Source organism: Crenobacter oryzisoli (assembly GCF_030385785.1).
GTDB lineage: Bacteria > Pseudomonadota > Gammaproteobacteria > Burkholderiales > Chromobacteriaceae > Crenobacter_A > Crenobacter_A oryzisoli.
The window spans coordinates 1-42,754 of sequence record NZ_JAUEDK010000035.1; the positions used below are offsets into that span (position 1 = coordinate 1).

Below are 42,754 nucleotides of genomic sequence, written 5' to 3' on the forward strand. Positions count from 1 at the left end.
TAGGTCGGGTGTGGAAGCGCTGTGAGGCGTTAAGCTAACCGATACTAATTGCTCGTGAGGCTTGATCCTATCATTTGAGGTACTTCGTGGTGTGAAGTACAGGTGATGTGCGACGAGACGCAATCAATTACCAAGTAACGCTTGAATTCAATACGGTGACGTGACAACGGCACCGGGCTTCGACAGTTTGTACAAGTTAATGTCTGGCGGCCATAGCGAGGTGGTCCCACGCCTTCCCATCCCGAACAGGACCGTGAAACGCCTCTGCGCCGATGATAGTGTGGCATTCGCCATGTGAAAGTAGGTCACCGCCAGACTCCCCACACCACAAGCCCAGCTCATAGAGCTGGGCTTTGTGCTTTGTAGTGGCGGAAAGCCCGGCGCGTTCTGCTTCCTGTACGCCCCGTGCTTTTGAAGGGGGCTTGTCCTCGGTTGTGACTCTTCCAGGCATCCTATTTCGAAGTGCACCCGCTGCGCCGTGTCGCAGTGCCGCCGTCACAATCCTCCATCACCGCCTGCTAGCCAGCATGCTGCCACTCGGATTGGCTTGCCTTCAAAACCTTGCCCCGTCTTGCGGGGAGGGGCGGGTGGCTATGTGTCTGTTAATTGGCCATTCACAATGTTGTAAGGGCAATTTCTATCGCCAATCGCATGAAATAAAAAAGGTCGGCGATGCCGACCTTTTGATGATTCCGGAATGACTTACTTTCCGGTTTTGAACTCCTGCCACAGGCGTGTGCTGAGGCGCTGGATCTTCGGATCGAGCGCTTTGACCAGGAAGCCGGTCTTCACGTCTTCGGCCGACGGGAAGATCGAACGGTCGTGCAGGTATTTCGGGTTGATGAATTGGCGCGCCGGCAGGCTGCCTGGGGCGTAGGTCACCGTATTGGAGTTGTTGGCTGCAACCTTTGGGTCGAGGTTGTAGTTGATGTACTTGTAGGCATTATCGAGATTCTTCGAATCTTTCGGGATCACCATGCTGTCGATCCACAGTTCGACGCCTTCCTTCGGCACCAACACGTCGACCTTCACGCCGTTCTTCGCATCGGCGGCGCGGCGCTTGGCGATGTTAAGGTCGCCGCCGTAGCCGAGCACCAGGCACAGGTCGCCGTTGGCGACTTCATTGATATAGCCCGAAGAGGAGAAGCGGGTGATGTAGGGGCGGATGCTCTTGAGCAGCTTGGCCGCTTCCTGGTAATCGGCCTCATTGTGGCTGTTTGGGTCCTTGCCGATGTACTTGAGGGCGATCGGGAACACCTCGGACGGGGCGTCGAGGATGCTGACGCCGCAGGATTTCAGCTTGGAGACGACCTGAGGATTGAACAGCAGGTCCCACTGCTTGGCCGGCAGCTTGCCACCGAGCGCCTTGCTGACCTTGTCCGGGTTGATGCCGATGGTGTTGATGCCCCAGAAGTATGGTACGGCGTATTTGTTGCCAGGGTCGGCCTGTGCGATCATCGACATGATGGCCGGATCGAGGTTCTTATAGTTGGGGATCTTGCTCTTGTCGAGCGGCTGATAGAGGCCTGCCGGGATCTGGCGGGCAAGGAAGGTGTTGGACGGTACGACGACATCGTACCCGGTCTTGCCGGTGAGCATCTTCGCCTGCAGGATCTCGTTGCTGTCGTAGACGTCGTAGCGGACCTTGACTCCGTTTTCCTTCTGGAAGTTCGGGACGGTGCTCTCGGCGATGTAGTCCGACCAGTTGTAAATGTTCAATTCTTTGGTCGGCGCGGCCAGTGCGCTGCCGCTTGCGACGACCAGGGCGCTGCTTGCTGCAGCCAGTGCCACAAAACACTTCATCTCTTCTATTCCTCCGGTTTGCCTCGATTCAGTCGGCTTGGCGCGCCGCCTGTCATACGGTGGGGCATCATTCGTCTTGTTGGTTCAGACGTTCAAGATGTTGAAATAATTAAACAGAACTTGCTCGCCAGCACAAGCACTTTTTGCTGCTGTCTGTCGAAAGGCTCCGGTTCTACATACGAGTTTGCCAATGCAGATCGGGGTAGCTAAATGTCATTCAATTATGTGCCGATTTTTATGAATTTTAAATGGGTTGAAAAAGAGAGGTTTGAACCCGGCGCTTAGTCCATGCTCTTGCCTTCCATGTGGCGGTAACTTATTGATTTATATTGATATGTATAATTTATTGAACATGGAGAATGAGCGGATGGCACAGGGGCGGATGGCACCGGAGGGCGAAATGTGCAAAAATTTCGTTAATCAACGAAATTTTGCAGGTTTCCTATGCTGGACCGGGACGGCTACCGCCCGAACGTCGGAATCATCCTCACGAACCACCGCAACGAGGTGTTCTGGGGAAAGCGGGTGCGTGAGCATTCGTGGCAGTTTCCGCAGGGCGGCATCAAACCGGGCGAAAGCCCCGAAGCAGCGATGTATCGCGAGCTGCTCGAAGAAGTGGGGCTGCTGCCCCAACATGTGAAGATCCTTGGCCGCACCCGTGACTGGCTGCGTTACGAGGTGCCAACTCATTGGGTGCGGCGCGAGTGGCGCGGCAGCTACAAAGGCCAGAAGCAGATCTGGTTCCTGTTGCGGTTGACCGGGCGCGAGAGCGACGTGTGCCTGCGCGCGACCAGCCACCCCGAGTTCGACGCGTGGCGCTGGCACGACTACTGGGCGCCGGTCGACGAGGTGATCGACTTCAAACGCAATGTCTACGAACTGGCCTTGCTGGAGTTGTCGCGCTTCCTCAAGGGCGTGGAGTCGCGCCATGATTTCCTGGAGCGCCAGCACCCGTCGTCTAGCGGGAGCGCGCAGGACTGACCGGGGGCATCCGCAACTTTCTTGTTTTTTCGTCCGGTTTCGGCCAACCTTGCTTGGCCCGCCGGGCCTGACACGCCCTTTCATTCGGGCGTGTTTTCATTTCTGATCGCCGACACAGCATGACACAACAGTATGACGAATCTTCCGTCCGGGTGCTCAAGGGCCTGGAGCCTGTCAAAGAGCGTCCGGGCATGTATACCCGAACCACCGATCCGACTCATATCTGTCAGGAGGTGATCGACAACGCCGCCGACGAGGCGCTCGGCGGCTACGCCAAGAAGATCGCGGTGACCGTGCACAGCGACGGCTCGTTGTCGATCGAGGATGACGGTCGCGGCATCCCGGTGGGCCTGCATCCGGTCGAGAACGTGCCGGTGGTGGAGTTGGTGTTTACCCGACTGCACGCAGGCGGCAAGTTCAACAAGAAAGACGGCGGCGCCTATGCGTTTTCCGGCGGCCTGCACGGCGTTGGTGTATCGGTGACCAATGCGCTGTCGACTCGGCTGGAAGTCGAGGTGAAGCGCGACGGCGGGGTGTTCCGCATCGTGTTCGCCGGCGGCGACGTTGTCGAGCCCTTGACCCGTGTCGGCGACTGCGGCCCGCGCACTAGCGGCACCCGGGTGCGGGTGTGGCCGGACGGCAAGTATTTTGAGAGCCCGCGCTATTCGATGCCGGAGCTGGAGCGGCTGTTACGCGCCAAGGCGGTGCTGCTGCCGGGCGTGGCGGTATCGCTGACGGTGGAGAAGGCCAGCGGCGATGAGGTGAAGCAGTGGCAGTACCCGAACGGGCTGAAGAGTTATCTGGTTGAGCTGTTCGACGGCGACGAACCCGTGGCGCCGGTGTTTGCCGGCGAGTCCTATATCGGTCCTGAGCACGACAGCTTTGCGCCGGGCGAGGGCGCGAGCTGGGCGCTGGCCTGGTTCGACGAGGCGGCCGGCGGCGAGAGCTATGTGAACCTGATCCCGACCCCGGTCGGCGGCACCCACGAGGCTGGGTTGCGCTCGGGCGTGTTCGAGGCGGTGAAGAGTTTTATCGAGCACCACAACCTGCTGCCGCGCGGGGTGAAGGTGCAGGCCGAGGACGTGTGGAGCCGGGTGCGCTTTGTGCTCTCGGCGCGGGTGCTCGATCCGCAGTTCCAGGGCCAGACCAAGGACAAGCTGACCAGTCGTGACGCGCTGAAGCTGGTGGCAAGTGTGAGCCGCGACCCGGTGGAGCTGTGGCTGAACCAGAACGTCGAGGCCGGCAAGAAGATCGCCGAGCTGGCGATCCGCCAGGCGCAGAGTCGACTCAAGTCGGTGAAGAAGGTCGAGAAGAAGAAGGGCTCGGGCGTGGCGGTGCTGCCGGGCAAGCTGACCGATTGCGAGAGCGAGGACATCGAGCGCAACGAGCTGTTCCTAGTCGAGGGCGACTCGGCCGGCGGTTCGGCGAAGCTCGCGCGCGACAAGGAATACCAGGCGATCCTGCCGTTGCGAGGCAAGGTGCTGAACAGCTGGGAGACGCACAAGGACCAGTTGTTCTCCAATGCCGAGATCCACGACATCGCGGTGGCGATCGGCGTCGACCCGCACGGACCGAAGGACAGCCCGGACCTGTCGGGGCTGCGCTACGGCAAGATCGCGATCCTGTCCGACGCCGACGTGGACGGCTCGCACATCCAGGTGCTGCTGCTGACGCTGTTCTTCAAGCATTTCCCGCGCCTGATCGACGCCGGCCATATCTACATCGCCCAACCACCGCTGTTCCGCGTCGACGTGCCGGGGCAGGGCAAGAACCGCCCGCCGAAGAAGCTGTATGCGCTCGACGAGGACGAGATGGAGGCGATCCTCGACCGGCTGCGTAGCGAGAACGTGCGTGAGGGCAGCTGGAGCATCAGCCGCTTCAAGGGCTTGGGCGAGATGAACCCGGAGCAGCTGAAGGACACCACCATGCATCCGGATACCCGCCGCCTGTCGCAGGTACGGGTGCGCAACGGCGCGCACGAGGCGACCGTCGACACCTTCGTGATGCTGATGGGCAAGGGTGAGGCAGCCAGCCGGCGCAGCTGGATGGAGGCGCGTGGCAACGAGGTGGAGGCAGACGTCTGAGGTGTTCGGCTAACCTTGACGCAACGAAAGCGGCTCTCGGGCCGCTTTTTTGCTGCGAGGTCGCTCCCGGCGGGAGGTCGGCTGCTCAGGTATAATTGCGGCCAAACAGATAAAAGGATGATCGCACCATGACGTCGCTGAAGAACGATACCTTCCTGCGTGCCCTGCTCAAGCAACCGACCGACTACACCCCGATCTGGATGATGCGCCAGGCCGGCCGCTACCTGCCGGAATACCGCGCCACCCGTGCGAAGGCGGGCAGTTTCATGGGCCTGTGTACCAGCCCGGAATTCGCTACCGAGGTGACGCTGCAGCCGCTGGAGCGCTTCCCGCTCGATGCGGCGATCCTGTTCTCCGATATCTTGACCGTGCCGGACGCTATGGGCCTGGGCCTGTACTTCGCCGAGGGCGAGGGGCCGAAGTTTGAGCGCCCGCTGCGCGACGAGGCGGCGATCCGCGCGCTGGAGGTGCCGCACATCGAGGACAAGCTCAAGTACGTGACCGACGCGGTAGCGAGTATCCGCAAGGCGCTGGACGGCCGCGTGCCGCTGATCGGCTTCTCCGGAAGCCCGTTCACGTTGGCTTGCTACATGATCGAGGGCGGCGGCTCAAGCGACTTCCGCCACGTGAAGGCGATGCTGTACAGCCGCCCGGAGCTGCTGCACCACATCCTCGACGTGAACGCGCGCGCGGTCATCGACTACCTGAACGCCCAGATCGCCGCCGGTGCCCAGGCGGTGCAGATCTTCGACACCTGGGGCGGCTCACTGACGCAGCCGGCTTACCGCGAGTTCTCGCTCGCTTACATGCAACAGATCGTCGCCGGCCTGACCCGCGAGACCGAAGGCCGCCGCGTGCCGGTGATCGTGTTCACCAAGGGTGGCGGCCAGTGGCTGGAGGACATCGCCGCGATCGGCGCAGATGCGGTCGGCCTGGACTGGACCACCGACATCGGCCAGGCGCGTGCACGTGTTGGCGACAAGGTGGCGCTGCAGGGCAATTTCGACCCGAATGCGCTGTTCGGCAGTCCGGCGGCGATCGAATCGGAAGTGGCGCGTATCCTGGCCGCCTACGGCCACGGTTCAGGTCATGTGTTCAACCTCGGCCACGGCATCTCGCAGTTTGCCGACCCGGCGCATGCCGGTGCCCTGGTCGAGGCGGTGCACCGCCTGTCACGCCCCTATCACGCTTGAGGCGATACCTGCCCGATTGGCTTTTGTCGGGCAGGTAGTGCGTTGTCCTTGCAGCTAAGTCACTGATCGGCTTGGGGTAGAGGGTCTGCCCCAGTCGTTTTCAATGGGTTTTTGTATCCATTTTGACTGGGTGTTGACAGACTTTTGCCGAATTGTTCTCACGGTTATGCACAAGCGGGATCAACTCGGATTATTGCTGTCAAGAAGTTGCTGCAATTTTTTTGAACAATGAGTAAGTGCTTGATTTTTAATGGTTTTTACGTTTGCCCATTTTTTGGGCAAGCTAACGGCAAGGCCGTGCCGCCTGCCTTGAGCCGATAGATTCAGCGTTTGTCCACAAAGTTATCCACAGCATTTGTGCATACCCGGCGCAAAGCCTTGCCTGTTCGGCATCTCGGCTAGGAGCTCCCATCGGCATGAGCAACAAGGTCTCGGTCCAGGTCGCGGTCAATGTGCCGCTTTCAATGACGTTCACTTATCTTGCAGATAAGCCGTTGCCGATCGGGTGCCGGGTCAGGGTACCGTTTCGTGGCGGAGAGCAGACCGGGGTTGTGGTGGATGACCAACAGTCGGCCGACGTGCCCGCGCACAAGCTCAAGCACGTCGAATCCTGCCTGGACGAGATCCCGCCGCTGCCAGCCGATTTCCTCGAGCTGATCCGCTTCACCGCTCAGTACTACCGTCACCCGATCGGCCAGGCGCTGTTCGCTGCCTTGCCCGGTCCCTTGCGCCGCCCGCAGCCGGCGCGCTGGCCCGACGAGCGCGGTTGGCAGCTGACGCTGGCGGCCCACGATACCGAGGGGCCGCCACCGCGGCAGAAGGCGCGCCACGCGCTGTGGCACGCGCTGGCCGAGCCGCTGGCCTACCAGCAGGCCAAGGCGATCACGCCGCAGGCGCCGGCGCTGCTCAAGCAGTGGTTGGCCGAAGGGCTGGTCGAACGGGTCGACGCCGAACCGCCGTTGGTGGTCGCCGAGGGGCCGACCCTGAACGACGAGCAGGCGGCGGCGGTCGAGGCGGTGGCCGGCAGCTTCGGTAGCTTCGCGCCGTGGTTGCTCAACGGCATTACCGGCAGCGGCAAGACCGAGGTGTACCTGCGCCTGATCGAGCGGGTGTTGGCGGCCGGGCAGCAGGTGTTGGTGCTGGTGCCGGAGATCAACCTGACCCCGCAGCTGGTCGAGCGCTTTGCGCGGCGCTTCCCCGCCACGCCGCTGGCGGCGCTGCACAGCGGCCTGGCCGACGGCGAGCGCCTCGCCGGCTGGCTGGCTGCCTGGCGCGGAAGCGCCGGCATTGTGATCGGCACGCGCCTGGCGGCGTTCACCCCGCTGGCGCGGGTCGGTCTGATCATCGTCGACGAGGAGCACGACGGCTCGTTCAAGCAGCAGGACGAGCTGCGCTACCACGCCCGGGATCTCGCGGTGTGGCGCGCCCGCCAGGCTGGCGTGCCGATCGTGCTGGGTAGCGCCACGCCGAGCCTGGAGAGCGTCGCCAATGTCGAGGCCGGTCGCTACCGCGAACTGAGCCTGACCCGCCGAGCCCACGGCGCAGCCGCGCTGCCGACGGTGCGGCTGATCGACATCCGCCGCCAGAAGCTGCTGGACGGCCTGGCCGAGCCGGCAATCGCCGCGCTGCGCAAGCGGGTAGAGCGTAAGGAGCTGAGCCTGGTGTATGTGAACCGGCGCGGTTATGCGCCTGTGATCGCTTGCACCGAGTGCGGCTGGCTGTCCGGCTGCCCCCACTGCTCGTCGCGGCTGGTATGGCATGTGACCGACCGGCGGTTGCACTGCCACCACTGCGGTTACCACGAAGCGCCGCCGCGTGCCTGCCCGGACTGCGGCAACAGTGATCTGAAGCCGATGGGCCAGGGCACCCAGCGCATCGAGGAGGCGCTGATCGCGCTGTTGCCCGGTGCGCGGGTGCTGCGCATCGACCGCGACACGGTCGGCCGCAAGGATGCCTGGGAGGCGATCTACCGCAAGGTGCATGGCGGCGAGGTCGATGTGCTGATTGGCACCCAGATGCTGGCCAAGGGTCACGACTTCCCGGCTTTGTCATTGGTGCTGGTGCTCAATGCCGACGGCGGCCTGTATTCGGCCGACTTTCGCGCCAGCGAGCGGCTGTTCGCGCAGCTGTCGCAGGTGGCTGGTCGGGCCGGGCGCGCCGACACGCCGGGCGAGGTGCTGGTCCAGACCCAGTGGCCGGAGCATCCGCTCTACCAGGCATTGGTTGCGCATGATGTGGCCGGCTTCGCCGCCCAGCAGTTGGCTGAACGGCGTGAAGCGGGTTTTCCGCCGGCGGCGTTCCAGGTGGCGGTGCGCGCCGATGCCCGGACGCTGGAGGAAGCGAGCGCCTTTCTCGACGCCGCTGCCGCCTTGGCCGAGCCGCCCGAGGGCGTGACGCTGGCCGGGCCTGCGCCAGCGCTGATGATGCGGCTTGCCAACCGTGAGCGCGCGCATCTGCTGGTCGAGTCGCCGCAGCGTGTTCGCTTGCACACCTTTCTCGACGACTGGCTGCCGCGGCTGGCAGGATTGCAGCAGGCGCACCGCCAGGTGCGCTGGTCGATCGACGTGGACCCGCAGGATTTCTGATATGCAACGATGGATGGGCCGGCTGGCGGCCGGTGTGCTGGTGCTGTGTTCCGGTATGGCGCAGGCGCTCGACCTGCATGGCTTGAAACCTGGCGAGGTGGCGGTGTGGGCGGCCCCGGTGGAGGGGGGGGCACCGCTCGTCGAGCATCGCGCCGATGCGGCGATGAACCCTGCGTCGACGATGAAGCTGGTCACCTCGTACGCAGCGCTGGGCCGGCTCGGCCCCGGCTACCGCTGGACCACCCGGCTGGTGTCGGCTGCGCCGATTGTCGACGGGGTGCTGCAGGGAGATCTCTACTGGGTCGGCAGCGGCGATCCGCGCTTCGACCAGCGCGACCTGATCGAGCTGGCCGGCGAGCTGCGCCGGCGCGGCATCCGCGAGATCGCCGGGCGGCTGCTGCTCGATCGCTCGGTGTGGAGTGGTACCGGTCGCGCCGACGACTTCGACGGCGATGCGGAGCGCGCCTTCATGGTGGCGCCGGACCCGCAGCTGACCAATCTGAAAGTAGCGTGGCTGGCGTTCTACAACGACGAACTCGGTCCGCGCGTCGCGCTCGACCCGGCACTGCCCGGGGTGAGCCTGTCGGCCAAACTGAGCGATGGCGGTGCCGGCGCCTGCGGCGACGTACGCAATAGGGTGGCGATCCGCACCGCCGGCGACAGTATCAGCGTGAGCGGCCAGCTGCCGCAGGCCTGCGACGGTGCACGCGCCTTCGTTAACGTGCTCGCTCCAACCGAATTCGCCCGGCAGAGCTTCGCCGCCGCCTGGCGGGAGCTGGGCGGGACGGGACCGGCCGGCTTTGGTACCGCTGTCGCGCCGGCCGGTGCGCCGGTGCTGGCGAGCCACGACTCCGAGCCCTTGCTCGATACGCTCTACTACACCAACAAGTACAGCAACAACACCATGGCGCGTACGCTGTTCCTGACGCTGGGCCACGAGGAGGCGCCGGGCAGCGACACGCCGGCTGCCGCCGAGCGCGCGGTAAGGCGCACCCTGGTCGAAGCAGGCATCTCCGACGCGCCGCTGGTGCTGGAGAACGGTGCCGGCCTGTCTCGCCGCGAGCGGGTGTCGGCGCGGCTGCTGGGCCAGGTACTGCTGGCCGCCGCGCGCGGACCGTATGCCGGGGAGTTCATGGCCAGCCTGCCGATCGCCGGAGAGGACGGTACGCTGAAGAAGCGCTTCGCTGACGTCGGTTCGCGCCTGCGAATGAAGACCGGCACCCTGAAGGACGTGCGCGCGCTGGCCGGCTACTGGCTGGCGCCCAGCGGGCAGCGGCTGGCCATCGTGGTGATCGTCAACGGGCCGCGGGCCTTGCAGCAGACCGCGGCGATGGACGACATCGTCGCCGACCTGATCGCCCAGGCCGGGCCGCATTGCTGCGCCGGCATGGCGGGCGGACAGTGAGCTGGCACAGCCGGTATAATCGGCCAGAAGCCTGAATAGCGAGAGTTGTGATGAAACCCGTCAAGATGTATACCACCGCCGTCTGCCCGTACTGCCAGATGGCCAAGCGCCTGCTGGCGACCAAGGGCATTGCCGAGATCGAGGAAATCCGCATCGATCTGAACCCGGCCGAGCGCGACACCATGATGCAGATCACCGGTCGCCGCACCGTGCCGCAGATCTTCGTCGGCGATACCCATGTCGGCGGCTTCGACGACCTGTCGGCGCTCAATAGCGCCGGCAAGCTCGATGTGCTGTTGGCCGACTAGCGGCTGTCACAGGGCCGTGCGATGATGGCCGTTTCACCCGTTAACCCGTCCCGTGCCGTCGGCGCGGGTCTTCTTGAGAGTTAAAGCATGAGCGAACAACAAGAGCTGCAACCGGTCTTCTCCATCGAGAAAATCTACGTGAAGGACATGTCGCTGGAAGTGCCGAACGCCCCGGCGGTGTTCCTGGAGCAGGCACAGCCGGAGATCGACATGCAGATCGCGTCGGAAGGCAAGCCGGTTGAAGAAGGCTTCTACGAGTGCTCGCTGACCGTCACCGTGACTGCCAAGCTGCCGGACAACAAGACCATGTTCCTGGTCGAAGTGGCCCAGGCCGGCATCTTCCAGATCCGCAATGTGCCGCAGGAAGACCTCGACCCGATCATCGGCGTGGCCTGCCCGAACATCCTGTTCCCGTACGCCCGCGAAACCGTGTCGAACGTGGTGAACCGCGCCGGCTTCCCGCCGGTGCTGCTGTCCCCGATCAACTTCGAAGCGCTGTACATGCAGCAGCGCGGTCAGGTCGCCGAGGCGTAAGCCATGAAGCGCCTTGCCGCCGCCGCGCTCGCACTGGCGCTGATCGCGCCGTTGGCCCACGCACTGGAATTCCGCTCGGTGAAGGAGACCGGCGTCGCGCTGTATGAGTCGCCGTCGATCACCGCGAAGAAACTGTTCGTGGTCAGCCGTTACTACCCGGTGGAAGTGCTCGGTACGCAGAAGGAGTGGGCGCGGGTGCGCGACGCCACCGGCGGCATCGCTTGGATTCCGGCGGCGGCGCTGTCGACGCAGCGCTGGCTTCTAGTCACCGCCGAGCGTGCGTCGGTGCACGCGTCAGCGTCGGACACGGCGCCGGCGAACTTCATCGTGCCGAAGGACGGTGTAGTCGAGCTCGTCGAGCTGCCACGGGCCGGCTGGGTGAAGGTGCGCCACCGCGACGGCAGCGAGGGCTACGCGAAGATCAGCGATCTGTGGGGGCTGTGAGCCTCGTCGATCGTCAGCAGTCAACGGGCCGCGTCTAACCGGCCCGTTTTTTGCACCCTGCCGCCTGGTGCGCAGGGGCGTTGTAAACAAGGAGTGCGAGTGAAGCTTGCCGTCTTGGGAGCCGGTGCCTGGGGTACCGCGCTCGCGATCGATTATGCGCGCGACCACCAGGTGACACTGTGGGCGCGCAATGCCGAGCAGGTGGCTGAGATGGCCGACAGCCGGGTCAACACCCGCTACCTGCCGGACGCCGAGTTCCCGCCGTCTCTGGCGCTCAGCGCCGACCTCGCCGATGCGGTGGCGGGTGTCGAGCTGATCCTGTTGGTGACGCCGATCGCCGGCTTTCGACCAACCTTGCGTGCCTTGGCCGCGACCGGCCAGCCGGTGCCGCCTATCCTGTGGGCGTGCAAGGGCTTCGAGGCAGGCAGTGGCCTGTTGCCGCACCAGGTGTTGCTCGAAGAGCTGCCCGGTCTGAAAGAGTTCGGCGTGTTGTCCGGGCCTAGCTTCGCTCGCGAGGTGGCGCTGGGGCTGCCGGCGGCGGTGACGGTGGCTTCGCACGACTATGCCTTTGCCAAGCGCATTGCCCGCGAACTCAACAGCTCACGGCTGCGACTCTATGCCAACGACGACCTGATCGGTGTCGAGGTCGGCGCAGCGGTAAAGAATGTGATGGCGATCGCTACCGGCGTTGCCGACGGGCTGGGGTCCGGCCTGAACGCCCGCGCAGCGCTGATCACCCGGGGGCTTGCCGAGGTGACCCGGCTGGTGGTGGCGCTGGGCGGCAAGGCCGAGACGATGATGGGCCTGGCCGGCATGGGTGACCTGATCCTCACCTGCACCGGCGCGCTGTCGCGCAACCGTCAGGTGGGCCTGAAGCTGGCCGAGGCGAAACCGCTGGCGGTGATCCTGCAGGAGCTCGGCCATGTCGCCGAGGGGGTCCCGACCGCCTATGAGGTGCAGCGGCTGGCGCGCGAGCTGAACGTGGCGATGCCGATCACCGACGCAGTATGCCAGTTGCTGTCCGGCAGCGCCGATCCGCAACGAGTGGTGGCGGGGCTGATGGCCCGCGAGCCGAAGTCGGAGTCGGGCGACAGTCTGAGCTAGCCGCCGCCGGCCAAGCCCCCTGGCATTGTTGTTCTGCCTTGCCGTACTTCTCGCACTGTTTGTGGCAGTGCACCTCGCCAGAAAAGCGTGTTGTCGCCGTCGTGCTGCTGGCGGTTGAACGGCAAGGCAAAAGCCGGCCCCGAGGGCCGGCTTTGTCATTGGAGCGCGAGATAGCTCAGCCGCCGGCCGGCATCAGCAGCGGGCTGAACGCGCGCGTCGAGATCGCGAGCCGCATGCCCGGTTCCAGCGCGTCGGCCTCCTCGTCGGTGGCGATCACCTCGACGATATCCTGGCCGACCAGCAGGGTCAGGATCCACACCACATCGCTGCGGCGCTTGGCCAGCAGTTCGCCGGAAAGCGACAGCCGGTCGCGGCTCGGCGCCTGGCCGATGAACACGTCGCGCGGATGGCCGTGGCGGACGATGCGGCCGTGTTCGCACACCATCACCCGGTGCGACAGCCGGAACACCTCGGACAGATCGTGCGACACCAGTATCGTGGTCAGGCCGAAACGCTGGTGCAGCTCCTGCAGCTCCTGCTGCAGCATCAGCCGCAGCGACAGGTCGAGCGCCGACAGCGGCTCGTCGAGCAGCAGCAGTCGCGGCCGCCGTGCCAGCGCGCGGGCCAGTGCAACGCGCTGCTGCTGGCCGCCGGACAGCTCGTGCGGCTTGCGTTCGGCCAGAGCCGACAGCCGGGTCAGCTCGAGCAGCTCTCCCACCCAGGCCGACTCGCCGCGCCCGGCTGCGTAGCGGACGTTGTCGCTCACCGTCATCGTCGGGAACAGCGCATAGTCCTGGAACACGAAGCCGACCGAGCGCTGCTGCGGCGGCTTGTGCATGCCGCGCGCCGCGTCACACCAAGTTTCGCCGTCGACCTTCAGGGTGCCGGCGCTCGGCTTCTCTAGCCCGGCGATTAGCCGTAGCAGTGTGCTCTTCCCGACGCCGGAGGGGCCGAACAAGGTGAGGAATTCGCCATCGTCGATGCGGCCGGCCATGGCAAGCCGGAAGCCGTCGCCGCTGTTGTGTCCCGCTCGGGACAGGCTCAGATCGAATTCGATCATCGCAGCACCACCTTGTGACGGCGGTTCAGCCAGTTGAGCAGGAACACGATGGCGAAGCAGAACGCTACCAGCACCATCGAGTAGGCGTTGGCGCCGCTGTAGTTGTGCACTTCCACCTCGTTGTAGATCGCGATCGAGGCAACCCGGGTCTGGTCGGGGATGTTGCCGCCGATCATCAGCACCACGCCGAACTCGCCGACGGTATGGGCGAAGCTCATCACCGTGCCGACCAGCAGGGCTGGGCGCACACTGGGCAGCTCGATGCGCCAGAACGTCGCAAGCCGCGACTTGCCGAGCGTATACGACGCCTCGCGCAGGCTGGGCGGCAGGTTGGACAGTGCGGCCTGTACCGGCTGTACCATAAACGGCAGGCTGTACAGCACCGAGCCGACCACCAGGCCCTCGAAGGTGAACACCAGGCGCAGGTCGAAGGTGCGGGCGAGCCAGGCGCCGAAGGCGTTGTTCGGGCTTAGCGTCAAGAGCAGGTAGAAGCCGAGCACCGACGGCGGTAGCACCAGCGGCATGCTGACCAGCGTCTCGACCAGCGGTTTGGCGCGCGAACGCGAGTGGGCGATCCAGCCGGCCAGCGGCACGCCGACCACGAACAGGATGGCGGTGGTGATCGTGGCCAGTTCGGCGGTGAGCCACAGCGGGCCCCAGTCGAGGTCAGCGAACATGGTCGGCTCCGTTGGGGGCATCTTCGACCAGCAGCGTCATCTCGTTGGCCTTAATCAGCGCTTCGACCTCGTCGCCGGGTGCCAGCGTCAGCTGCTGGGCCGAACGGCTGGTGATCAGCGCCGACAAGGGATAGCGGCCGAACAGCAGGTCGACCCGGGCGAGTAGCGCGCCCTGGTGCAGCGCGGTGACGCGGCAGGGCAGGCGGTTGCGCAGGCTGATCTCACCGGAGAGTCGCTTGGCGAGCGACACCTCCAGCTCCTTGAATGCCAGCGTTACCAGGCTGCCGACCGGATAGCGGTCGGCCGGTGTCGGCTCGCCGACCAGCATTGCGGTGCAGCCGAGCTCGCCGACGCGCACGTCGATGAGGGCGATGCCGTCGCAGGCGGTCACGCCGCTGACGATGGCCGGCAAGCGGTTCATGGTAGCGTGTAGCCGTTGCGTTCGAAGATGCTGCGCGCCTTGCCGCTGAAGAGGAAGTCGTAGAACTTCTTCGACGCCTGAGCGGCGGTTTCCTGGCCGTGCTTCAGCACCACCGCACCTTGGGCGATTGGCTCGTAGGCGGCCTTCGGCACTTCCACCCACTGGCCCTGGCCCTTCATCTCCGGCGCGATCACCACCGACTTGGCGGTGAAGCCGGCATCGGCCACGCCCGACGCGATGTACTGGCTGGCTTGGGCGATGCTCTCGCCGTATACCAGTTTCGGTGTCAGCGCCTCGGTCAGCTTGTAGTGGGCAAGAGCGCGCATTGCCTCGCGGCCGTATGGCGCGGTTTTCGGGTTGGCGACGGCCACCTTGTTGACGCTGGGCGACAGCAGGGTCTTCTGCCAATTCTTCAGGTCGACGCCCTTGGTGCTCCACAGTACCAGGGTGCCGTAGGCGTATGGCTTGGGTGCAGAGGAGGTGAGGCCCTGTTCGTGCAGCTTCTGCGGAAATTCCATGTCGGCCGACATGAACACGTCGAACGGCGCGCCGTTGGCGATCTGAGTGGCGAACTTGCCGGACGGGCCGAACGCGCCCTTGGCCTCGATGCCGGTCTCCTTCTGGAATTCGCGGGCCAGATCGTCGAATACGTACTGCACGTTGGCAGCGACGGCGACGTTGATCGTTTCGGCCAGGGCGCCGAACGGCAGTACGGCGAAGCCGAGTGCGATCAGCAGGTGTTGAGGCTTCATGGGGAGTGTCTCCTTGTCGTTATTGAGCGAGGCGAAGTCAGAACGGCACGCCGAGAATCACGCTCTTGGCGTCGAACAACGCGACGGCCGGTGCGCCGATCTTCAGCGTCGCCGCTTCGGCCAGGGTGACGATGCCGTAGAGCATGTCGCTGCCGGATAGTTGTAGCGCCACCTCGGCATCCTGCGGGCCGACGACGATCTCGGCCACAGTGCCGGCCAGGCGGTTGATCGGTGTGGTCGGCAGGTCGCTGTCGGGCGGCGCGATCGAAATCCACTGGGCCTTGATCAGTGCGACGATCTCCTGGCCGAGCTCCAGATTGATGCGCTCTGTGCTGCGGTGGGTGATGAGCACCGACAGCTTCTCGCCACCAGACAGCGCCAGCTCGACCTCGTCGTTGACGGCGCCGCTGCGGATCGCGCTGACCGAGCCGAACAGCTGGTTGCGTGCCGAGGTCTTCAGCGCCAGCTTCTTCAACAGCGGCAGGTCGGCGAGGCTGGCGGCCTCGTCGGACAGCGCGCGCACGAAGGCGGCGTGTGCACGTTCAACTGCGTGGTAGCCGGCGACCAGCTGCTCGCCGCGTTCGGTCAGCCGGGTGCCGCCGCCATGCTTGCCGCCGGTTTCGCGGATCACCAGCGGCTGGTCGGCCAGCCGGTTCATCGCCTCGACGGTGTCCCATGCCCATTTGTAGCTGCGGCCCAGGGTCTTGGCTGCCTGACTGATCGAGCCGGTTTCTGCGATGGCGCAGAGCAGACCGACCTCGGTGCTCCCGGCCAGGTTGACCTCGCCCTGTTCGAACCAGACTTGAGCGTTAAGACGCAGTGCGTCGTGTCGGGATGCAGGCATGACGTTGGCTTTCCTGTGTTATATCGACGTGAGTATAACGCTGGGGTGAGGTGACCGCTATCATTTGCTTGATATAACGAGTGGCGATAAAAAACCCGGCCGGTCCGGGTCTTGGGGGCGCTTGGGGCCGTGGCCGGATAGAGAGGCGGAACCGGCCGTTCAGCCGCTCAGCCCGCGCTGCCGACGTGGCGGATATAGGAGGCGATGCCGCCCATCAGCATCTCGATCGAGATTGCAGTCAGCACTAGGCCCATCAGCCGCTCCAGTGCCGAAATCACCTGCTCGCCGAGCAGGCGGTTGAGGCGACCGGAGAACAGGAACACCACCGTGGTCACCGCCATCGTGATGGTCAGCGCGCCGGCCCATTCCAGCATCCGTGACGGCTCTCGGGTCGATAAGAGCAGCACGGTCGCCATCGCCGACGGACCGGCGATCAGCGGGATGGCGATCGGCACGATGAACGGTTCCTGGCCGAGCTTGCCAGAGAACAGGCTGGCGCCCTCGGACGGGAAGATCATCCGGATCGCGATCAGGAACAGGATCACCCCGCCGGCGATGCGCAGGCTCTCGTCGGTGAGGTGCATCACTTCGAGGAAGGACTTGCCGAAGAACAGGAACAGCATGAGTACCACGAAGGCGATCAGGCATTCGCGCAGCACCACCTTGCGGCGCCGCTCCGGTTTCACCTGCTTGAGTGCCGTGATGAACAACGGGATGTTGCCGAGCGGGTCGGTGATCAGGATCAGCAGGATGGTGGCGGAGAGGAAGGAGGTTTCCATGCGGCCGGCTCGGTTGTGGTGGGGGCGGGATGATGCCATGCGGGCCGCCGCTTGGGCGGCCCCATGAGGATTACTGACCGACGGTGTCGCTTTTCTCGCGGCGGTTGGAGCCGGCCACCAGCGGAATCATGAACAGCCGGCATTCCAGAGCGCCGTTGTAGAGCGGGGTGCGGCGTTTCGGGTTCAGGCGGATCAGCTTCGCCAGGCGCAAATCGCCGGTGAAGAAGTAGGCGGTCCAGCCGGAGAAGTGCTTCTTCAGCCAGTGGCCCAGCTCTGGGTACAGCTCGGCCAGCGCATCCTGCTCGTCCAGGCGCACCCCGTACGGCGGGTTGGTGACGATGAGGCCCGCCTCGGCGTGCGGGCGGGCGTCGAGCACGTCGCCGCAGCCGAGCCGGATCGCATCGCCCAGGCCGGCGCGCGCTAGGTTGCGGCGCGCGGTCTCGACCATCTGGCGCGAGCGGTCGCGGCCGACGATGGGCAGCAGCTCGTCGCCGAGCGGTTTTTCGGCCGACTTGGCGGCCTGCTTCACTTCGTCCCACAGTCGCGCATCGAAGCCGGCCAGGCGCTCGAACGCGAATTCGCGACGGCGGCCCGGTGCGCGGTTCAGCGCGATGTCGGCTGCTTCGACCAGGAAGGTGCCGCTGCCGCACATCGGGTCGAGCAGCGGCTGGCTGCCGTCGTAGCCGGCCAGTAGCAGGATGCCGGCGGCGAGGTTCTCGCGGATCGGCGCCTCGCCGGTGTCGTCGCGCCAGCCGCGCTTGAACAGCGGTTCGCCGCTGGTGTCGAGGTAGATGGTGGCGATTTCCGGCGACAGGAACACCTGAAGGCGCACGTCGGGGAAGCGGGTGTCGACGCTGGGGCGTTCGCCGCAGGCGGCGCGGAACACGTCGCAGATCGCGTCCTTGACGGTCAGCGACACGAAGTCGAGGCTTTTTACCTTGGAGCCAATGCCGTCGGTCTTGACCTTGATGGTGTTCGACACGTCGAAGTACTTGGCCCAGTCGACGTGCTTGGCCAGCGCGTACACGTCCTTTTCGTAGCGGTAGCGGCCCTCGGTCACCTTCAGCAGCACGCGGCTGGCGGTACGGCTCTCCAGGTTGGCGCGCAGCATCAGCCGGGCGTCGCCGGCGAAGCTCACCCCGCCGTCGATCGGCTCGATGCGTTCGGCGCCGAGCGCGGCCAGTTCATCGGCAAGCACGGGCTCGAGGCCGCGTGGGCAGGGGGCGAACAGGGCAAGCTGGGTCAAGGGATACTCCTTATGAACAATCCCGCCATTTTAGCGGATTTCCCCCCTGCCGGCTTTGCGTTACCATATTTGGTTCGATTGTTTGAAGGTGCTGCCATGTTTGAATTTCGCTTTGCCGACCGTCTGATCGCCTGGCAGCGAAGTCATGGCCGCCACGATCTGCCCTGGCAGGTGAGCGACCCGTACCGGGTCTGGCTGTCGGAAATCATGCTGCAGCAGACCCAGGTGACGACGGTGCTCGGCTACTACGCGAGGTTTCTCGCACGCTTCCCCGACATCGCGAGCTTGGCCGCCGCACCGCTGGACGATGTGCTGGCGCTGTGGAGCGGCCTGGGCTACTACACCCGGGCGCGCAATCTGCACAAGGCAGCGCAGAAGGTGCGGGACGAATTCGACGGGGTGTTCCCGACGACGCGCGAGGACATCGAGACCCTCCCCGGTATCGGTCGCTCCACTGCTGCCGCGATCGCGAGCTTCGCGTTCGGCCAACGCGAGGCCATCCTCGACGGTAACGTGAAGCGGGTGTTGACCCGCGTCTACGGCATTGACGGCTTCCCGGGTGAGAAGAAGGTGGAAAACCGGCTGTGGGACTTGGCCGAGAGCCTATTGCCGGCCGACGCCGGCGACATGCCTGCCTACACACAAGGGCTGATGGACCTCGGCGCTACCGTCTGCTCCCGTTCCAAGCCGGCCTGTACCATTTGCCCGATGGTCGACGGCTGCGTTGCCGTCCGCGATGGTCGCACTGCCGAGCTGCCGACCAAAAAGCCCAAGAAGGCGACACCGACCCGCGACACCCTGATGCTGATTGCGCTGAACGACGACAGGGTATGGCTGGAGCGCCGTCCGCCCACCGGCATCTGGGGCGGCCTGCTGTCGCTGCCGGAGTTCGCCGACAGCGCTGCCGCCGAGGCATGGTTGGAAGAACGGGGTGACGGCGAGCTGCTGCCGACCTGGCCCGAGCTGGAACATGTGTTTACCCACTACCGGCTGATCATCACGCCGCAGCCGGCAAGGCTGGCCAGCCTGCGCGGCAACACCGTGCGCGAAGAGAGCGGGCAGTGGTGGGAACTCGAGGCCGCGCTCGACGCAGGCCTGCCAGCACCGGTGAAACGACTGCTGCAGCGCCTTGTCTAGCGCGCTATCGTCCCCATAGATAACAGTCGCCAAGCCCATGTGCCGTCGGCCGGGCCGTAATGACGGCCGAAGTGGGGCCTTGGTGGCAGCATGGTCGTTAATGTCATAACGCGGGTCCGCCCGCCTGAACCAGAGCAGAACACTGTATGGTTTCCGTAGTCAGAACCGTCGCCGATACCCTCGCCGACGCCGCCGAGCCGCAACGTTGGCTTGCCAAACTGTCCGCCACACTGCCCGACGGCGACCGGGCGCTGTTGGCGCGCGCGTTCAGCGTCGCGCAGGACCTGTATGGCGACGACGTGCTGCCGGTCACCGGCGAAAATCTGTTCACGCACGCGGTATCGGCCGCGGCGATCGTCACCGACCTGAACCTGCTGCCCGACGCGATCGCCGCGACCCTGCTCTTCGGCGTGCCCGACTATCGCGACGACTGGCAAGACTGGCTGGCGCAGAACTTCAACAAGACCGTCGCGATGCTGGTCGACGGCGTCGGCCGGGTGAAGCGGCTGACCGAGTTCGCCCGCCTCGACAAGCTCGACACCCCGGAAGAGCGCGCCCGCCAGGCCGAAACCATGCGCAAGATGCTGCTGGCGATGGTCGCCGACATCCGCGTCGTATTGATCAAGCTGGCTTGGCGCACCCAGACCATGCACTACTTGACCGAGTGCGACGAACCGGTGCGCCGCCGCATCGCGCAGGAGACGATGGACATCTTCGCCCCGCTCGCCAACCGCCTCGGCGTCTGGCAGATCAAGTGGGAGCTGGAAGACCTGTCGTTCCGCCACCTCGACCCGGACAACTACAAGAAGATCGCCAAGCTCTTGGACGAGCGGCGTCTGGAGCGAATCGGCTACATCGACCGGGTGCTCGACACGCTGCGCGGCGAGCTGGCGCGCGCCGGCGTCAAGGGCGAGGTTGCCGGCCGGCCTAAGCATATCTATTCCATCTGGAAGAAGATGCGCAAGAAGAAGCTCGACTTCTCCGAACTCTACGACATCCGCGCGGTGCGCATACTCGTCGAGAAGCTGCCGGACTGCTATACGGTGCTCGGCCTGATCCACAGCATCTGGCAGCCGATCCCCGGCGAGTTCGACGACTACATCTCGCATCCGAAGGCCAACGATTACCGCAGCCTGCACACTGCCGTGGTCGGCCCGGAGGAGCGGGTGATCGAGGTGCAGATCCGCACCTTCGAGATGCACGAGCACGCCGAGTTCGGTGTCGCCGCGCACTGGCGCTACAAAGAGGGCGGCAAGGGCGATGCGGCGTATGAGGAAAAGATTTCCTGGCTGCGCCAGTTGCTCGACTGGCGCGAGGAGATGTCCGATGCCAACCGCGAGGGCCTGGCCGACGCGTTCAAGACTGAGCTGTTCTCCGACACCATCTACGTGCTGACCCCGCAGGGGCGGGTGTTGGCGCTGCCGGTCGGCTCGACCGCGATCGACTTCGCCTACGCGATCCACACCGATCTGGGGCACCGCTGCCGCGGCGCCAAGGTCAATGGTCAGATCGTGCCGCTGTCGACCCCGCTGGAGAATGGCCAGCGCGTCGAGATTCTGGCGGCGAAGGAGGGTGGTCCGTCGGTCAACTGGCTGCACGACGGCTGGGTGAAGAGTCACCGCGCCATCGCCAAGGTGCGCCAGTACATCCGCATGCAGAATGCCGACGTGGTGCGCGAAACCGGCCGCCAGCTGTTCGAACGTGAGCTGGCGCGCCACCCGAGCGTCCAGCCCAATATTCAGGCGTTGGCCGAGTCGCTCGGTTTCGCCAAGCCGGACGAACTGTACAGCGCGCTCGGCCACGGCGAGCTGACGCTGCGCTCGGTCAGCAAGGCCATCGTCAGCCTGGCTCCGCCGCCACCCTCCGACGTGTCACCGGAGGACTTGGTTAAGCGCAGCAAGGGCGGCCACGACGCTGGAGGCATCCTGATCGAGGGGGTCGGCAACCTGATGACGGTGCTCGCCAAATGCTGCAAGCCGGCGCCGCCGGACGCGGTGGTCGGCTTCGTCACCAAGGGGCGCGGCATCTCGATCCACCGCGCCAACTGCACCACGCTGAAGCGGCTTTCGGCCAACGTGCCGGAGCGCCTGATCGCCGCCGACTGGGGTGAGCAGAAGAACAGCGTGTTCCCGATCGACATCGAGGTCAGCGCCCGCGACCGTCCCGGCCTGCTGCGCGACATCTCCGACACGTTAACCCGCGCCAAGCTCAACGTGGTGGCGTTCAACACGCTCAGCCGCGAGCATCGAGCGCAGATGCGCTTCACCGTCGAGGTGCGCAACGTGCTCGATCTCAACCGGGTGATCAACCAGATCCTCGACGTGCCCGGCGTGCAGGAAGCACACCGCGTCTGAGTGTCCGGTGTGCAGGTGGACGCTGCGCTGCATCATGACTAGCGCCCCAAGGGCTCCACGCATGATTGTGTGGTGGAGCCTCGTGCTTGCTGCTCTTGGGCGAGAGGGGGCACGTTGGGATGCCGTAATGGCGACATGTTTATACTGCGCTGCACAAAAAATCTTGCAATCCGGGAAAGCCGTGCGGATAATCCGTAGTGCATCAGGACGTCGAAGGCACAGCTCGCGTCTTTGGTGTTGTCTCCTCCATCCTCCTTCTAACTAAGGTGGAATTCAGCGCAATCTCACACAGATTGCGCTCTTTTTTTGCCCTGTTTGCACACTTCCGGCGTCCGCAATTTTCCTTTCTTTCCCAGTGGTTTGACAGGGTCACCCCCCTGTAATAGAATCCGGAACTTTCAAGAATTACGATGGAAGAGTTCCATGAAGACCTTTTCTGCCAAGCCTCATGAGGTAAAGCGCGAGTGGTTCGTGGTTGACGCTACCGACAAGGTACTCGGCCGCGTTGCTGCTGAAGTCGCTCGTCGTCTGCGCGGCAAGCACAAGCCGGAATTCACCCCGCACGTTGACACCGGTGATTACATTGTTGTGATCAACGTCGACAAGCTGCGCGTGACCGGTGCCAAGGCACAGGACAAAGTGTACTACCGCCACACCGGTTACCCGGGCGGTATCTACCAGCGCACCTTCACCGAACTGCAGAACCAGTTCCCGGAACGCGTTCTGGAGAAGGCCGTGAAAGGCATGCTCCCGAAGGGCCCGCTGGGCTACGCCATGATCAAGAAGCTGAAGGTGTACGCCGGTGGCGAACACCCGCACGCCGCCCAGCAGCCGAAAGCGCTGGAAATCTGATTTCTGAGGCAACACGATGAACGGTAAATACTACTACGGCACCGGCCGTCGCAAGAGCTCGGTAGCTCGTGTGTTCCTGCAAAAGGGCAGCGGCCAGATCATCGTCAACGGCAAGCCGGTTGACGAATACTTTGCTCGCGAAACCGGCCGCATGGTGATCCGCCAGCCGCTGGCACTGACCCAGCACCTCGAATCGTTCGACATCAAAGTGAACGTGACCGGTGGTGGCGAAACCGGCCAGGCCGGCGCGATCCGTCACGGCATCACCCGCGCGCTGATCGACTTCAGCGCCGAGCTGAAGTCGGCTCTGTCGAACGCAGGCTTCGTGACCCGCGACGCTCGTGAAGTTGAGCGTAAAAAAGTCGGTCTGCGCAAAGCACGCCGCGCCAAGCAGTTCTCGAAGCGTTAATCGCTGCGATCTGCTGGTTCAAAAAAGCCGCCTCTGGGCGGCTTTTTTCTTGTCTGCATGGCCGTGATTGAGGTTGGTGGCCGACTCGGTGCGAGGTCGTCAGGGCGGGCGGGGCGCCGCTGGTGCGTTTCCTTGTTGCGACGCACCCAAACGAGTCTTACCATGTCGTCTTTGCGACATATTTTTACGGTTGAGGCAAGGTCATGATCAAGGTTGGCATCGTAGGCGGCACCGGTTACACCGGGGTGGAACTGTTGCGTTTGCTGGCGGGGCACCCGTTGGCGCGCGTGACGGCGGTCACCTCGCGCAAGGAGGCCGGCATGCCGGTCGCCGAGATGTTCCCGAGCCTGCGCGGCCGTGTCGACGTGGCGTTCTCGACACCGGAAGAGGCCAAGCTGACCGAGTGCGACGTGGTGTTCTTCGCCACCCCTCATGGTGTGGCGATGGCCCAGGCGCGCGAACTGCTCGATGCCGGCGTGAAGGTGATCGACCTGGCCGCCGACTTCCGCCTGAAAGACCCGGCCGAATTCCAGCGCTGGTACGCGATGGAGCACAGCTGCACGGACCTGCTGGCCGAAGCGGTATACGGCCTGCCCGAAGTGAACCGCGAGGCGATCAAGCAGGCGCGGCTGATCGGCATGGCCGGCTGCTACCCGACCTCGGTGCAGCTGGGCCTGCTACCGCTGCTCGAAGGCGGCAAGCAGCTGATCGACACGCAGACGCTGATCGCCGACTGCAAGTCGGGCGTGTCCGGCGCCGGCCGCAAGGCCGAGGTCGGCACCCTGTTTGCGGAAGCGGGCGACAACTTCAAGGCCTACGGCGTGAAAGGCCACCGCCACAGCCCGGAGATCGAGCAGGGCCTGTCGGTGATCCACGGCGCGCCGGTCAAGTTGACCTTCGTGCCGCATTTGACGCCGATGATCCGTGGCATCCATTCGACCATCTACGCTCGACTCACGCCGGAAGGGCGCGACACCGACTTCCAGGCGCTGTTCGAGGCACGCTACGCGGGCGAAGCGTTCGTCGACGTGCTGCCGGCCGGCAGCCACCCGGAGACCCGTTCGGTGCGCGGCTCCAACACCGCGCGTATTGCGGTACATCGCCCGGGCAATGGCGACTTGCTGGTGATTCTGGTGGTCGAGGACAACCTGGTGAAGGGCGCTTCCGGCCAAGCGGTGCAAGTGATGAACCTGATGTTCGGTCTGCCCGAGGATGCGGGCCTCCAGGTGGTGCCGCTGCTGCCGTAAACGGGCCGGAGCTGTTGGAACCTGTTGCGCAATTGAACGTCGAATTGGGAACCGGGGCTTGAACTCTCGCCAGTTGCCCCCATTCCCGACTAAAATAGTGGGATGATTTGCCGTGACCCCCTGCGGCGCCCTGTTTCCAGTTTGAGGCAAGCCAAATGACTACTGCTACCGAAATGCCGTCTCCGATCAACTTCACCGACAGCGCTTGCGCCAAGGTGCGCGACCTGATTGCCGAAGAGGGCAACCCGGACCTGAAACTGCGCGTGTTCGTGACCGGTGGTGGCTGCTCGGGCTTCCAGTACGGCTTCACCTTCGACGAAATCGCCAATGAAGACGACACGCCGATCGAGCGCGACGGTGTGACCTTCCTGGTTGACCCGATGAGCTATCAGTACCTGGTTGGCGCCGAGATCGACTACCAGGAAAGCCTGGAAGGTTCGCAGTTCGTGATCAAGAACCCGAACGCGACCACCACCTGCGGCTGTGGTTCCTCATTCTCGGCCTAAGACCGGACTCCGACACAAGCCCGGGCCCAGTGCCCGGGTTTTTTTGCGCTGACCGGAAGGCTGCATGAACAAGATTCCGCCCATCGTCCTGCCCAGTTTCGAATTTACCCGCGAGTTTGTGTTTTCCGAGGCCGACTTCGAGCGCATCCGTCGACTGATCTACCAGAAGGCCGGCATTGCGCTCAATCCTTCCAAGAAGGACATGGTGTATGGTCGCCTGGTGCGCCGACTGCGGGCGCTGCAGCTGTCCAGCTTCACTGCCTACGTTGATTACCTGGAGTCGTCGAACGGGCGTGGCGAGTTCGAGCAGTTCGTCAACGCGCTGACGACCAACCTGACCTTCTTTTTCCGCGAGGAGCACCATTTCCCTATCCTGGCCGAGCACCTGCGCGAGCGCGCTGGGCGCGGCGATCTGCAGATCTGGTGTGCGGCGGCGTCCACTGGCGAGGAGCCGTATTCGATCGCGATGACTGCGCTGGAGGCGGTGCCGCGCAGCAATGTGTCGCTGCTGGCGACCGATCTCGATACCAGCGTGCTCGAGGTGGGCCGAAAGGGGCTATACGGTACCGACAAGATCGCCAAACTGCCGGCAGGCTACGCGGCGCGTTACTTCGACAGGCTGTCGGATGGCCAGTATCAGGCCAAGCCGGCGTTGCGCCAGATGATTCGCTTCTCGCCGCTGAACCTGATCGAGTCGGGCTGGCCGATGCGCCAGCAGTTCGATGCGATCTTCTGCCGGAACGTGATGATCTATTTCGATCGGGAGACGCAGTACGCGGTGCTGCGCAAGTTTGCACCACTGTTGAAGCCGGACGGACTCTTGTTCGTCGGTCATTCGGAAAACGTCTACTTCGCCGCCGACCTGTTTAAGCTGCGCGGCAAGACGGTGTACGAGCACGCCAGGCCGCGTTGAGCATCACCCTTCATTCCCGGTCATGGCGCCGCTAGGCATGGTGGCCGCCGTGATGCTGATGGGGATGTTGTGGACGATAGTGAGAGCGGTGGAATTCGGCCAGCGTTGGCCGAGTGCAATGAAAAAATGACGCGGGCCTATGTCGCCCGCGTTTGCATGGGACAAAGCAGATGAAGGTGGTGGTACTCGGGTCGGGCATCGTCGGGGTGTCGACGGCTTGGTTTCTGGCGCGTGACGGACACGAGGTGACGGTGATCGACCGCGGCACCGGGGCGGCGCGAGAAACCAGCTTCGCCAATGGCGGGCAGCTGTCGGTCAGCCAGTCCGAGCCGTGGGCGCAGCCGGGCATGCCGCTCAAGGTGTTGCGCTGGCTGTTTCAGGAGGATGCGCCGCTATTGTTCCGCTTGCGCCTCGATCCGGCGCAGTGGGAATGGGGGCTGCGCTTCCTGCTGGAGTGTCGGCGCGAGCGTGCCGAACACAATATGTGCCAGATGCTGGCGATCGGTAGCTACAGTCGGTTGGCGATGGCCGAGATCATCGCTGACACCGGCATTGCGTTCGACCATCTGCGGCGCGGCATCCTCAGCCTGTATGAGACCCAGCAAGAACTCGACGCTGCAGCCCGCGTGGCCGAGCTGATGGCCGTTTACGGCATAGACAAGCGGGTGGTCGATCGCAACGAACTAGCGCGACTGGAGCCTGCACTCGCAGCGGTGGCCGGCCAGTTCGCCGGCGCCACCTATTGCGAGAGCGATCAGTCCGGCGACGTGCACCTGTTTACGACGGCGCTGGCCGAGCAGGCCGTGACGCTAGGCGTGAACTTCCGTTTCGCCACCCGGATCAACGCCCTGGGGACCGCCGGCGGACGGGTCAGCAATGTGTCGGTGACCGGTCCGGACGGTGCCTTCACCACGGTACATGGCGATGCCTATGTGTTGGCGCTGGGAAGCCATAGCCCGCTGATCGCCGCTACCGCCGGTCTGCGCTTGCCGGTCTACCCAGCCAAGGGCTATTCAGCCACCATCCCGGTGCGCGATCCGGCCGCCGCACCGACAGTCAGTCTGACCGACGAGGCAGGCAAGATCGTGATGTCCCGGCTTGGCGACAGGCTGCGCATCGCCGGCACCGCCGAGCTCGCCGGCTATTCAAGCACGCTCAATCCACGTCGCTGCCGATTGCTGACCGACCGCGCCCAGGCCTTGTTCCCGGAGGCCTGCGACTGGGATGCCGCGCAGTTCTGGACCGGTTTGCGCCCAGCAACGCCGGGCAATGTGCCGTTGATCGGCCGCTCGCGCATCGCCAACCTGTTCCTCAACACCGGCCACGGTACGCTGGGCTGGACCGAGGGGGCTGGATCTGGCAAGGCATTGGCGGAACTAATCGCCGGACGTGCACCGGAGATAGGCTTTACCTTCACCGGGCGCTAAGTCAGTCTTTGCATAAAGCAAGCAAAAAGGCTCTTTTCTGGCTATAAAGACGCCGCACTATCACGTTCTTGTCTTAGATAGAGCCGCTAACAAAACCCCCTTGGCGTTGTTGTGCTGCCTGCCGTACTACTTGTACGGTCTGCGGCAGCACGCCTAGCCAAGGCCGCTACGCTGGGTTTGTTAGCGACTCTTATATGGAAGAAAAGACGTAGTCATGCAGCGGTTTCCTATCGGATTCAGGTACGGCTCGGTGCTCTGCCGTGCAAGCAGTCTTGCCGCTGCCAGTACCTGGGCACAGCTATCTTTCTGGCGAGCGATAAACAGTGGGGCGGCTGTGCGCCGGTCGGCGGCGAATAGGCGGGACAAGCGGAGCTTGCTATCATGCCCCGGTTTTTCTTGCTTTAGTTGCCGAAACCCGATGCAGTCGATGACCCCTTACCAACTTCTCGGTGGTGCCGGCGTGGTGCGCTGGTTGACCGATCGTTTCTACGACATCATGGACGCCGATCCATCGGTGGCGACGCTGCGTGCGATGCATCCCGTGGATCTCACTACTTCGCGCGAGAAGCTCTATATGTTCTTGTCCGGCTGGCTCGGGGGGCCACCGCTCTATATGGAGACCTTTGGCCATCCGCGCCTGCGCGCACGTCACCTGCCGTTCGCGGTGGACGAGGAGGCTCGCGACCAGTGGATGCTGTGCATGCGGCAGGCCGTGGGCGAACTGATCTGTGAGGATTCATTAAAACAGCAGCTGCTAGAGGCATTTTTCAATACTGCTGATTTCATTCGTAACCGTTAGTCAGTGACCGCGCGTTACTACCCCGTTTTGCCCCGAATCGGCCTTGCGCTGTCTCGGGGATGAGTCATTCTGAAGGCATGGTGGCCCATCCGTTTACCCCCGAGGGAGGTAACCGTGAAGATACTGTGCTTTTTTATCTTGCTCTGGTTGCTGGCGCTCGTTCGGCCGGTATTCGCAAAAGGCTGCCTTCCGGAGGCGATCAGCTGTTCTTCTCCGATCGAAAGCACTGGGTCCCAGCGCTTGGCCGGCAGCGAAAAGGAATCCACGCTCTTCCAGGCCGGCTCGTTCTCGCTAGAGAGCATCGACAGTGGCGATGGGAGTCGGCTCGGGCTGCGGCCATCGTTCAAGCTGGGAGAGAGCGGCAAGCTCACGTTTCGGGCCGGCAAGAAGAAGGAGTTGCGGGCCTCTTGGACGTTCAATTGACGTCGCGTAACCTCAATGAGGCCGGTGGCCGCGCTCGATGATCACCCCCACGCGCTTCACGCCGGGCAAAATGCCCAGTTTGGTTACGCCTACCCTGACCCAAGGAGCGCCGAACTCCTCGCGGATGATCTTCGCGATATGTTCGGCCAATGCCTCGATCAGCAGGAAGTGCTGCTGAGCCAGTAGTTCACGCAGGCGGTCGACCACCACGCCATAATGGATAGTGTCGCGGATGTTGTCGGAATGGCAGGGCGTCTCGCTCGGGATGCCGATCTCCAAGTCCAGTTCGATCGCTTGCGGGGCTTTCCGCTCCCATTCATATACACCGATAATGGTGTCGACGCGCACCTCGCGCAGGAAAATGATGTCCATGTGTCAGCGGCAGAGTGGGTTTTCGCCGCTCGATACCGTAAAATCCGAAACCCCATATTCTAGTGAAATCGTCATGACCACGATAGCGTTTGCGTTTGTTCTTGCCGCCTACCTGATCGGCTCGCTCTCGTTTGCGGTGATCGTCAGCCGTGCAATGGGCATGGCCGATCCGCGTAGTTACGGCTCAGGCAACCCGGGCGCTACCAACGTGCTGCGTAGCGGCAAGAAGTTGGCTGCGGTGCTGACGCTGCTCGGTGATGGCCTGAAGGGCTGGGTTGCAGTGGCTCTGGCCGCACACTTTGCGCCACAGAATGGGCTTGGCGAGCAGTTGATCGCGATGTCCGCAATCGCGGTGCTGGTAGGACACATGTGGCCGCTATTCTTCGGCTTCAAGGGCGGCAAGGGCGTCGCGACCGCGGTGGGGGTGCTGTTCGGTTTCAATGTGTGGCTGGCGTTGGCCGCCGTTGCCACCTGGCTGTTCGTTGCGCTGGTGTTGCGTATCTCGTCGCTGTCCGCGCTGATCGCGGCCGTGTTGTCTCCGGTGTACGCCTTTTTCATCATCGGACCGCATAGCGTCTATTTCGGCAGCTGCATCGTCATCGCCTTCCTGGTGGTGCAGAGGCACAAGTCGAACATCCTGAACCTGCTGGGCGGGCAGGAGACCAAAATCGGCGACAAGGCCGACGGCTCCAGCCACTCCTGAGTGAGCGTTGCCCGCAAAAAATCCGGCCATCGAGCCGGATTTTTTTGTGCCGTTCGACAATCTTCACAGGTCGGATAGGGCGCGCAGATGGGCCGCCACGCTGCGCCCCAGGGCGGAGAGGTCGTAGCCACCTTCCAGTACCGACACTAGCCGGCCTTGGCAATACAGGTCGGCAATCTGCACCATATGGCGGGTGACCCATTCATAATCGGCCTCGACCAGACCCATCGAGCCCATGTCGTCCTCACGGTGGGCATCGAAGCCGGCCGAGATGAACAGCATCTGCGGCTGGAAAGCGTGTAGCTGCGGCAGCCATACCGTTTCCACCGCCTCGCGGAATTCGCGTCCGCCGCTGCCGGCCTTCAGTGGCACATTGTGCATGTTCGGGCCGAGCGGCTCGTCACCGCAGTAGGGGTAGAAGGGGTGCTGAAAGGTCGACACCATCATCACCCGCGGGTCGTCCTTGAAGATTTCCTCGGTGCCATTGCCGTGATGTACGTCGAAGTCGACGATGGCGATCCGTTCGAGCTTATAGGTGGCCAGGGCATGCGCCACGCCGACAGCCAGGTTGTTGAAGAAGCAGAACCCCATCGCCCGGGCGCTTTCGGCGTGATGGCCAGGCGGGCGCACCGCGCAGAATGCATTTGGCGCTTTGTCCTCGCAGACCAGTTCCACGGCCTTCACCACCGCCCCCGCGGCACGCTGCGCGGCGAGCAGGGTACCCGGCGACATGGCGGTATCGGCGTCGATGCGGAAGCTGCCCACGCTGGGGGAGCAGGATTCCAAGTATTCAACGTAACGGGGCGGGTGGATGCGCGCCAGTTGCTGCGGGGTGACCAATGGGGCGTCGACTTCCTGAAGGCTGTCGAAGATTTGCGAAGCCATCAGTTGGTCGCGGATGGCGGTGAGGCGTTCCGGACATTCGGGGTGGCCGACGCCCATAAAATGTTTCAGGCAATCGGGGTGGCTGATATAGGCGGTCAAGCCGGTCCGGTGCCAACGAGTTTTCAACCAAGTGAACACGCGCGTCCCTTTGCGAGGCGGGTCGGCTGGATGCTGCCAGCATAGTTGGGTAATTTTTCAGTCTGCACGTAACCGGGCTGAAATGCAACCGGAGCGACCAGGCTGGCAGGGGCAGTCAGAGGGGGAAATAAAACAAGCCGCCCTCCGGGCGGCTTGTTTGTGATGCGCAAGTCTCGCGTTAGAGCAGGAAATCCTTGGCGATGCCCTTGCGGCGCAGGATGCGGCGCAATTGTTCCAGGCCCTCGATCTGGATTTGCCGTACCCGCTCGCGGGTCAGCGACAGTGCGGCCGCCAGTTCTTCCAGCGTGCAGATCTCGTGGCCGTTCAGGCCGTAGCGGCGTTCGATCACCAGTCGCTGCTTCTCGTTCAGCTGAGCCAGCCATTCGTGCACGAAGCGTTCCAGTTGGGCATTGTGCAACTGGATCTCGGGTTCCTCGGTCTGCTCGTCGGGAATCGACTCGCCGATCGACAGCATCGGATCGATATCGAGTGGGGCGTCGAGCGAGGCCATCCGTTCGTTTAGCGTCAGTACCCGGCGTACATCTTCGACCGGCTTGCCGACCAGGTGAGCGATTTCTTCCAGTGTCGGCTCGCGGCCTGCCTGCGCTTCCAGGTGACGCGAGGCGCGCAGGTAGACGTTCAGTTCCTTGATCACGTGCACCGGCAGGCGGATGGTGCGCGACTGGTTCATGATTGCGCGTTCAATGCTCTGGCGGATCCACCAGGTGGCGTAGGTCGAGAAACGGAAGCCGCGCTCAGGGTCGAACTTTTCCAGCGCGTGCATCAGGCCGATATTGCCTTCCTCGATCAGGTCGAGCAGGGCAAGGCCTCGGTTGATGTAGTGCTTCGCGATATTCACGACCAAGCGCAGATTGTGCTCGATCATCTTCTGGCGGGCATCGAAGTCGCCTTGCACCACCCGCCGGGCCAGTTCTAGCTCTTGAGGCGGGGTCAGCAGGGCGTTGTTGCCGATGTCGTTCAGATAGATCTGGGTGACATCGGCAATGTCCTCATAGGGCGTCGCCGTTTCCTGGCTTTCCTCCGCTTCGTTCTCCGCCGCCTCTTCCTGCACATGCTCCTCGTCGGCGACTTCGTCTTCGTCGAGGATTTCGATCTCATCACTCATGGCTAGCCCCCTCTCCATGTATTTGAGTGTCCTGTGCAGGAGCAGATTCCCCGGCTCAGGATGAACTGTCGAGATACTGCGCCGGGTCGACCGGCTTGCCAAACCGACGAATTTCGAAGTGCAGCTTCACCTGATCCGCGTCGGTATTCCCCATTTCGGCGATCTTCTGCCCCTTCCTTACTGCCTGTCCTTCTTTGACCAACAATGAACTGTTATGTGCGTAAGCCGACAAGAAGGTCTTGTCATGCTTGATAATGATCAGCTTGCCATAGCCGCGCAAGCCGCTGCCGCTATACACCACTTTGCCGTCTGCAGCGGCATAGATCGGTTGGCCGGGCTTGCCGGGAATATCGATGCCCTTATTGCTGTCCGAGAAGCCGCGGCCGATCTTGCCTTCGGCCGGCCACCCCCAAGTGATGAGGGTGCTGTCTGCAGCCTTGCCTGCCGGTTTGTTCGTGGTGCTCGCACCGGTACTGCTCTCGCTGTTGTCGGCCGCACTGTCGGTCTTGGGCGAGGGGCGAGCGGCCGGTTTGCTTGCGGCAGCTCCCGAGGTCGCTACGGCCACCTGTACGGCTTGGCTGCCGCTTGCGGCGCTGCCGTTATTGCGGCCTTCGCTCTGCGCGGCCAGGTTGCGGGCGGCGTTTTCCGAGTACGGCTCCTTCAGCGCCTTCGGATAGATCTTGAGCATGGCACTGCTGCCGACCGTGCTATTACCCGAAACGACCGGGACTGGAGCCGCCGTGGTGCTGCTCGCTGTTGTCTCCGGCGTTATCGGGGTACTGCTGGCATCCGGTGGCGTCAGACGCAACACCTGACCAACCTTGATGTTGTAGTCGCTCAGTTGGTTCCATGCTGCCACGTCTTGGTACTTCAAACCATTCGTCACTGATATGCGGTACAGCGTCTCGCCCGCTTGCACCACGTGCGTGCTTGCACCGCTGGCGCCGCCGTTGCTCGACCCGCTTGGCCGCACCGGCGCGCTCGGTGCCAGTGGCGCGCTCGGTTCCAGCGGCGTGACCACAGCCCCTTCGCCGTTGTTATTGTTCGGGAGGGGCGCGCTGCGGTTTGGTGTCGCAGTCGGGGCTGGTGTGGTGCGCTGGCCTGATTCGATCTGCGCAGGGGGTTGCATCAGCGAACTACAACCGGCAAGCGCGGCGAATACTGCCAGGCTGGCCAGTGAACGGGATGAAGCGATAAATGCGTTTCGCATGCCGTGTTAAACTTTATAAAGGAGCGGATAGCGGTTGTAAATTGTCTGGCAAGCACAGCTGTCGTTTTGCCTGTGCTCAGGAGCGTCCTGGCAACAGTGGCACAAACTTGACCGGCTCGAGCCGGCTCTGCTGGATGCCTTGTTGGGTCTTCTCAAAGCGCCACAGGTGCTGAACCTGCTCGTCGCCGATCGGCATCACCAGCCGGCCACCTTCTGCCAGTTGCTCGATCAATGCCTCCGGCACCTGACGTGCGGCGGCAGTCATGATGATGCCGTCGAACGGTGCTGCCTCGGGTAAGCCAAGGTGGCCATCGCCATGCACCAGCCGAGCGTGCACCAGCTTGGTTGCGCGCAGATTGCGACGAGCGATTTCCAGCATTGCCGCCAGTCGCTCGATCGAGTACACCTCGGCGCCGAGTTTGAGCAATACCGCGGTTTGGTAACCACAGCCGGTGCCGATTTCCAACACCTTGCCCGGCGTGCGCCCTGCGAGCAACAGCTCCGTCATTCGAGCCACTGTCAGCGGCTGGGAAATGGTCTGGCCATGGCCGATCGGCAGCGATACATCGTCGTAGGCACGTGTGGCAAGCGCCTGATCAATGAACAAGTGGCGCGGCACCTCGACCATTACGTCAAGCACCCTGGTGTCTTCGATGCCGGCTTGGCGCAAACGTTCACTCATCCGGCGCCGAGTGCGGTCGGACAACATGCCGGAGGCGGGCAGGGCGGGAGTCAGCGGCACAGCCAGTCCTTGATCTGGGTTAGTTGGGTGGTGGCGGTCAGGTCGATCATCAGCGGGGTGATCGACACGGCGTTGGCGGCAATGGCGGCAAAGTCGGTGCCGCTGCCGGCGTCCTGGGCATGGCCGACCGGGCCGACCCAGTAGATGGTCTCGCCACGCGGGTTCTGTGTCTTGATCACCGGTTCTGCCTTGTGGCGGCGGCCGAGACGGGTAATCTGGACCGGGCCGAGCGCATCGGCTGGTATATCGGGGATGTTGACGTTGAGCAGCACAGGTTGCTGCAGCGGCTGGGAGCGAAAGCGTTCGACCAGCAGGTCGATCACCGGGGCCGCGCTGGCGAAGTGCTGGCCGGATTTGCCGGCTAACGACACTGCGACCGAGGGGATGCCGAGCAGGAAGCCCTCCGTGGCGGCGGCGACGGTGCCCGAATACAAGGTGTCGTCACCCATGTTCGGGCCGTGATTGATGCCGGAGAACACCATGTCCGGCACAAAATCGAGCAGGCCGGTGACGGCCAAGTGGACGCAGTCCGTCGGAGTGCCGTTGACGAAGTGGAAGCCGTTGGCGGCGCGTCGCACGGTCAGCGGCCTGTCGAGTGTCAGTGAGTTGCTCGCGGCGCTGCGGTCGCGTTCCGGGGCGACCACCACCACCTTCCCGTGCCGGGACAGGATGGCGGCCAGTTGTTCGATGCCGGGGGAAAAATAGCCGTCGTCGTTACTGATCAGGAATTTCATACGCTCTCCGTAGCCAACGCTACCGATTGTAGCCCCATGAAATCCCGATCGGAAAGCGGCTTCGGCCAAGCCAGGTGGATAAGGCTGTCCGAAAGTGCCGCCCCCGCCGGATGGCGGGGGGGGGGTACGGGGTCAGGCGTAGTAGCGCTGGCTGAAATCGAGCATGCGCTCGATCGGCAAGCGAGCGGCGTCCATCTGTGCCGGTGTCAGGTAGTCGATCTTAAGACCGATGCCCTGTTGCGCACGTTTCACCGCCTCGATGGTGTTCATCTTCATGTACGGACAGGAGTTGCACTGGCAGCCGGCGTAGATCGGAGCTTGGCGCAGGTCAAGGTCCGGACGAGCCAACCCCATGTTGTAGAGGATGCCGTCTTCGGTGGCGACAAAGATCACCGCCTCCGGGTTGCCGCTGAACTGCTTCACCCAGTTGAGCATGCCCGAGGTCGAACCGACGTAGTCTGCACGCTTGAGCACTGGCAGGGGGCTCTCCGGGTGGGCGATCAGGTAGGCTTCGCCGTTGACAGCGCCGAGCGCCTCGTTCAGCGCCGCCTCGTTGAATTTGTCGTGCACCTCGCACACCGCCGACCACAAAGGCATGTCGTAGCCGTACTGGTAGTTCAGATAGGCGCCCATATTGCGGTCCGGCGAGAAGATCACCTTCTTACCCTGTTCATACAGGTGGGCGATAATGTCGTCGACGTTGCGGCTGGTGACGATCCAGTCGGACAGTGCCTTGTGCTCGGCGCTCGAATTGATGTACGACACGTGCACATGGTCCGGGTAGCTCTCGCGCCAGGTCTTCAGTGCTGCGACGTCGGTCTGGGTGACCAGCGAACAGGTTGAGCCGGCATCCGGCAAGATCACGGTAGCGTTCGGGTTGAGAATCTTGGCCGTTTCGGCCATGAAGCGCACGCCAGCGAACACGATGATGTCAGCCTCTGCCTCGCGCGCAAACAGCGACAATTCCAGGCTGTCGCCGACCTTGTCGGCCATCTGCTGGATTTCCGGTTGCGTATAGTAATGGGCGAGGGTGACGACGCGTTGAGTCATGATATCTGTCTCCTGTCGTGTCCATGGCCAAGTGGCAACGGGTAATGACACGACCGTCTTTTGATGCGACGCAAAAAACGTTAAAACGAAAACGCGCAGCTTATCAATATTGCCGGTGCCGCACCATACTCCTGTAGCGCCGAATCTGCGGACGGGGGAGAGAAGTGGTATGCATAACGAATGGCCGTGGGGCTCGGAGCGGGGCTTGCTGGGGAAGAATGCGTCTTCAACTAAGTTTGTGCATCCCTATCATAGCCCTGTCTCTTTCCGGTTGTGAGTCGTCTGACAGGTATACCTTATATAATCGTCATCGTTGTCGTCGGCTGAGCCAACCGATCGATAGGGGCTGCCCCCGCGTTGTGGTATATCTGGTCCGTTTGTCAGTAGGCGACCTCCATAGATACGCAGTCCCGGACGAGTGCCCATCGCCATCGCCCGATCGATCAACCTGCTTTGGATTCTGTGCGATGAAACCGCATTATCTGACCCCTCTGTTCTCCCCGCGCAATGTGGCCGTGATCGGTGCCAGTGACACGCCTGGCTCGCTCGGCCAGGCAGTGTTCGCCAACCTGCTGGCGGGCAACTTCCAGGGCAAGCTGTTTCCGGTCAACCTGAACCGGCGCATGGTTGGCGGCAAGATGGCGTTCTCCTCGGTACGGTTGATCGCCGAACCGGTCGACCTGGCGGTGGTGGTCACCGCGCTGCGTACCTTGCCGGCGGTGATGCGTGACTGCGGCAAGAAGGGGGTCAAGGCGGTGCTGCTTGGCAAGGATTTTTCTGACAGCGACGAGCTGGAGCGGGACATCCTTACCGAGGCGATGGCCATCGCGCGTTACCACGGCATTCGTGTGCTCGGCCCTAACGTGCTGGGCTTGATGCGTCCTGTTGCTGGCTTTAACGCCAGCAACTACACCGGCACTGTGCGCCCGGGCAACCTGGCGCTGGTGTCGCAATCGTCCGCATTGTGCGCGGCGATGCTCGATTGGGCCGACACCAAAGCGATCGGCTTTTCCAGCGTGGTGTCGGTCGGCGAGGCGCTCGACGTCGACTTCGGCGAGATTCTCGATTTCTTGGTGGCCGACCGCTCGACTCAGGGCATCCTGCTGCATATCCATCACATCCATAACGCACGCCGGTTCATGAGCGCGCTGCGAGCCGCAGCGCGCAGTAAGCCGGTGGTCGTGATCAAGTCAGGGCGGTTCGAGGACCATGTGACCGGGCTGACCCATACTAGCAGCCTGGTCGAGAGCGGCGATGTGTTCGACACCGCGCTCGCACGCGCCGGTGTGCTGCGGGTGGCGACAATTGCGCAGCTCTTTACCGCAGTGAAAGTACTGGCGGCCAACTACCGGGTGATCGGCAAGCGCCTGGCTATCGTCACCAACGGCATCGGCCCGGGGGTGCTGGCAGCCGATAGCGCCTATGCCAATGGTGTTGAGCTGGCGACGTTGTCGGACGAGACGATGGCGTTGCTCAACGATAGCCTGCCGCGCAACTGGTCGCATGGTAATCCGGTCGACATCATCGGTGACGCCAGCCCGATGCGCTTTCGTACCGCGGCGAAGGTCTGCCTCGACGACCCAGGGGTCGACGGCGTACTGGTCATCTTCACCCCGCAGGCTGGCACCGATCACCTGACCACCGCCCAACTGATGGTCGGGCTGCAACGCGAAACCGGCAAGCCGCTGCTATTGTCCTGGCTCGGCGATGCCAAGGTATCGAGTAGCCGTGAGCTGTTCACTAAGGCCAAGTGCGTGCACTTTCGCGCACCAGAATACGGTATCGAGGTGTTTCGCAACCTGGCCTCCTACCACCATAACCAGCAACTGCTGTTGCAGACACCGGGGCCGCTCGAAGGCATGCGTGCAGAGCCGAACGTGGCGCGCGCTCGGGCCGTGATTGCCGAGGCATTGGCCAGCGGGCGGACCATCCTGCCCGAATATGCGTCGAAGGCGGTGCTTGCCGCGTTCAATATTCCAGTGAACCCGACCGAGCTTGCGACCGACGCCGACCAAGCTGTGCAGTTGGCCGAACGCTTCGGCTACCCGGTGGTGCTGAAGGTCGACTCGCCCGACATCATTTACAAGTCGGATGTCGGCGGGGTGGAGTTGAACATCAGCAACGAGAACACGCTGCGCCAAGCTTTCGCGGCGATCCTGCAGCGTGCCCGCGAGAAACGCCCCTTGGCGCGGCTGAACGGTGTCACCGTCCAGCCGATGCAGAAGCGTCGTACTGCCCGCGAGGTGATGGTCGGCGTGGCGCAGGATGCGATCTTCGGTCCGGTAATCACCTTTGGGACCGGCGGTATCGCGGTTGAGGTGATCGATGATCTGACTATCTCGCTGCCGCCGCTCAACGACTACTTGGTCGAGAGCATGATTGGCAAGACGCGAGTCGGACAGACGCTCGGCGCGTTCAAGAATCTGCCGCCGATCAAACGCGAGGCGCTGAAGGATGTGCTGTTGCGCGTGTCGGAGATGGTCTGTGAACTGCCAGAGCTCCGCGAGCTGGACATCAATCCGCTGATGGTCGACGAGGAGGGCGTCCTGGCACTGGATGCGCGGATGATCGTCGGCGAGGTGCGCGGTAGCTCGCGCCGCCGCTACAGCCATATGGCGATCATGCCGTATCCGATGCACATGCTGCACTGTGCAACGCTGAAGGACGGCACCCGGGTGACGATTCGCCCTGTACGGCCCGAAGATGCCGAAATGCAACAGGATTTCGTACGCAACCTGTCGGAGGAAAGCCGTTATAACCGCTACATGTCGAGCATCAAGCAGTTGTCGCAATCGGTGCTGGTGCGCTTCACCCAGCTCGACTACGACCGTGAGATGGCGCTGGCGATGACCCGTGCCAACGACGATGGTGCTGAGGAAATGCTGGCGGTGGCGCGCTTCATGACCGATCCGGATTTCGAGGCCTGCGAATTCGCGCTCGAAGTGGCCGATCGCTGGCAGGGCAAGGGCATTGGCCCCGTGCTGATGGAGGCCTTGTTTGAGGCCGCTCGCGAGCAGGGGTTGAGCACGATGCGCGGCGAGGTGCTGGCGGCTAACAAGGGCATGCTGAAACTGATGCATAGGCTCGGCTTCAAGGTCGAGCCGCATCCGGAAGACCGCTCGCTGACGTTGGTGAGCAAGGAGCTGCAGCCTGGGGCGGAGTCAGTCGTCACCGCTGGCTGACCCTGCCGTTTGTCGGACTGACTCCCGATATGGCCAAGCCGCCCGCCTTCGCTGGGCAGTATTTTGTTCGAAGCAAGGCACACGATTCGTCGCCGAGCGACCGGCAGTGCCGAATAAGCGCTTGCCAGATAAGGGAAAACTGGCCTAAAATCCCGCACTTTTCTTGATACCGAATTTAAGGATCATCGACAATGGTAGTGATTCGTCTTGCTCGCGGTGGCTCCAAGAACCGTCCGTTCTACAACGTGGTAGTGACCGACTCCCGCAACCGTCGTGACGGCCGTTTCATCGAGCGCGTTGGCTTCTACAACCCGGTTGCCAACGAGAAGGAAGAGCGCGTACGTCTGTCCGCCGACCGCCTGAACCACTGGATCGGTGTTGGCGCTCAAGTGACCGAAGCGGTTGCCAAGCTGATTAAAGAACAGAAAGTCGCTGCCTAATTGCAGCTGGCTTTGATAGCAGGAAGCAGGGCGCATGCGTGACGCTGATCTGGTGATAATGGGCTATGTCAGCGGCGCCCATGGTGTGCGCGGCTGGGTCAAGATCCATGCCGACACCGAATATAGCGACAGCCTGTTCGACTACCCGACTTGGTGGCTCGGCAAGGATGGCAACTGGAAGCCCTATACCTTCGTCGAAGGCGTAGTGCAGCCGAAAGCCATTGCAGCCAAGCTCGAGGGGGTGGAAGACCGTGATGTCGCATTTGCGATGCGTGGCCTGTCAATCGCGGTACCGCGCAGCGAGCTGCCAGAAACTGGGGCGGACGAGTACTACTGGACCGATCTGATTGGTCTGGCGGTGGTCAACCGCGCCGGCGAGTCGCTCGGCACGATCGCCAACCTGATGGAAACCGGCGCCAATGATGTGCTGGTGGTGAAGGATGGCACGCAGCAGCGCTTGATTCCCTTCGTCGGGCACGTGGTGCTCGAGGTCAACCTCAAGCAGAAGCAGGTGCTGGTCGACTGGGAACTCGACTACTGATGCAGATCGACGTCGTTTCGCTGTTTCCGGAGATGTTCGACTCCATCACCCGTTTCGGCGTCAGCCGGCGGGCGCTGGAAACCGGCATCTGGGGCTTCGCCGGCTGGAATCCGCGCGATTTCACCAGCGACAACTATCGCACGGTGGACGACCGCCCCTACGGCGGCGGCCCGGGCATGGTGATGCTGATCGAACCGCTGGAGAAAGCCATCGCTGCCGCGAAGCAGCGACAGCGCGAAGCCGGCGTTGAGCAGAGCCATGTAGTGTATCTGTCGCCGCAGGGCAAGCGTTTTGACCATGCCAAGGCGGTAGAGTTGTCGCAACGGCCGGGTTTGATCCTGCTGTGCGGGCGCTACGAAGGTGTCGACGAACGGTTGATCGAACGGCAGGTCGACGAGGAAGTATCGGTCGGCGACTATGTGTTGTCCGGCGGCGAACTGCCGGCGATGGTGCTGACCGATGCGGTGCTGCGGCTGTTGCCCGGCGTGCTGAACGATGCGCAATCGGCCTACGAGGACTCGTTCGTCAACGGCCTGCTCGACTGCCCGCATTACACCCGTCCCGAAGAATTCCAGGGCATGCGGGTGCCGGATGTGCTGATGTCCGGCAATCATGCCCTGATCGCGCGCTGGCGGCTGAAACAGTCGTTGGGGCGTACTTGGCGGCGCCGGCCGGAACTTCTGGCCAACCGTCCTTTGACAAAACTGGAGTCTCGGCTGCTGACTGAGTATCAGCAGGAACAAGACCCCGCAGAAAAACTGGAGTCCTGACATGGATCTGATCCAAATCCTCGAGCAAGAAGAAATCGCTCGCATCGGCAAGACCATCCCTGAATTTGCCCCGGGTGACACCGTGATCGTTCAGGTGAAGGTAAAGGAAGGTAACCGCGAACGTCTGCAGGCTTACGAAGGCGTGGTGATCGCCAAGCGTAACCGCGGTCTGAACAGCTCGTTCATCGTGCGCAAGATCTCCGCCGGTGAAGGCGTTGAGCGTACCTTCCAGACCCACTCCCCGCTGGTTGCTTCGATCGAAGTGAAGCGTCGCGGTGACGTGCGTCGTGCCAAGCTGTACTACCTGCGCGGTCGTACCGGCAAGTCGGCTCGTATCAAGGAAAAACTGCCGGCTCGCAAGGTTTCGGCCTGATTCCAGCGTTTTCGCTTATGATGAAAAGCGCAAGGCATGTGCCTTGCGCTTTTTTTATGCGCCGATGACCTACCACGCCATTCTCTGCGCGCCGTTCGGCCAACTGGGGCTGATTGCCGACGCCGACGCGCTGCTCGCTGTGCACTTCCTGACCGAACCGCAGCCCGTGCTCACGCCACCGCCGGGTTCGCTGGCCGCCGAGGCCGCCCACCAGCTTTCCGCCTATTTTGCCGACCCGACCTTCCGTTTCGATCTGCCGCTGCGGCCGGTCGGCACGCTGTTCCAGCAGCAGGTGTGGCGCGAAATCGCCGCCATCCCGTTCGGCGAGACGTGTAGCTACGGCGAGTTGGCCGAACGTACTGGCTCGGTGGCCCGCGCGGTCGGTGGTGCCTGCGGCCGCAATCCGCTGCCGATCATCATTCCCTGCCACCGGGTGCTGGCCCAGCGCGGGCTGGGAGGCTTCAATCGTTCGATCGAGTCGCCGACGGTGTCGATCAAGCACTGGCTATTGGTGCACGAGGGAGCATTGCTGTTGTGAGTGAAGCACCACCTATCACGATCGCCGCAGCTGACGATCTGCTGATCGATCAGTTCCTAGATCAGCTCTGGCTCAGCGACAACCTGGCGAAGAACACACTGGTCGCCTATCGGCGCGACCTGCGCAAGTTTGCGCTGCGCTTGGCCGAGCGCCGTATCCGGCTTGCCGAGGCCGGTCGTGATGCACTGGAGGACGCGCTGCTCGCCAGCGCAGACAAAGAGAAGCCAGCAACCCGGGCGCGGCTGGTATCGACCTTGCGTCGTTTCTTCCAATATCTGTGTGCGGAAGGCTTGCGTGCCGACGACCCCAGCGCCCGGTTGGCAGCGCCACGATTGGGGCAGCGGCTGCCCAAGACCCTATCCGAGGCCCATGTGGAGGCGCTGCTTGCAGCGCCAGACGTCGATACGCCACTCGGGCTGCGCGACCGGGCGTTGCTGGAGCTGCTGTACGCGACTGGGCTGCGCATTAGCGAACTGGTGGCGTTGCGTCGCGACCAGCTCGACATCGTCAATGGTCTGGTGCAGCCGATCGGCAAGGGCAACAAGGAGCGATTGGTTCCGGTTGGCGAAGTGGCCCAGGAATGGCTGACCTGCTACCTGCTCGAGGCGCGTCCGCTGATTCTTGCCGGCACGCAGTGCGACGCACTGATCGTTACGCAGCGTAAGGACGGCATGACCCGGCAGATGGCCTGGTATCTGATCTCCAGCTACGCAAAACGACTCGGTCTGCCCAAGGTCAGCCCGCACACCTTGCGGCATGCGTTCGCCACTCACCTGGTCAACCATGGTGCCGACCTGCGCGTGGTGCAGCTGCTGCTGGGGCATGCTGACATCTCCACCACGCAGATCTACACCCACGTGGCACGCGAGCGGCTCAAGCAGCTGCACGCCCGCCATCACCCACGCGGCTGAGCGCGGCTCACACAAGCGGGGAATGGGGGCTAGCTTGTGGTGCAAGCGGGGAGCTTCTGGTGTTCTGCCGGCTCTTACGCACGGAATTGGCTAGCTGATCGGGTTCGCTGTGGCAGGCGGGTGCCGTGGCGCCGCAGTCGTACGGCCAACCCTGAGGGAACCGGCAATAAAAAGCCCGGCCTAGGCCGTAATGCCGTTCACTTAAGCAAGTGAACGGCATTTTTCATGGTGCGAATCTGGCTCATATTCCGGCCAAGTTGACTCCCTCACGTTGGTCAAGATGGTAAGCAAGGCTCATAAACACCCTGATTTCTCTGCACTTTCTCAGCAAATTGACCCCGCATGGATCGCCCACGCGCTTGCAGTGACCGGCAAAGCCAGCGTGCGCCGGCGTAGATTGCCGGCCGAACAGGTCGTCTGGCTGGTCATTGCCTTGGCGATGTACCGGCATCAGCCCATCCCGGAGGTCGTCGCTCATCTCGATCTGGTGCTGCCTGACGAGGTCAATCCAGAGATTGCCAAGAGCGCCTTGACCCAGGCGCGGCAGCGCCTCGGCGAGGAACCGTTGGCCCAACTCTTCGGGCTCAGCGCGCTGGTTTGGGATGAGCGGCATCAGCAGGGAAGAAGCTGGCGCGGATTGGCCCGCTACGCGATTGATGGCAGTACGCTGCGTACCTCGGATACCCCAGAGAATCGTCAGCACTTCGGAGCACAGGCTTATGCCTCCGGCGTAGCCGCCAGCTATCCGCAGT

General features: G+C 63.3%; 43 protein-coding genes and 1 rRNA gene. 29 read left to right on the plus strand and 15 right to left on the minus strand.

Annotated elements, in window-relative coordinates; all coding sequences use genetic code 11:
• Window positions 1-202 precede the first annotated feature (202 nt).
• Window positions 203-317 (plus strand): 5S ribosomal RNA (gene rrf, locus QU481_RS16675).
• A 385-nt stretch (window positions 318-702) separates the two neighbouring features.
• On the opposite strand, the gene QU481_RS16680 is transcribed toward rrf, so the two are convergent.
• A complete protein-coding gene (locus QU481_RS16680) occupies window positions 703-1,803 on the minus strand; it encodes a polyamine ABC transporter substrate-binding protein (protein WP_289831159.1) in 1,101 nt (366 codons plus the stop codon).
• 444 nt (window positions 1,804-2,247) lie between these two features.
• Between QU481_RS16680 and QU481_RS16685 the strand changes: the two genes are divergently transcribed.
• From QU481_RS16685 to QU481_RS16725, 9 genes are all read left to right on the plus strand, one after another.
• Complete coding sequence (locus tag QU481_RS16685; protein ID WP_289831160.1) at window positions 2,248-2,784, plus strand: RNA pyrophosphohydrolase; 537 nt, start codon at window positions 2,248-2,250, stop codon at window positions 2,782-2,784.
• A gap of 119 nt (window positions 2,785-2,903) precedes the next feature.
• Window positions 2,904-4,868: a DNA topoisomerase IV subunit B gene (gene parE, locus QU481_RS16690; RefSeq protein WP_289831161.1), complete on the plus strand. Its 1,965-nt coding sequence runs from the start codon at window positions 2,904-2,906 to the stop codon at window positions 4,866-4,868.
• Between the two features lie 128 nt (window positions 4,869-4,996).
• Window positions 4,997-6,061: a uroporphyrinogen decarboxylase gene (gene hemE / locus QU481_RS16695; RefSeq protein WP_289831162.1), complete on the plus strand. Its 1,065-nt coding sequence runs from the start codon at window positions 4,997-4,999 to the stop codon at window positions 6,059-6,061.
• A 416-nt stretch (window positions 6,062-6,477) separates the two neighbouring features.
• Window positions 6,478-8,646, plus strand: a complete 2,169-nt coding sequence (locus QU481_RS16700) for a primosomal protein N' (RefSeq protein ID WP_289831163.1) — start codon at window positions 6,478-6,480, stop codon at window positions 8,644-8,646.
• Window position 8,647: 1 nt separating this feature from the next.
• On the plus strand, window positions 8,648-10,051 hold the full coding sequence (gene dacB / locus QU481_RS16705; RefSeq protein ID WP_289831164.1) for a D-alanyl-D-alanine carboxypeptidase/D-alanyl-D-alanine endopeptidase: 1,404 nt from the start codon (window positions 8,648-8,650) through the stop codon (window positions 10,049-10,051).
• 50 nt (window positions 10,052-10,101) lie between these two features.
• Window positions 10,102-10,359, plus strand: coding sequence for a glutaredoxin 3 (grxC, locus tag QU481_RS16710; protein WP_289831165.1), 258 nt, complete (start codon window positions 10,102-10,104; stop codon window positions 10,357-10,359).
• Between the two features lie 87 nt (window positions 10,360-10,446).
• Window positions 10,447-10,893, plus strand: coding sequence for a protein-export chaperone SecB (gene secB / locus QU481_RS16715; protein WP_289831166.1), 447 nt, complete (start codon window positions 10,447-10,449; stop codon window positions 10,891-10,893).
• 3 nt (window positions 10,894-10,896) lie between these two features.
• Entirely contained in the window at window positions 10,897-11,337 is a 441-nt protein-coding gene (locus tag QU481_RS16720) for an SH3 domain-containing protein (protein ID WP_289831167.1), read from the plus strand.
• A gap of 99 nt (window positions 11,338-11,436) precedes the next feature.
• Entirely contained in the window at window positions 11,437-12,441 is a 1,005-nt protein-coding gene (locus QU481_RS16725; RefSeq protein WP_289831168.1) for an NAD(P)H-dependent glycerol-3-phosphate dehydrogenase, read from the plus strand.
• Between the two features lie 175 nt (window positions 12,442-12,616).
• On the opposite strand, the gene QU481_RS16730 is transcribed toward QU481_RS16725, so the two are convergent.
• The 7 genes from QU481_RS16730 to QU481_RS16760 all read right to left on the minus strand — a co-directional run bounded on the left by QU481_RS16730 (window position 12,617) and on the right by QU481_RS16760 (window position 18,220).
• Window positions 12,617-13,501: an ABC transporter ATP-binding protein gene (locus QU481_RS16730; protein WP_289831169.1), complete on the minus strand. Its 885-nt coding sequence runs from the start codon at window positions 13,499-13,501 to the stop codon at window positions 12,617-12,619.
• Window positions 13,498-14,178 carry a molybdate ABC transporter permease subunit gene (gene modB / locus QU481_RS16735; protein ID WP_289831170.1) on the minus strand — a complete coding sequence of 227 codons (681 nt, stop codon included), beginning with the start codon at window positions 14,176-14,178 and terminating at the stop codon, window positions 13,498-13,500. Before modB ends, QU481_RS16730 begins: the two co-directional genes overlap by 4 nt.
• Complete coding sequence (locus tag QU481_RS16740) at window positions 14,168-14,599, minus strand: TOBE domain-containing protein (protein WP_289831171.1); 432 nt, start codon at window positions 14,597-14,599, stop codon at window positions 14,168-14,170. The genes modB and QU481_RS16740 overlap by 11 nt, the downstream gene beginning before the upstream one ends.
• The gene (gene modA / locus QU481_RS16745; RefSeq protein WP_289831172.1) at window positions 14,596-15,351 is read right to left on the minus strand and encodes a molybdate ABC transporter substrate-binding protein; all 756 of its coding nucleotides are present in this window, start codon (window positions 15,349-15,351) and stop codon (window positions 14,596-14,598) included. Before modA ends, QU481_RS16740 begins: the two co-directional genes overlap by 4 nt.
• A 37-nt stretch (window positions 15,352-15,388) precedes the next feature.
• Window positions 15,389-16,195 carry a TOBE domain-containing protein gene (locus QU481_RS16750; protein ID WP_289831173.1) on the minus strand — a complete coding sequence of 269 codons (807 nt, stop codon included), beginning with the start codon at window positions 16,193-16,195 and terminating at the stop codon, window positions 15,389-15,391.
• A gap of 167 nt (window positions 16,196-16,362) precedes the next feature.
• Window positions 16,363-16,974 carry a MarC family protein gene (locus tag QU481_RS16755; RefSeq protein WP_289831174.1) on the minus strand — a complete coding sequence of 204 codons (612 nt, stop codon included), beginning with the start codon at window positions 16,972-16,974 and terminating at the stop codon, window positions 16,363-16,365.
• 70 nt (window positions 16,975-17,044) lie between these two features.
• Entirely contained in the window at window positions 17,045-18,220 is a 1,176-nt protein-coding gene (locus QU481_RS16760) for a THUMP domain-containing class I SAM-dependent RNA methyltransferase (RefSeq protein ID WP_289831175.1), read from the minus strand.
• A 96-nt stretch (window positions 18,221-18,316) separates the two neighbouring features.
• On the opposite strand from QU481_RS16760, the gene mutY reads away from it, so the two are divergent.
• From mutY to QU481_RS16810, 10 genes are all read left to right on the plus strand, one after another.
• Window positions 18,317-19,357 (plus strand): A/G-specific adenine glycosylase, encoded by a 1,041-nt coding sequence (gene mutY / locus QU481_RS16765; protein WP_289831176.1) that lies wholly within the window; start codon window positions 18,317-18,319, stop codon window positions 19,355-19,357.
• 146 nt (window positions 19,358-19,503) lie between these two features.
• Window positions 19,504-21,711: a RelA/SpoT family protein gene (locus tag QU481_RS16770; RefSeq protein WP_289831177.1), complete on the plus strand. Its 2,208-nt coding sequence runs from the start codon at window positions 19,504-19,506 to the stop codon at window positions 21,709-21,711.
• A 423-nt stretch (window positions 21,712-22,134) separates the two neighbouring features.
• A complete protein-coding gene (gene rplM / locus QU481_RS16775; protein ID WP_289831178.1) occupies window positions 22,135-22,563 on the plus strand; it encodes a 50S ribosomal protein L13 in 429 nt (142 codons plus the stop codon).
• A gap of 16 nt (window positions 22,564-22,579) precedes the next feature.
• Entirely contained in the window at window positions 22,580-22,972 is a 393-nt protein-coding gene (gene rpsI / locus QU481_RS16780; protein WP_289831179.1) for a 30S ribosomal protein S9, read from the plus strand.
• Window positions 22,973-23,175: 203 nt separating this feature from the next.
• A complete protein-coding gene (argC, locus tag QU481_RS16785; protein ID WP_289831180.1) occupies window positions 23,176-24,219 on the plus strand; it encodes an N-acetyl-gamma-glutamyl-phosphate reductase in 1,044 nt (347 codons plus the stop codon).
• Between the two features lie 155 nt (window positions 24,220-24,374).
• On the plus strand, window positions 24,375-24,725 hold the full coding sequence (erpA, locus tag QU481_RS16790; RefSeq protein WP_289831181.1) for an iron-sulfur cluster insertion protein ErpA: 351 nt from the start codon (window positions 24,375-24,377) through the stop codon (window positions 24,723-24,725).
• 64 nt (window positions 24,726-24,789) lie between these two features.
• On the plus strand, window positions 24,790-25,638 hold the full coding sequence (locus tag QU481_RS16795; protein WP_289831182.1) for a CheR family methyltransferase: 849 nt from the start codon (window positions 24,790-24,792) through the stop codon (window positions 25,636-25,638).
• Between the two features lie 170 nt (window positions 25,639-25,808).
• Window positions 25,809-27,065, plus strand: a complete 1,257-nt coding sequence (locus QU481_RS16800) for a D-amino acid dehydrogenase (protein WP_289831183.1) — start codon at window positions 25,809-25,811, stop codon at window positions 27,063-27,065.
• Between the two features lie 418 nt (window positions 27,066-27,483).
• A complete protein-coding gene (locus QU481_RS16805; protein ID WP_289831184.1) occupies window positions 27,484-27,864 on the plus strand; it encodes a group II truncated hemoglobin in 381 nt (126 codons plus the stop codon).
• A 114-nt stretch (window positions 27,865-27,978) separates the two neighbouring features.
• Window positions 27,979-28,287 carry a hypothetical protein gene (locus QU481_RS16810; RefSeq protein ID WP_289831185.1) on the plus strand — a complete coding sequence of 103 codons (309 nt, stop codon included), beginning with the start codon at window positions 27,979-27,981 and terminating at the stop codon, window positions 28,285-28,287.
• A gap of 12 nt (window positions 28,288-28,299) precedes the next feature.
• Here QU481_RS16810 and folB read toward each other — a convergent pair whose 3' ends face one another.
• Window positions 28,300-28,659: a dihydroneopterin aldolase gene (gene folB, locus QU481_RS16815; protein WP_289831186.1), complete on the minus strand. Its 360-nt coding sequence runs from the start codon at window positions 28,657-28,659 to the stop codon at window positions 28,300-28,302.
• Between the two features lie 73 nt (window positions 28,660-28,732).
• Here folB and plsY point away from each other — a divergent pair, with 73 nt between their 5' ends.
• Window positions 28,733-29,362, plus strand: a complete 630-nt coding sequence (gene plsY, locus QU481_RS16820) for a glycerol-3-phosphate 1-O-acyltransferase PlsY (RefSeq protein WP_289831187.1) — start codon at window positions 28,733-28,735, stop codon at window positions 29,360-29,362.
• A 63-nt stretch (window positions 29,363-29,425) separates the two neighbouring features.
• Here the strand turns inward: plsY and QU481_RS16825 are convergent, their stop codons facing one another.
• The 6 genes from QU481_RS16825 to nadA all read right to left on the minus strand — a co-directional run bounded on the left by QU481_RS16825 (window position 29,426) and on the right by nadA (window position 35,247).
• Window positions 29,426-30,385, minus strand: a complete 960-nt coding sequence (locus QU481_RS16825) for a histone deacetylase family protein (RefSeq protein WP_289831188.1) — start codon at window positions 30,383-30,385, stop codon at window positions 29,426-29,428.
• A gap of 178 nt (window positions 30,386-30,563) precedes the next feature.
• Window positions 30,564-31,511 carry an RNA polymerase sigma factor RpoS gene (rpoS, locus tag QU481_RS16830; protein ID WP_289831189.1) on the minus strand — a complete coding sequence of 316 codons (948 nt, stop codon included), beginning with the start codon at window positions 31,509-31,511 and terminating at the stop codon, window positions 30,564-30,566.
• Window positions 31,512-31,566: 55 nt separating this feature from the next.
• Window positions 31,567-32,721, minus strand: a complete 1,155-nt coding sequence (locus QU481_RS16835) for a peptidoglycan DD-metalloendopeptidase family protein (RefSeq protein ID WP_346432450.1) — start codon at window positions 32,719-32,721, stop codon at window positions 31,567-31,569.
• 76 nt (window positions 32,722-32,797) lie between these two features.
• Window positions 32,798-33,469 (minus strand): protein-L-isoaspartate(D-aspartate) O-methyltransferase, encoded by a 672-nt coding sequence (locus QU481_RS16840; RefSeq protein WP_435382747.1) that lies wholly within the window; start codon window positions 33,467-33,469, stop codon window positions 32,798-32,800.
• Window positions 33,454-34,197, minus strand: a complete 744-nt coding sequence (gene surE / locus QU481_RS16845; protein ID WP_289831191.1) for a 5'/3'-nucleotidase SurE — start codon at window positions 34,195-34,197, stop codon at window positions 33,454-33,456. The genes QU481_RS16840 and surE overlap by 16 nt, the downstream gene beginning before the upstream one ends.
• 132 nt (window positions 34,198-34,329) lie before the next feature.
• Entirely contained in the window at window positions 34,330-35,247 is a 918-nt protein-coding gene (nadA, locus tag QU481_RS16850; RefSeq protein ID WP_289831192.1) for a quinolinate synthase NadA, read from the minus strand.
• A gap of 467 nt (window positions 35,248-35,714) precedes the next feature.
• Between nadA and QU481_RS16855 the strand changes: the two genes are divergently transcribed.
• The 8 genes from QU481_RS16855 to QU481_RS16890 all read left to right on the plus strand — a co-directional run.
• Window positions 35,715-38,429 (plus strand): bifunctional acetate--CoA ligase family protein/GNAT family N-acetyltransferase, encoded by a 2,715-nt coding sequence (locus QU481_RS16855; protein WP_289831193.1) that lies wholly within the window; start codon window positions 35,715-35,717, stop codon window positions 38,427-38,429.
• Window positions 38,430-38,620: 191 nt separating this feature from the next.
• Window positions 38,621-38,869 carry a 30S ribosomal protein S16 gene (rpsP, locus tag QU481_RS16860; RefSeq protein WP_289831194.1) on the plus strand — a complete coding sequence of 83 codons (249 nt, stop codon included), beginning with the start codon at window positions 38,621-38,623 and terminating at the stop codon, window positions 38,867-38,869.
• Window positions 38,870-38,903: 34 nt separating this feature from the next.
• Window positions 38,904-39,410: a ribosome maturation factor RimM gene (gene rimM / locus QU481_RS16865; protein ID WP_289831195.1), complete on the plus strand. Its 507-nt coding sequence runs from the start codon at window positions 38,904-38,906 to the stop codon at window positions 39,408-39,410.
• Window positions 39,410-40,180: a tRNA (guanosine(37)-N1)-methyltransferase TrmD gene (gene trmD / locus QU481_RS16870; protein ID WP_289831196.1), complete on the plus strand. Its 771-nt coding sequence runs from the start codon at window positions 39,410-39,412 to the stop codon at window positions 40,178-40,180. Before rimM ends, trmD begins: the two co-directional genes overlap by 1 nt.
• 1 nt (window position 40,181) lies before the next feature.
• A complete protein-coding gene (gene rplS, locus QU481_RS16875) occupies window positions 40,182-40,553 on the plus strand; it encodes a 50S ribosomal protein L19 (RefSeq protein ID WP_289831197.1) in 372 nt (123 codons plus the stop codon).
• A 43-nt stretch (window positions 40,554-40,596) separates the two neighbouring features.
• Entirely contained in the window at window positions 40,597-41,091 is a 495-nt protein-coding gene (locus QU481_RS16880; protein ID WP_289831198.1) for a methylated-DNA--[protein]-cysteine S-methyltransferase, read from the plus strand.
• Window positions 41,088-42,002 (plus strand): site-specific tyrosine recombinase XerD, encoded by a 915-nt coding sequence (gene xerD / locus QU481_RS16885; RefSeq protein ID WP_289831199.1) that lies wholly within the window; start codon window positions 41,088-41,090, stop codon window positions 42,000-42,002. The genes QU481_RS16880 and xerD overlap by 4 nt, the downstream gene beginning before the upstream one ends.
• A gap of 280 nt (window positions 42,003-42,282) precedes the next feature.
• Window positions 42,283-42,754: transposase domain-containing protein (locus QU481_RS16890; protein WP_289831200.1), on the plus strand; the 472-nt coding region annotated here is incomplete at its 3' end.

What these genes read in the sequence shown, in the direction of transcription:
- rpsI (WP_289831179.1), top strand. Translation starts at nt 22,580, where the DNA reads ATGAACGGTAAATACTACTACGGCACCGGCCGTCGCAAGAGCTCGGTA.
- QU481_RS16720 (WP_289831167.1), top strand. Translation starts at nt 10,897, where the DNA reads ATGAAGCGCCTTGCCGCCGCCGCGCTCGCACTGGCGCTGATCGCGCCG.
- rplM (WP_289831178.1), top strand. Translation starts at nt 22,135, where the DNA reads ATGAAGACCTTTTCTGCCAAGCCTCATGAGGTAAAGCGCGAGTGGTTC.
- modB (WP_289831170.1), bottom strand. Translation starts at nt 14,178, where the DNA reads ATGTTCGCTGACCTCGACTGGGGCCCGCTGTGGCTCACCGCCGAACTG.
- QU481_RS16700 (WP_289831163.1), top strand. Translation starts at nt 6,478, where the DNA reads ATGAGCAACAAGGTCTCGGTCCAGGTCGCGGTCAATGTGCCGCTTTCA.
- parE (WP_289831161.1), top strand. Translation starts at nt 2,904, where the DNA reads ATGACACAACAGTATGACGAATCTTCCGTCCGGGTGCTCAAGGGCCTG.
- erpA (WP_289831181.1), top strand. Translation starts at nt 24,375, where the DNA reads ATGACTACTGCTACCGAAATGCCGTCTCCGATCAACTTCACCGACAGC.
- QU481_RS16750 (WP_289831173.1), bottom strand. Translation starts at nt 16,195, where the DNA reads ATGCCTGCATCCCGACACGACGCACTGCGTCTTAACGCTCAAGTCTGG.
- secB (WP_289831166.1), top strand. Translation starts at nt 10,447, where the DNA reads ATGAGCGAACAACAAGAGCTGCAACCGGTCTTCTCCATCGAGAAAATC.
- rplS (WP_289831197.1), top strand. Translation starts at nt 40,182, where the DNA reads ATGGATCTGATCCAAATCCTCGAGCAAGAAGAAATCGCTCGCATCGGC.
- grxC (WP_289831165.1), top strand. Translation starts at nt 10,102, where the DNA reads ATGAAACCCGTCAAGATGTATACCACCGCCGTCTGCCCGTACTGCCAG.
- rpoS (WP_289831189.1), bottom strand. Translation starts at nt 31,511, where the DNA reads ATGAGTGATGAGATCGAAATCCTCGACGAAGACGAAGTCGCCGACGAG.
- modA (WP_289831172.1), bottom strand. Translation starts at nt 15,351, where the DNA reads ATGAAGCCTCAACACCTGCTGATCGCACTCGGCTTCGCCGTACTGCCG.
- nadA (WP_289831192.1), bottom strand. Translation starts at nt 35,247, where the DNA reads ATGACTCAACGCGTCGTCACCCTCGCCCATTACTATACGCAACCGGAA.
- rimM (WP_289831195.1), top strand. Translation starts at nt 38,904, where the DNA reads ATGCGTGACGCTGATCTGGTGATAATGGGCTATGTCAGCGGCGCCCAT.
- QU481_RS16795 (WP_289831182.1), top strand. Translation starts at nt 24,790, where the DNA reads ATGAACAAGATTCCGCCCATCGTCCTGCCCAGTTTCGAATTTACCCGC.
- folB (WP_289831186.1), bottom strand. Translation starts at nt 28,659, where the DNA reads ATGGACATCATTTTCCTGCGCGAGGTGCGCGTCGACACCATTATCGGT.
- QU481_RS16740 (WP_289831171.1), bottom strand. Translation starts at nt 14,599, where the DNA reads ATGAACCGCTTGCCGGCCATCGTCAGCGGCGTGACCGCCTGCGACGGC.
- QU481_RS16730 (WP_289831169.1), bottom strand. Translation starts at nt 13,501, where the DNA reads ATGATCGAATTCGATCTGAGCCTGTCCCGAGCGGGACACAACAGCGGC.
- mutY (WP_289831176.1), top strand. Translation starts at nt 18,317, where the DNA reads ATGTTTGAATTTCGCTTTGCCGACCGTCTGATCGCCTGGCAGCGAAGT.
- QU481_RS16685 (WP_289831160.1), top strand. Translation starts at nt 2,248, where the DNA reads ATGCTGGACCGGGACGGCTACCGCCCGAACGTCGGAATCATCCTCACG.
- dacB (WP_289831164.1), top strand. Translation starts at nt 8,648, where the DNA reads ATGCAACGATGGATGGGCCGGCTGGCGGCCGGTGTGCTGGTGCTGTGT.
- QU481_RS16680 (WP_289831159.1), bottom strand. Translation starts at nt 1,803, where the DNA reads ATGAAGTGTTTTGTGGCACTGGCTGCAGCAAGCAGCGCCCTGGTCGTC.
- QU481_RS16805 (WP_289831184.1), top strand. Translation starts at nt 27,484, where the DNA reads ATGCAGTCGATGACCCCTTACCAACTTCTCGGTGGTGCCGGCGTGGTG.
- argC (WP_289831180.1), top strand. Translation starts at nt 23,176, where the DNA reads ATGATCAAGGTTGGCATCGTAGGCGGCACCGGTTACACCGGGGTGGAA.
- rpsP (WP_289831194.1), top strand. Translation starts at nt 38,621, where the DNA reads ATGGTAGTGATTCGTCTTGCTCGCGGTGGCTCCAAGAACCGTCCGTTC.
- hemE (WP_289831162.1), top strand. Translation starts at nt 4,997, where the DNA reads ATGACGTCGCTGAAGAACGATACCTTCCTGCGTGCCCTGCTCAAGCAA.
- QU481_RS16835 (WP_346432450.1), bottom strand. Translation starts at nt 32,721, where the DNA reads ATGCGAAACGCATTTATCGCTTCATCCCGTTCACTGGCCAGCCTGGCA.
- QU481_RS16755 (WP_289831174.1), bottom strand. Translation starts at nt 16,974, where the DNA reads ATGGAAACCTCCTTCCTCTCCGCCACCATCCTGCTGATCCTGATCACC.
- QU481_RS16800 (WP_289831183.1), top strand. Translation starts at nt 25,809, where the DNA reads ATGAAGGTGGTGGTACTCGGGTCGGGCATCGTCGGGGTGTCGACGGCT.
- QU481_RS16770 (WP_289831177.1), top strand. Translation starts at nt 19,504, where the DNA reads ATGGTTTCCGTAGTCAGAACCGTCGCCGATACCCTCGCCGACGCCGCC.
- QU481_RS16855 (WP_289831193.1), top strand. Translation starts at nt 35,715, where the DNA reads ATGAAACCGCATTATCTGACCCCTCTGTTCTCCCCGCGCAATGTGGCC.
- trmD (WP_289831196.1), top strand. Translation starts at nt 39,410, where the DNA reads ATGCAGATCGACGTCGTTTCGCTGTTTCCGGAGATGTTCGACTCCATC.
- surE (WP_289831191.1), bottom strand. Translation starts at nt 34,197, where the DNA reads ATGAAATTCCTGATCAGTAACGACGACGGCTATTTTTCCCCCGGCATC.
- plsY (WP_289831187.1), top strand. Translation starts at nt 28,733, where the DNA reads ATGACCACGATAGCGTTTGCGTTTGTTCTTGCCGCCTACCTGATCGGC.